We start from the raw sequence: 57,671 nt of genomic DNA on the forward strand, positions 1-57,671 counted from the left end.
TGGTTCCCATGGGGGGCTTTGTGAGTTCCGATGATGCCTATTTTGGCTCAGGCCTGTTGGCAAGACTAACCTTCAATCAGGAAGCTATTTACTTCTGGAGAAAGGAAATCTATCTGCCGGACGAGAACGATGCCAACTGGAGCTATCCCTATCAGAAAATATTTTATGCCAATGTGGTATTGGATGGCTTGAAATCCTTTAGTCCAAAATCGGAAATAGAACGGCAGCGCATGCTGGAATTGGAGTCATCTGCAAAGTTTTATAGGGCGATGGGACATTTTGAAGTGCTGATGCTCTTTGCTGAACCTTTTGATCCGAGTATTGAGGGACAATTGGGTATTCCGATCCGCCTGAGTTCGGATATCAATGTAAAGTCGGGCAGGGCAACGATGAAAGAAAGCTTTGCCCAGATTGTTTCGGATCTGGAGGAGAGTATAGATTACCTACCGGTAAAGGCGGATATTCCAAGCAGACCTTCACAGTGGGCTGCCCATGCCATGCTCGGCAGGGTTTATCTGACGATGCATGCTTTTGGGGAATCCTTTGAGGCCAGTAGTAGGGCCTTGGCCATCGACGATGAATTGATGGATTATAATGAACTGGACTCAAGTTTGAATTATCCATTTGAGCTGATGCATCCTGAGACGGTCTTTTATGGCAGACAGCTTACATCCACTTTTACTGGCAATGCGGAAAGCTATGTGAATCCGGAGCTGCTGGGATTATATGATTCTCTGGACCTGAGGCCGTATTTCTTTTTCAAGCAGAGTTCGGGGCCGGAGCGGTTTATTTTCCGGGGCAATTATACAGGGGATTTTTACCAGTTTGGGGGAATTGCCACCGATGAGGTTTTACTGAACCTTGCGGAGGCAGGTGCAAGAACGGGGAATGAAACAGAAGCCAATGAAGCCCTGAAATACCTATTGGAAAACAGGATGACGGAAGGTTTTCAGTGGGAGGAGGATCTGACAGGGGAGGAACTGATGGAATTGATTCTGCTGGAACGAAGAAAGGAGCTGTTGTTCAGGGATATCAGATGGATGGACCTGAAGCGGCATAATTTATATCCTGCCTATGAAACTACCTTGACCCGGGAATTCAACGAGGAGGATGCTGTTCTTCTACCCAATAGTCCCCGCTATGCCTTTGAAATTCCTCCTTTGGAAATGCAGTTGAATCCCATGACGCAAAATGAACGCTGATTGGTAGGGGTAAGGGAAGGGTTTTTGTTATTTTTTGCAACCCGTCAAATCACAATTTTAGGGTTGTGGAGCTGTGGATTTCAGTTCACAGCTCTTTTTTTGTTGGGTAGTGAGCTGTAGAATTTCCAAGTTTTGTAAAGTCATGAAAAAATTAGTCAAAAGAGTTATACCATATGTGGTTCTTTCTATAATAAAATATTCAGAGTCTTCTAGATGTGATCGACGAAATTCTTAATTTGGTTTCATAATAGTTTTTACTCCTGTTGACAAAGTAGATAGATCCTTAATAGACTAGGTGGACTTTGGTAATACAGGTGCTATGCACAATACCGCTGGACAAATTAGCGCTAACGATTAAAGGTAAAATGGAGAGCAATAAAGAAACAAAAACCTACGATGAAGACCTATCATTGTTCCCTGACCTCCAGCAATACAAAAGACAATTACAGCAGTTAAGAGAACTAACGCCAGACAATACGCCGTTTGATAAATTGTATGACAAGTATTTTGACTTGGCAGTAATTCTTCCGCAGATTACTGCTATGCAGACAGCAGAAAATTTTAATCAACATAGGTTCTTTAGGGTACGGTTAAATATTAACGAGGACACAGAAGATACAAGAATTATCCAAACACATTCATATCCTCCCGGGTACGTTTGTAAAGAGAACGGACGAGCTAATTTAAAAGGGAGAAGTGTTTTCTATTGCTCAAACGACCCCACATGTGCTTTACTAGAATCAAAACCAAAAGTGGGCGATATTGCGCATATAAGCATCTGGAGAGGAGCAGCAACCAGAGATATTAAAATTGCTCTATGCTTGCCATTTAACTTGACTGACTTCAATAGCTTCCAAGTTATGGCTAACGAAGCTTGGGCTTTTGCAAAAAAACACTACACGGACGAAGCGAGAGACAAATTTGAGCATTTCATTGAATTAAATAAATTCATTGCTGATCGGTTCGTGCAAGAGAGAATTCCATACTTCTTGACATCTTGGTTCGCTGACCAAATACTCTTTCATAATGATCATTGGAGGGATTACATTCTTTATCCAAGTGTTGAGTCAAACAAAAAATATTGTAACATGGCATTTCATCCAAATACTGTGACAAGATTCATGACTTTGGAGAAAGTCATAAGAGTAAAAATTGTAAAAGTTGAGAATAAAGACGTAGAGTTTACAATGGGTAGAGTTGGTGAAATTGAAAAGACAAATTTAAAATGGAGAAAGGCAACAGATATTGAGGATAAACTATTCACAGACTATGGATTTGTCCCAAACGAAATTAAGAAATAACGGTACTGTGCTCAACAACGGGTTCCATGAATAATCAAAAGTTCATTTGCTGGCATTTTTTATTTGTTTAAGCTTTTTGACTGATTGGAAGAAATTATAGTTAGACAAAGCTTTTTTATAAAAGCAGAATTCAACTGAAAATTGACTTTGAAAATGGTTCCTTTATGTTTGTTGTGAATGAAATAGTGGATAAAGTTTCAATGAAACCCATAACTAATAAAGGTGGCTCGAAAGCCAGTTTTCTGCCTGACTTTGATTTCAATTGATTTTTTGAAAAAGTGCGATTCAATCATCCTTGTTAAACAAAACTGAATACTTTTTTTTACTGGTTTAGTTTTAAGAAAATTTACTTCTGTTCTGGTCCTTTGAATTCCTCAGAAAATTAGATTGAGGGCTCTGGGCAACCTGAAGCTTCCGGCATAAAGCCGTTTGCTTCGCTTCACTTTTTATTCCTTTTCCTTCAGGTCTTTGTCGCCCTAGATCTGGGGATGCTTCATAATTCATTGTTCCACAAAAACGAAAAAGATTATGGAGACTTCCGAAAGAAAAATTGATTTAGGTATCGTAGCTGAAATACAATTGAGCTACAGTAACACGGTTAAAGCAAGTCAAAGACCCAAGGTGACCTGTTCCAGACAGGTATATGAAGTATTGGTTGAATCCTGGGATAAAGGAAGTCTGGACTTTGTCGAGCACTTCAAAGTAATGCTACTGAACCGGGCCAACAGGGTTTTGGGAATGGTGACTATTTCCGCCGGAGGAACTGCCGGTACCGTGGTGGATATCAAGTTGATCCTTGCTACTGCCATCAAGGCGAATGCTTCTTCGATGATCTTAAGCCATAATCATCCTTCAGGTAACCTGATGCCTTCAGAACAGGATAAAAGATTAACCAATCGGGTTAAAGATGCCGGTAAACTATTGGATATTCCGGTATTGGATCATGTGATCGTTACCTCAGAAGGATACTTTTCTTTTGCTGATGAAGGAGTCCTTTAGGGGCTCTTTTTAATTCATATAAATAGATATCAGAATATTAAGAAGATCGAATGGCAAGGAGTCAGATTAAATTTCACCTTATTCTAATGTATATCTGATTCAAGAGGGTGAAATTTGATTGTGTTATAATAAAAGGAGGTTAACTGGTTTTTGAGTTATTGAAATTTTGATGCCGAATTCGGTTTTCGGTGTGTCCTAATCCAGAAGATAGGTAGTTCCTTATTAGTTATGAAGGCAATAGGAAAAACTAGATCGGATAGGTTGGACCAATTAAGGAAATGCTTTAAAACTGAAGGTATTGATATTAGTCCAAATGACCTTGAAAAAACTTACGAGATTATAAATAAATTTTGTAAATTAGCTGTAAATCAAATAGTTAAATAAGTTGGAAGTTGATTTATATATTAGAGTAAGTACTGACGAGCAAGCTGATAAAGGTTATTCCCAACGCTCTCAATTTGAAGTGCTCACAAAGCATTGTGAGCAAAATTTTTATAAAATCCGACACGTAATTTATGAGGATCATAGTGCTAAAACTTTTGATCGTCCAGAATGGAAGAAATATTTAAATCGAATTAGGACTAGTAGAAGTAGGTCAAAGAGCCTTGTGCTTTTTACAAAATGGGATCGGTTCAGTAGGAACGCAGGAGACGCTTATTCGATGATCAATCTTCTGAAGGTGAGTAATATTGAACCTCAAGCTATTGAGCAGCCATTGGATATGGAGATCCCAGAATCCAAGATCATGTTAGCTATTTACCTGGCGACTCCTGAGGTAGAGAATGATAGAAGAGCTTTGAATATTTTTTATGGGATTAGAAGAGCAACCAAAGAAGGAAGATACCTAAAAAAAGCACCATATGGTTATAAGAATAAAGCTAGGGAAGATGGCAGTAAATACATTGATATCGTTGAAAATGAAGCTAGAATAATTCGTGAAGCCTTTGATTTAGTTTCTTCCGGAGATTTTTCTGTCGAACATGTTTTAAGAAGTGTTAGAGAGAAAGGGCTTAGAATGAGCAAAGCAAATTTCTGGAGAATGTTAAGAAGCAAACATTACATAGGAAAAATTTTTGTTGCCGCATATAAAGAGGAGGAAGCTCATTATGTCGAAGGTCAGCACGACGGAATTATTGATATAAATACTTTTCTAAAAGTTCAGGAAATTTTAGATGGAAGAAAAAGTTCAAAGATCAGAAAGTCAAAACCTCTGCTTAATGAACACTTACCTCTCAGAGGATTTCTTTCATGCCCGAATTGTGAAAAGAATATTTCTGGGAGTGGAAGCAGGAGTAAAACAGGGAAATATCATTATTATTATCACTGTAAGTCACCCTGTAAATTTAGGATACGAGCTGAAATAGCAAACGAAAGAATTACACAAATATTAAATGGCTTCACCTTAAGACCTCAATTGGTGTCCTTTATTCAAGATGAACTTATAGGATTACTTAACAAAAAGCTTAATCAGGATGGCAGGAGCCGTGAATTGCTCCTATCAAAAATGGAAAAAGTTAACAGTAAGCTTGCCAAAGCTCGAAATCTACTCTTGGAAGATAAAATTGATTCTGAAGATTTCAATTCAATAAAAAGGGAGTGTAATAGTGAAATCGAGAGTCTTGAAACACAAATTTCAGCTATGAATTTAAGGCCTAAAAAAGACTATAAAGGTATGATTGATAGAGGCTTAATCGTGATGGGCAAGCTTGGTGAGTTATATGCAAAAGCGAGTGTAGAGGAGAAGAAGATAATACTGAGTTCGACTTTTTCAAAAAAAATTACTTTTCAGGCTGAAAAAGTTCGAACTCCTGAGGTTAATAAATTCATTAAGCTTATCTATCTGATAAATAGTGGGTTTTACGCAAAAAAGAAAGGCACAAACCCTTTGAAATTGGATTTGTGCCGTCAGGTGGAGCTGGCGAGATTCGAACTCGCGTCCAGATAAGGAAACACCGTACCGTCTACATGCTTAGTCACCTGTTAGATTTTTGACCGAAATATGCTGGATGACACACCTTGTTCCGGCTTAGCTATTGGTCTTAGACTTGCTTAATAGCATCACAAGCCGCAACCCGATCAAGTCGACACCTCAGATCCGCCCGGATCAGATAACAAGCGGTGAGATGTGGCTGGGGAATTACTCTCGTAACTCAACCCTTTAAGCGATCTATCCTAAGAGGTTAGATTAGGCAGCCATGGCGTAAGAAGTTTCGCCATTTATAGTTCGTATGAATCTTTCAAGGCCGTACATACTCCAGCCTGCATGCGAGCCCGATCTTTACACTTACTGTCAAAACCGGTCAGCCCCATTGTGATAGGATGACAAAAGTAACCTAATTTTAGTTCCAAGGAAATGATTTGTTGTATTTGAAAATAGTAAGTCTTTAAAGACTCTGGATCAGCCCACGGTCAACAGTCAACAGTCGACCGTGGACCGTCGACCGTCAACATTATGGCTAATTATCATTGAAAACATTGTTCCTGTTTTTCGATCTTAAAATCTATTAACAACATGCTATTCAATCTCAAGCCTTTATGGAAAATCTTTTGAATTGCTCAAATTTCTAGGTTTTCCTATAAAGAGATTTTTATATCTTGCGGTGATGGAAAACTTCGTCGTTTCGGCAAGAAAATACAGACCGGCAGATTTTAAGAGTGTGGTGGGGCAGCAGCATATCACTACGACTCTTCAAAATGCCATTAAAAACAATCACCTAGCGCAGGCTTTTCTTTTTTGTGGACCTCGGGGAGTAGGTAAAACTACCTGTGCCCGTATTTTGGCAAAAACGATCAATTGTGAAAACCGTCAAGCTGATCAAGAAGCTTGTGGGGTTTGTGAGTCTTGTGTTTCTTTCAAAAACAACAGTTCTTTCAATATTTATGAATTGGATGCTGCATCCAATAACTCAGTTGATGATATCCGAAACTTAGTTGATCAGGTGCGCTATGCTCCTCAAAAAGGTCAATACAAAGTTTATATCATTGATGAGGTTCACATGCTTTCAAATCAGGCTTTCAATGCCTTTTTGAAGACATTAGAAGAGCCTCCAAAGTATGCCATCTTTATTTTGGCTACTACTGAAAAGCACAAAATCATCCCTACTATTCTTTCTCGCTGTCAGATTTTTGATTTTAACAGAATTCAGATCAAGCATATTTCAGAGCACCTGAAATACATTGCTGACAAAGAAAGCGTGGATTATGAGGATGAGGCATTACGATTGATCGCAACTAAGGCTGATGGAGCTTTGCGAGACGCATTGTCGATTTTCGATTTGATTGTGACATATTCTGCAGGGAAAAAGGTCACCTATCACGAGACGATCGATAATCTTCATATTCTGGATTACGATTATTATTTCAAAGTTGTCGATGCCTTGATCGCTGAAGATCTTTCAAATGTCCTGTTGATTTTTGATGAGATTCTAAAGAAAGGCTTTGACGGACATAATTTCATTGTAGGGCTTTGTGAGCATTTCAGAGACCTTTTAGTAGCAAAAGATCCTGCCACAATTGAATTGATCCAGGTTTCTGAAAGTGCTAAAGAACGCTACTTAAAGCAGACTGAAGTTGCTTCTACTTCATTTTTACTTTCTGCACTTAATATCGCTAACCAATGCGATATCCATTACAAAACTTCTAAGAACCAGCGCTTGCATGTGGAACTAGCTTTAATGAAAATGGCTAAGCTACCTCAGGCGTTCAAGTTGGCTGCTTTGGCAGCTGATGAGGCAAAAAAAAAAGTCTGAGTAACTCAGATTCTTCCCCTGAAGTAAAACCAAAACCATCAGTTCCCCCGCTTTCCGCTGGCGTAAAGTCCACTCCGGTGCAGCGAACGATGTCTATTCCGACTAGTTTGACGCATACCAAGAAGATTATTGCTGAGAAAGCAAAAGATGAGGAACGCAAGATCGAGCAAAAGAAGGCCGAAGCCCAAGTCGTTGAAACTGTAAATACCCTTCAACTGACCCAGGAAAAGCTGGATGAGGTAATGCCCAAAGTTTTGGATCATTACAAATCTGGAGGTAAAGTCTTAGAGCATGCGATTTTGAACCAGACTACCAAAATGGAAGGGCACGAAATCTGTCTGGAAGTCATGGGTCATGTGCAGGAAGAAATCGCGCAAAAGATGAAGCCTGAATTACTGGCTTTGATTCGCGACCTGACGGGGGCTGGAAAACTGGGGATTAAATTAGTGGTAAAAGAAGAGATGGAATCTCATTCGAATAAGCTCTATACGAGTTCGGATAAATTCAGATTTTTAAAGGAGAAGCATCCGGCACTTGCCGAGTTTCAGCGGAAATTTGGTCTGGAAACGGACTTCTAAAAGTCCAGAGAAATCCCGAAATTCACTAGGTTCTGTAACTGTACAGCCTGTTTGGATGTGCCATCATCCTGTTTGATATACACCTCCTCATCATAGATCAAGCGCGTTTCCATTCGAGTTGAAATATATTTATTCACTTTCATCCGGATGGTGGAGTTGAAATTCACAACCATATTACCAAAGCGCTCATAATTGGAGAATAGATTTAAATCTGCTTTCCAGGTAATATTTTCCATAAGTTTGATGTCCACCACTGAGGTAGCCAAAGACATCCCAGCTTCTGCACGCACATTCTCTCCAGGCATCACACCAAAAGCGCCAGCTCGGCTGAGCGAATCATCCATCACAATGGTAAATCGCCCTGTGAAAGGAGAGAGAATAACAGAGAGCTTACTCTTATCATCATAGGTTCTTCGATAATTAAGACCTGTGGAGGACTGAACGTAGCCTGGGGAAAGTAAATCTGAGATTTTAGTGCGGACATCTTTGTCGCTTCCAGAGGGCCTGGAATATTTATATCCTGCCAAAAGTTGGGTTCGTGCATCTAGCTGGGTAGACAAATAGAATTTTTCAGAAAGCTCCCGCCCGTAATTACTGACAAAAATGAAGTTATCATTACTTTTTCTAGTCTGGAAATCTCGGTCGCCTTGTCGGTTCATCCCCAGGTTAATAGTGAGCTGAGTATCCCAGACTTTCTTTTCTTTTTTATAGTTCGCAAAAAGCGATACACCTGAATTGAGGGCAAAAGAACTCGCACCTCCAGCTGCCCAGTTGCTCAAAGTAACCTGCTGTATGTTCAGATTGTAATTTCCACCCGTCTCCCAAAAAATCTCTTTTTCAGGTTCCTCGATCAACAAGGAATCGCCCAACATTAAAAGGGTATCTCCATTAATCAAAACGGTGTCAGGGATGTATTGACGATCCTGCGCCAAAGCATTTTGGCTAAAGATGATAAACAGAAATCCTAAACCAAGGAAATAATTACGCATTCAAAAAAGAGGGTTTTTGGATCAGGGCTTCAAGATAACCAATTTCTGACCTATGCTGATGATGTTTTGGCTTCCGATATTGTTCCAGGATTTTAAGTCATTGACTGTGACTCCATACTTTTTACTGATTGCAAAAAGAGTTTCTCCTTTGCTGACAGTATGTGTGATTCTATCCTGAGAATACCTGTTTTGACTTGATGAGCTGCTTGCCACAGTCGAACTGCTCTCCTGTCTGGTGCTTGACTGATTGCTGGCTACCACGGCTTTTTGCGGAGGAGTTTGGTTTACCCTTACAACGGGGATTTCTTCTCCTCTTTTTCTATGCTCTTGAAGGTTAAGAACCATGCCTGCTTTCAAGTCCGAGTCCCTTCTGATTCTGTTCTTTGCCTTCAAAGAAGAAAGCTTGATTCCATATTTTTGGGAGATGCTCCAAAGTGTCTCGCCTGGCATCACCACATGGGTTGCAACATCAGCTTTGGTCTTTTTCTTCTCTGTATAATAATATTCTCCGGCTTCAACTCTTTCACCAGGTTCCAAATCATTAAGTTTTCTCAGCTTTCTTTCTTTGACTCCAACTTGATCGGAGAACTTACTCAAAGAAGTGGTTTGAGCAGCCTGAACACCATCCAAATCATTGACTGTGATTTGATCTGGTTGACTTGCTTTGGTAGTATTTCCAGCAATTCTAGGGAATGAATTAGCCTGTCGATAAGCTGGAGATGAAGCTGTTGATTTTGTAGAAGAATTGGTTTTTGGCTTTGACTCCTGAATAATCGCCGGTTTGGCAGTCAAAGTTCCTTCTTGGATATAAACCAAAGAATAAGTCCTGTCACTTGGGATTTTCCCATTGGCAGTCCACTTGTTGTATTCTTTCAAATGATCTTCGGTCACACCATATTTCTTGGCCAAAGCTGCTAGGGTAGTAGGCCCATGAACAGGAACTTCCACCATGCGGGTGTTTGAAGTGAGGACTCCGATTTGATTTTGAAAAGCAATCTTATGGGCTAGAAACTTCTTGAAATACCAATGCGTATTCCTATCCACATCCACAATTTTTTTGCCATTATATTGGTTGCCAAAATAAGCTTTAGCACCTCCCAATCCCATCTGATATGAAACCAAAGCACACATCCAATTATCAAATGTGTTATTATGCTTTTTCAGGTAAAGAGCAGCTCCCTTGGTGGAAGAGACAATGTTTTTACGTTCATCGATATGATTGTCCACACGTAAAAATACTTCTTCAGCAGTTCCTTGTTTAAACTGCCAGAAGCCCACCGCATTGGAAGTACTAACAGCATCAGGGATTAAGCCACTTTCTTGGATTACAAGGTATTTAATGTCTTCTGGAACGCCATTTTCTCTCAAGATATCCTCGATTATAGGCATGTACAGATTGACACGCTCTTGCTTTACTTTGAAGTAATTAGGGTTTCTGTATTGCGCATCTACATCCAATTGTATCTCTCTCCTAGCTTGGGGATTGATCCGTACAATCAAATCAGCAAACTCCAATTCTGCAGGTACCTGCGGTATCTGAGCCAGTAATGGTACATTACAAAGGAGAGTAATTAAGAAAAGAAGGGTAGAAATTTTATGCTTACTCATTCCAAAAAGGCTTAAATCTGGTGCTCAGGCTCTTTTTAGCAAAAATGATTCCCCTTTTACTATTCCCTATAATTTTCTGGCCATCATGATTCCATCTCGGATGGGAAGCAGCACATTCTCAACCCGCGGATCTTGCTGAACCTTGGCGTTAAAATCTAAAATTGCTTGGGTATCCTTATCGATTTTTTGTCCTTTTTTGACCAGAACTTTTCCTGACCAGAGTACATTATCTGCTAGAATGATGCCTCCAGTACTCATTTTATCTATGATTAAATCGAAATACTTGGAGTTATTGATCTTGTCTGCATCGATAAAAACTAAGTCAATCGGGCCTTCAATATCAGGTAAAATGTCAAGGGCTTTGCCTAATATATAATCTATTTTATCTGCCAATCCGCTTTCTTCAAAAAATCCCCTGACCATGGTTTCCAATTCATCATTGATGTCCATCGTGATCAGTTTGGCTGAATCATTCAAACCTCTAGCAATGCAGATGGCAGAATATCCGGTATAAGTTCCGATTTCTACAGCAAGTTTAGGATTGATTATTTTGGTGAAAATCTCTAGCATTTTTCCCTGTAGCGGACCGGAAAGCATGCGAGGTTTTAAAACCTTCAATTGAGTTTCTCTAGTTACCTTTTTTAGCAAATCATCTTCACCTGAAGTATGATCATCGCAATATTCCAAAAATTCCTGTGCAATAAATTCCATGATTACTGAGGCTTGTAGGTGAGGAAGCTCATGTTTTCAGGATTGAAAATCTCATTCGCTATTTCCTGAAGCTCCTCGGCAGAGGTGTTTTTAATTTGCCCAAAGATACTTTCCAAAGGGTCTACTTTGCTATGATCCAAGAGACTTTTTCCATAAACCAGCATCAATCCGGAATAATTCTCCTCAGCCATAGCCATTTGTCCGATTGCCTGTTCCTTGGCCATATGGAGTTGCACAGTGCCCAGCTTTTTCTGTTGGAGTTTGGCCATTTCCTTCATCACTAAAGCTTGGGCTTTTTTCAAAGTTTTATCTTCAGTTCCGAAATAGACTCCAAAAAAACCTGTATCCGAAAATGGTGAATAGCTAGACTCGATGCTGTACACATAGCCATGACGCTCTCTTAAGGAAAGATTTAGCCGGCTATTCATACTTGGGCCTCCAAGAATATTGTTCAATAAAAAGAGTTTGTATCGGTTGGGATCGTGCAAGGAATAAGCGGGTCTTCCGATGGCGCAAAGGGACTGAGTAACATCCCGCTCTACAATTTTTGTTTTGGGCTGATAGGTATGAAAGCCATTTCTTACATAGAGACTTCTTTTGGATTGGATTTCCTGAAGCGGGCCTTCGATGATTTTTAAAGCATTCTTAAAACTGATATTCCCAACCACAGAAAATACGATCTGTGAGGTATCCAAGCGGGAAGAAATAAAGTCTATAAAATCCTGATGGCTAAAGCTTCCAACTGTTTCTTCAGTGCCCAGAATATTCCTCCCTAAAGCATGGTTTTCGAATACCAATTCGTCCAACTCATCCTGAATCGAGTCTTCTGGAGAGTCCCGGTACATGGCCATTTCTTCCAAAATTACCTGCCGTTCTTTTTCAATTTGTTTTTGAGGAAAGGTACTGTTGAAAGTGATGTCAAAAAGCAGGTCAGCAGCTTTGGGATAATGCTCCTTTAGGGTAGAAGCATAGAAGCAGACTTTTTCCTTGGTAGTATAGGCATTCAGTTCTCCGCCCAGGGATTCCAGTCGGTTGAGAATATGAAAGGTTTTTCGCTTTTGAGTGCCTTTAAAGGCCATATGCTCCCAAAAATGCGCAAGACCTTCCTGTTCTTTGGTTTCGTCCCTGCTGCCAATGTTCAGAATAAATCCACAATGAACCAATCGAGTATGAGACACTTCCTGGTGTACGATCCGGATTCCGTTGCTAAGTTCCTTGATGTTTAAATTCATACTTGCTTACCCATTCGGTAAAATACAAAGAAAAGCATCAATTAGTTTCCTATCCTAAATTCCTCTCCTTTTGCGGCTAATTTTACTAACTTTCCTCTTTGAATTAACGCGATCAGATTTATGAAATATCAGCCATTAACGCAAAGTTTATACATTAGAAATCGAGCAAAATTAGCTGCCAAATTGAAAGAAAACAGTGTGGCAATTTTCAACTCCAATGACATCATGCCTACCAATGCCGATGGCACGATGAAGTTCAGACAAAACAACGATCTTTTTTACCTCTCTGGAATAGACCAGGAGGAGACAATCTTGCTGATCGCTCCTGACTGCCCAAATCCAGCCATGCGTGAAGTGTTGTTTCTTCGTGAGACAAGTGAGTTGATTGCGATCTGGGAAGGGCATAAGTATACCAAAGAGGAGGCCGAAGCAGCTTCAGGAATCAAAAACATCCAATGGCTTTCCAGCTTTGATCAAATCTTCAATACGGTGATGGCTCTTTCAGAAAGAGTTTATTTGAATACCAATGAGCACTTGAGAGCAGGAGTAGTCGTAGAGACTAGAGATGCCCGTTTTATCAAGCGTTGCAAAGAACAATTCCCGCTTCATGAATACGAACGCGCTGCTCCTCTCATGCATGAGCTTAGGGGAGTGAAAGAACAGGAAGAAATCAACCAGTTGCAGATAGCTTGTGATATTACCAATAAGGGATTCAGAAGAATTCTGTCTTTTGTGAAGCCTGGCGTAACTGAATATGAGATAGAGGCGGAATACCTTCATGAATTTGTAAGAAACAGAAGTAAAGGTTTTGCATACGAACCGATCATTGCTTCAGGAGGTAGCGCCTGTGTATTGCATTACTTGGAAAACAACAAAGAGTGTAAAGATGGAGAGTTGATCCTGATGGACGTAGGAGCGGAATATGGGAATTATAATGCGGACATGACGCGGACCATTCCGGTGAACGGGAGATTTACGGCTAGGCAAAGAGCAGTTTATGATGCTGTGTTGCGGGTGAAAAACCAAGCGTCAAGCATGTTGGTGCCAGGTCAGAATATTCAGGATTACCATAAGGAAGTCGGCTTGATCATGCAAAGCGAATTGATAGGCTTGGGTTTGATAGACCAGACAGATGTGAAAAATCAGGATCCAAACTGGCCAGCCTACAAAAAGTATTTTATGCATGGGACTTCCCATCATTTGGGATTGGATGTGCATGATGTGGGTACGATGCATGGACCAATCCAGCCGGGAATGGTCTTTACAGTAGAGCCTGGGATTTATATTCCTGCAGAAGGAATGGGTATCCGACTGGAAAATAACATTGTCGTACAGGAAAGTGGCTATATCGATCTGATGGGAGATATTCCCGTGGAAGCTGAAGAAATCGAGGAATTGATGAATGCTTGATTTAGCAAAGGATAAAAACAAAAATCCCCTCCAAAATCAATTGGAGGGGATTTTTTTATGATCTAAAATAGGGATGAATTATCCGATAGATACTCTTTTGAAAGCAGAAACAGTCATTCCTTTGCTAACACCGTCAAGGTATTGAGCAATAGACTTAGAGTTGTCTTTTACAAATTGCTGGCTCAACAAAGTGTTTTCTTTGTAGAACTTGTTCAATTTGCCCAAAGCGATTTTTTCAAGCATTTCTTCAGGCTTACCTTCAGCTCTAGCTTGCTCTTTACCTACTTCGATTTCTCTTTCTACTACTGTAGAATCTACACCGTCTTTATCAACAGCAACTGGGTTCATAGCTGCAATCTGCATAGCTACGTCCTTACCAGCTTCTTCAACGTCTGCACCAGAAGTGTTAACCAATCCTACCAATACACCTAATTTACCATTAGAGTGGATGTAAGGAACTACAGTCTCAGCGTTGATCACTTCGTAATTAGAGATTTCGATTTTCTCACCGATTTTACCAGTCATCTCAACGATTTTCTCAGCAACAGTGATGTTTTCGAAAGGCAATGCATGGATTTCTTCTACTGAAGTAGCTCCAGCTGCAACAGCCATATCAAGAAGTGTATTTGCAAAAGCAACATACTCTTCGTTTTTGGCAACAAAGTCAGTTTCGCAAGTCAAAGAAAGTAAAGTTCCTTTTGCACCGTTGTCAGAAACGTTTGTTACAACTACTCCTTCTTTGGTTTCACGGTCAGCTCTGGAAGCAGATACTTTTTGACCTTTTTTTCTGAGGATGTCCACAGCTTTTTCAAAATCACCTTCAGCTTCAGTCAAAGCTTTTTTGCAATCCATCATACCGGCACCGGTCATTTGTCTCAGTTTGTTTACTTCTTGTGCAGTAATTGCCATTGTGTTATCGGTTTAAATATTAAACGGGATATGTTCTTATGATAGGAGCCTGTTGATTAGGCTTTAAAATTTTTTCAAAAAACCGGAAGGCTATTGCCAAGGTCTTTTAAACAAAAAAATTGAACATAGGCCGAAACCTGATGTTCAATTTTTAATATTTCAATTCAAGTGTGGATTATTCTTTAGTTTCGGCGTCCACAGCTTTTTTAGCTTCTTCCTCTTCAGAAAGTTTAGCCTCATCTTTGTCCTTCTTTCTTTCGGAAAGACCTTCTTCGATAGCTGCACCAAACGCTTTCACTAGCAAGGATACGGATTTGAAAGCATCGTCATTAGCTGGGATTGGGAAATCAACCTCATTTGGGTTAGAGTTCGTATCAACCAATGCGAAAACAGGGATACCAAGCTTCTTTGCTTCAGCAATCGCAATATGTTCTCTTTTGATGTCCACTACAAAAAGAGCTGCAGGAAGTCTGCTCAAATCAGCGATACCGCCAAGTACATCTTCCATTTTGTCTTTTTGACGGGAAACCATCAAACGCTCTTTCTTAGCTAAGTTAGTGTAAGCTTCTTCCTTCATCAATTTGTCCAATCCGGACATTTTTTTCAAGGACTTACGGATTGTAGCGAAGTTGGTCAACATACCACCTAACCATCTCTCGGTTACGTAAGGCATGTTTAGACGCTGAGCTTCTTGAGCTACAAGATCTTTAGCTTGTTTCTTAGTAGCTACGAACATTACTTTTTTGCCTGAGCGTACTACTTGCTTGATTGCGTTAGATGCTTCGTCGAGGCAAACAAGCGTTTTATTCAAATCGATAATGTGGATACCATTTTTCTCCATGAAAATGTATGGAGCCATTCTTGGATCCCACTTTCTCGTCAAGTGTCCGAAGTGAACACCAGCATCTAGTAAGTCTTTATATTCTAATTTGGCCATAAATATTTTTTTATAAAGTGAAGAAACTCCGGATTAACGTTTAGAGAACTGGAATTTTCTTCTTGCTTTTCTACGTCCTGGCTTCTTACGTTCTACCATTCTAGGGTCACGAGTAAGGAAACCTTCTTTTTTCAATGCAGTTCTGTGTTCTGCGTCGAATTCGCACAAAGCTCTGGAGATAGCCATACGGGCTGCTTCTGCCTGACCTTTGATACCACCGCCGTCTACATTGATTTTAATGTCATAGCTGCCGTCTACGCCAACAAGAGCCAAAGGCTGCTTCACAACGATCTGGTGTAGATCAAATGGGAAGTATTTTTCTAGTGACTGATTGTTTACGGAGATCTCACCTTTACCTGGAGCCATGTAAATTCTGGCTACAGAGGTCTTTCTTCTACCGATTGTGTTGATCATTTCCATGATTTAGACGATTAAAGGGTGATGTTTTTAGGCTGCTGTGCTTCGTGTGGATGCTCAGATCCATTATACACGTACAAGTTGCCGTACAATTTTCTTCCCAATCTGTTTTTAGGCAGCATGCCTCTTACAGCTTTCTCTACCAAAATTGAAGCAGATTTCTCTTTCAATAATTTTGGGGTAGAAATACGCTGTCCACCTGGATAACCGGTGTGTCTCACATAAACTTTGGAGTTCCACTTGTCGCCGGTCAGCCTGACTTTGTCTGCGTTGATTACGATGACGTTGTCACCACAATCTACATGAGGGGTGAAGCTTGGCTTCGTCTTACCTCTTAAGATTTTCGCTACCTCACTAGCCAATCTACCCAAAACTGCAGCTTGGGCATCCACTACGACCCATTGCTTTTCTACAGTCGCGGCATTGGCTGATATGGTCTTATAGCTCAAAGTATCCACTGTGTAACTGTTTAATTTTTAGCTTGTTAAATTTATTTCACCCTCAAAAAGGGACACAAAGATAGAAGTATTTTATTTTTCATGCAAAATATTTCCAATACTAAGTCCTAATTTTCATGGTCTTAGCTCAAAAACCCTCTCAGGAGTTTGATTTTCATGCTTTTTATTTTCAGGAAATGATTATCGGGTAGTTTTTTCTAACTGATTGACCAACACCTGAAAATCTTTCGGGTATGGCGCCTCTATGCTTAGTTTTTTACCATCCAATCCTTCAAATCCAATACAATAGGCATGGAGAGAAACCCGCTGCATGATCGGTAACTCTTCTGTGTCCTTCTTGAGATTGAAGCGGCGCTTGAGTGAAGAAAGAAACAAAGGCTTGCCTCCATATAAAGTATCTCCGCATATCGGGGATTTCAGGTAAGCCAAATGAACTCTGATCTGATGCAATCTCCCTGTCACAGGTTTGCACTCGACTAGCGTATGGGCGTAGTACGTTTTCAAAGTATTGAAATACGTCTGCGCTGGCTTCCCCTCTTTACTGACTTTGGCAACTCCCTTATTGGTGGATATTAGGTTCCGGTCTACCAGCTCATTGCTGAATTCCTTAATCCCTTCCACCACTGCATGATAAATCTTGTCTACCTTTCTGCTTTCAAACTGCATGGCCAAATGCCTGTAAGCCACTGGATTCTTGGCAATCACTAGACATCCTGATGTTTCCTTATCCAATCGATGGCACAGTTGTGAATCGGGGGTGTGTGCCTTGGCTAAGTCTAAGATGTTCTGCGCTTCGTGTCTATCGTCTAAGCTTGATAGGTACGGCGGTTTGTTGATTACCAGGTAATCCTCGTTTTCAAACAGAATAAGATTTTCAAAATCTACTTTCTTCATGGATTCTCCTGCCTCTTCAAAGAGGCTGCAAAAGTAGGGAAAAATGCTTTGTTAAAAAATATAGCTCCCCAAATATGTCAGCTAATTGCCTGTTTTTCTTTCTCTTCCTGATGAAGATGTTTTATTAGAGGCAGCGAGAAACTAAAAATCGATCCTTTTCCACCCAGTAAAAGCGCATCCTCTAGCGGAATTCCCTGGCCATCCGCTTCAAATTTATTCTGATTTATCAAAGCTCATATAATTAGACCGCCGAAGTAAAATGGAGGAAGTATAATTAAGATTTTAATTAAATTTTCTGATCAGTGTTAGTAAGTTCTAAAATATTACAGATTAGCATTTTTAATTCTAAGCTTTCAGAGAAAGCCAAAACTTCAAATTTTAATTAAAGGAATGAGACCTATTTTATCGATAATTATGATTTGTCTTTTGGTAAGCTTGAATGCTTGCAAAGAAAAATCACTGGGAGATAGTTTTCAGGATTTTTTCAAGGAGGCAAGAATATTATCATTGGAAAAGATCCCCTTTGAGCCTGCTGAAAGCAGTCCCTTTTTCTCCAATATGTTTATTCTAGGTTATATAGATAGTGTAATTGTAGTTAATGAATTATTGGATTCCGATTTTACTTTCAAATTGATTGACCTGAAATCAGGTAGGGTAAAGAAATTTGGAAAAAGAGGGGAGGGTCCAAATGAGCTGTTATCCGACGGGGGATATTTCCTTCTGGACCACGAAAACAATCACCTGATTATAGGTGATGGTTACTTTAATTACGTCTATAAAGTTGAAGAACTTTTTGACGAGAATGTGATCCCCATTGAATCGTTTCGGTTTGAAACAGGGGATGACAGACTCATGGGTCATCGGGTAATGGCAAACGGATCGGTTTTTGGATCAAGCTATTTGAAGCGTTTTGCTTCTTATGATATTTCAGAGTCTACATTTGATACTTACGAGGACTATCCAGGTGGAGAATCTCAGGCTCTAGCCCACCAGGCCTACTTTCTAGCTCACCCGAACGAGTTTCGAATTGCCTATGGCATGAGGTCTTTTCCAGAGTTTGGTATAATCTCTGAAGAAAATGATCAGTTGGAAATTAAGAAATGGAATTGGGGAGATATAAATTCAAAAGTAGAAGAAAGTTCTGATGGAACCCGCGCTTCCACAGGTTCTCCGGAAGATGAACTTCATTTCTTTTCGACTGCAGGAGGAAATAAATCCATTTTCTTCCTGCATTCTGGCGCTAAACTAAGATACCCAGATGGTAGAGTGCGCCGAGAAGGCTTGTTAACCGACAAAGTGTATCAATTGGATTGGAACGGTAATCCTATTGCCGTTTTGAATTTAGGGCAAGAAGTAAAAGCTATTGCGGTAGATCCTGAAGAAAACTATCTGTATGCTTCTACAGGTTCAGCCAATCCTGAATTGTTGATTTTTAAATTACCATAAGTTGAAAAACATAATACTTTCTTGTTTGATATTAGTGTTGGTTTTGGAAAAGATCCATGCTCAAGTTTCCATTATAGGAAATGAATTTGATCCAGCCCTAAGCTCATTACTTTATAAAAATCAGTTAGATAAAGTAAAAAGGGAATATTCTAAAGAAGTGGTAGTGGTCCGCTTCTTGAATCCAGATAATGCTAGAATAGAATTTGAATTAACCGTTTGGGAGCATTTTATCAATGCTGTTGATAGTAGTCTCATAGGCTTTGTTTTTTACTCACCAAAGACAAACGATTCATTTCAGCAAATTTGGAATAAATCAGTAGGGTCTTCTGCACGTTTGATTATCGATGAGGGACAAATAGTAAATAAGGCTAACGAGATTTCAGAAGACCCAACTGCACATACATTAGTCATGGATAGGGATTTTAAAATATTGGAACAAGTGGGATCCCCAATCTTAAATGAAAATTTCGATGACTTGAGAAATACAATTGCCAAGAATCTTTTAAAAAATGGCATTGATCATGGAGTTAAAGGTGCAATCCATGACAAGGATGCAAATAATCGAACTTGGTTTATGGCACAGCCTATTTATGTAACTTCAACTGGAAGTACTATTCCTCAAAATGAAGCATTGAAACTAATTGTAGATGGATCGGCATTCCCTGAATATTCGCCTCTTTCAGATACTGTAAGACTTATCAAAAGGCGTTAGGATTTCTGAATTGCTTCTTTGCTTTCAATGACCACTGGTTTCACCAAAGGCAAGGAAAAACTAAAAATCGATCCTTTTCCGACTGTAGAGCTTACAGAAATCTTGCTTTTGTGTCCTTCCAGAATATGCTTTACAATCGCTAATCCCAATCCGGTTCCGCCTTCTTTTTTGTTCCGGCTCTTCTCCACTCGGTAGAAGCGCTCAAAAATCCGCTTCAGATCCTCCGGAGGGATTCCCTGGCCATCGTCTTTGATGTCAACCTGAATGCTGCTCTTACTTGCCTTTAATGTGACTTTTACCTGCCCCTTGTTATTATTGTACTTGACGGCATTGAAAATCAGGTTTTGACATACTCGATAGATTTTCTGGCGATCCGCAGAAGTGATATAGGGAGTGTTTTCTTCATGCTCAAAAATAATCTCCACATCCCGCTTAGAGGCTTTGTGCTCCAGCTGATCAATTACTTCTATGATTAGGTCCTTGAGATCAAATTGGGTGAAAGTGAATTTGATCACCCCGCTTTCCATTTGGTTTAATGTCAACAGATCCTGAACCAATACATCGAGGGAATCCAGGCTTTTGGCAGCCCGCTTCAAAAACTTCATCCGAACGTGCTTGTCATCGATTGCTCCATCCAAAAGAGTATGGATGTAACCTTGCGTGGCAAAAATCGGAGTTTTTAATTCATGGGAAATATCTGCGATAAATTCCCTTCGGAATTCGGCATTTTTCTGAAGTGTCTCGATCTCCTTTTGTCTCGCCAAAGCATAGGAGTTGATGACTTTATTGATTCTTCTAAGTGGAGAAATCGATGATTTGGAGGACTTGTCACTGATTTCTGACAAATCCTTTTTCTGGATTTTTTCCAGTAATGAGTAGATGTTCCCGATCTCCCTGAAGACTAAAAATTCCAACGTGATATTGACCAATAGGAAAGAAGCAGAAAATGCCAAGCCTCCTGCTACCAATAAAATAGTGGAATTGGCAGAGTCTATTAAGGAAAGAAATGCAGTTACCAGAGCACTGATCGCCAATGCCAGGATAAATGCAATACCACGGGAATTTGTAAGCATGTTAGCCTAAATCGAACTTGTATCCTACGCCTTTAACAGTAGTGATATAGTCTTCTCCGATTTTTTCTCTGACTTTTCTGATGTGTACGTCCACTGTCCGTGCCAAGACAAAAACATCAGCTCCCCAGATATTTTGGAGTAGCTCATCTCTACTGAAAACCATATTAGGGTTTTTGGCTAGGAAATACAACAATTCAAATTCCTTCTTGGGAAGTGTGATGGTTTTTCCTGATTTATCGATGGTATAACTTCCCCTGTCGATGATCAGATCCTTGATTTTAATCTGAATCTGTTCCTGCTCTTTTTTAGATTCTCTTCTGAATAGAGCAGCGATTCTACTCATCAGCGCACGAGGTTTGATTGGTTTGGTGATGTAATCATCCGCTCCCACATCAAATGCCGCCACTTCTGAATATTCTTCCATCCTTGCAGTCAGAAAAATCACAAAAGCATTTTTTAGCTCAGGAATCTGACGGATCTGTAAACAGGTTTCTACCCCGTCCTGGCCTGGCATCATGATATCCAGTAAAATCACGTCAGGAAGAAATTTTGATGCAACCTTGACCGCCTTGATACCATCTTCTGCAGTTGCTACTTCATAGCCTTCTTTTTGAAGATTGTATTTTAGGATTTCAACAATATCCGGTTCGTCGTCAACTACGAGAACTTTGATTTTTTGCTTATCGCTCATGCTGGCATTTCTTAATAATTCGCTTAAAAATAAGGAATATTTAAAGACTCCCGCCAAATAAAAAGTAGGTTTTCAGTTTGTTCCTTGAGCTTTCCAAGGAATTATTCTGCTTCTCGCAAACAAGATTAAGCGAAAGTTAACCCAGTCTTAATTAATTGTTTCGTAAACCCTTGGCATTGATGATGTCAAAATTCAGGGAACCTAAAAATAAGTTGGCTTTAATTTTAACCGGGATTTTGTTCTGATCCTTAGTCACCCAGATTTTCACAGGGTAGTCCCCCCTGAAAAGTTTGTTTTTCGGTATTTGAGGTGAAAAGATATAGGTTTCCTTCTCGCCTATCTCGGTATCTATCCGCTCGATCCCTTCATATATTAACTTTATGTTATATATCTCCTTGTCGAAGAATCCTCGGATCAAAACAGTCTCTCCCGGCTCCAAATTTTCCAGATCCAGCGTTCTCAAATAATAGAAACCACTGACGATATCCTGGATTTGTCCGGGCAAGTCATATTCTTTGACACTCTTAAGTGTGCGGTTATCTTTTTCAAAAACTTCTACCAGTGCTTTCTTATTTTTTTGGTCGAAAGACACTTTTTCATGCTTGCGGTATTTGCCTTCTTCGATGTGCTGATAGAAAACAGATGGGTGAATGGTGTTGGTGTCCAAGTAGGTTCCCCAGTTGTCATTGACCCTTCCGAAAATCGTGGCAGCCCCCTTGGTTTTACCAAAGACATCAATTTTGTAATGAGGTCTGTTATTTTGTGTGTGAGATCTTTTATTGATCTGCAATTTGGCATCGGCAAGATTCAACCATCCATAGCTTACCTCAAAGTTCAGTTCTTCCCCAAAAGTAAAGGCATCATTTGTCGGAATTTCTTGAGAAAACAGGCTAGAGCTCCACAGAAATGCGATTGCAAAAAAATAAGTGAAAAGTCTTCTCATAGATTTTAGTGACAATACCTGACGAAAATTGAGTTTTTTAGTAGGTATTACGAAAAAAAGAGCTGTTTGGTGAATAAAATTACGAATTTGGCCATCGAAAACAATGGCTATTTCTTCTTTGGTAAAAGCATGTTGTTTAGTTAATTTCACCTACTATTGATTCTTCTAAAACGAAAATACATGAGTAATAACGCAGAAAAACTAAAAGCCCTTCAACTGACCATCGATAAGTTGGAGAAAACCTACGGGAAAGGTACTGTGATGAAGCTGAGCGACAACAAAGTTTTGGATGTCCCGGCGATCTCTACAGGTTCCCTTGGGCTAGATATGGCACTGGGTGTGGGAGGTATTCCTAGGGGCCGGGTGATCGAGATTTATGGTCCGGAATCTTCTGGTAAAACCACACTGACAATGCACTGTATCGCTGAAGCCCAGAAGGCTGGAGGTCTAGCTGCGTTTATCGATGCTGAACATGCATTCGACAAAACCTATGCCGAAAAGCTGGGTATAGATACTGAAAACTTGTTAATATCCCAGCCTGATAACGGAGAACAAGCCTTGGAAATTGCCGAGCATTTGATACGTTCAGGGGCAATCGATATTATAGTAATTGACTCTGTGGCTGCTTTAGTTCCCAAAGGTGAACTGGAAGGCGACATGGGAGATTCCAAAATGGGCTTGCAGGCGAGATTGATGTCTCAAGCGCTTCGTAAGTTGACAGGAGCTATCAATAAGACAGGTTGTGCATGTATTTTTATCAACCAGTTGAGAGAGAAAATTGGTGTTATGTTCGGTAATCCGGAAACAACTACCGGTGGAAATGCCTTGAAATTCTACGCATCTGTTAGATTGGATATCCGTAGAATCGGCCAGATTAAAGAAAGCGCCGATAATATTTTAGGTAACAGAACGCGAGTGAAGGTTGTAAAAAACAAAGTTGCTCCGCCATTCAAAGTGGTAGAATTTGACATCATGTATGGTCAGGGGATTTCCAAAGTAGGGGAGATTATTGACCTAGGTGTGGAATTTGATATCATCAAAAAAGCCGGTTCATGGTTCTCTTATAATGGAGAAAAATTGGGACAAGGCCGTGATGCAGTAAAAAATCTATTGTTAGACAATCCAGAATTAATGGAAGAGCTGGAAGTAAAGATCAAAGCCGCTTCAGGATTAAATGCAGCTCCAGCTGCAGCAGTGGATTTGGAAGAATAAGATCTAAAAGTCAATAAAATAAAAAAAGGGAGCTTCAAGCTCCCTTTTTTTATGTGGTTCGGATAGCCTCTACCGGATCCATTCGAGCTGCCAGCGTCGCAGGCACAATTCCCGATACAACCCCAATAGCGGAAGAAACCCCGAGTCCTAAAACAATATTTTTAAAGGATAAAACCAGCTCCAGACTTCCCAATTGGATAAAGCTTAGCCCGAATACAATTAGGATTCCTGTAATTCCACCGATCAGACTTAAGAATACCGCTTCAAATAGGAACTGGAATAAAATGAAGTAATTCTTTGCTCCCAGAGATTTTTGGATTCCGATGATATTGGTTCTTTCTCTTACTGACACAAACATGATATTTGCAATCCCGAATCCACCGACTAGAATAGAAAAACCTCCGATTACCCAGCCTGCTATGGAAATCACGTCGAAAATAGATCCAATGGCATTTTGAATAAACTCTGTCTTGTTTAATGCGAAATTATCTTCTTCAATAGGTTTCAAGCCACGTTTGGCTCTTAATAAACCTGTGAGTTCATTTTCTAGAGCAACCAAACCGATGTCTTCTTCTTTTCCTTTTACCGCGATTGTTGGCTCGATGCCATTCCTACCTGTGTAGAACATTTTGCTAAATGCTCCATAAGGAATCACACAGGCTTCATCTTTGGATGGAGCATCGAAAAGACCTTCTCCCTCTTCTTCGAATACACCTATGACTACAAATTTGATTCCTTTGATTTTAATTTCTTTTCCAAGGATGGGTTGATTTGGATAAAGGGTGTTTGCGATTTTTCTACCGACAACGGCAAGATTTCTTGAGGCATTGATTTCTGATTCAAGAAAATAACGTCCTTCCTCAATTGGCATGTCATACACATCTTGATAAGTATATTCAATCCCACTTAATTGCATTCCTTGGTAAGCGTTGCTTCCGGCTTGTACTGTGGTACCTGCAGATGCAGAAATAGTAACAGCTTCAGCTGATTTCAAGCGCTCTTCCAAAAATCTATATTCGGCTAAAGTACCGGGAGGTCTTCTAAAATATTTCCACCAAGGATAGTCTTGTGGACCATTGGCAAATGGAAATCTGTCCACCCGCATCACATTTGTTCCCAAGAAAGAAAAAGAAGCTTTGATATTATTTTCCAAAGAATCCACCAAAGTGAAAACGGCGATGATGGCAAAAATACCAATCGTTACGCCCAATAAAGACAGGATTGTTCGAGTTATGTTAGATTTTAAAGCAGAAACTGCAAACCTAAAACTCTCCCATGTGAGCTGGAAAAAGAGCATGCTTTTAATAGTTGGTTAAAACAATTTGTTAAGATAGCTGAAATTGGGCATTATTGTTATTATCTTTGCATTTTTTAGAGTTATTCTAAATCAAACAAATCAAGCTCAGACATCTAAAGCTTTCCTATGAAATTATCAGATTTCAAATTTGACGTTCCAAAAAAACTAGTATCTCTTTATCCAACTGAAAATCGCGACGAATCCCGCTTAATGGTCTTGCACCGTAGTACGGGAAAGATAGAGCATAAGGTTTTCAAAGATATCATTGAATACTTCGGCGACGGAGATGTTTTTGTCACCAATGATACGAAAGTATTCCCTGCAAGACTCTATGGAAACAAAGAGAAAACAGGGGCAGAAATTGAAGTTTTCCTTCTTAGAGAACTCAATTCTGAATTGAGACTTTGGGACGTGCTAGTTGATCCTGCAAGAAAAATCCGGGTTGGCAACAAACTCTATTTCGGAGATTCAGATCTAGTTGCAGAAGTAATCGATAATACTACTTCACGTGGTAGAACCATTCGATTCCTATTCGACGGAACAGAAGAAGAATTCCACAAAACCATCGATTCTCTTGGAGAGACTCCTCTTTTGAAAGAATTCATCGAACGTAAAGTGGAGGCTGAAGACCGTGAGAGATATCAGACTGTATTTGCTAAGAATGTAGGTGCTGTAGCTGCTCCAACTGCAGGATTGCACTTTACTCCACATTTGTTGAAGCGCCTTGAGCTTCAGGGAGTGGAAGTGACTCCGATTACTTTGCATGTTGGATTGGGTACTTTCCGTCAAGTAGACGTAGAAGATCTGACCAAACATAAAATGGATTCTGAGAATTATAACATTCCAGAAGGAACTGTGAAACTGGTCAATCAGGCACTAGACAATAAAAAGCGTGTGGTTGCTGTGGGAACAACTTCTCTTAAAACTATCGAATCCTCTGTAACTGCAAATGGTCGATTGAAGGCTAGCGAAGGATGGACAGATAAATTCATCATTCCTCCTTACGATTTCAAAATCGCCAATGCTTTGATTACTAACTTCCACCTTCCTGAATCAACTTTGTTGATGACTGCTTCGGCATTTGGAGGCTATGATTTGGTGATGAAAGCTTATAAAGAAGCAATCAAAGAGAAATATCGCTTCTTCTCCTATGGAGACGCAATGTTGATCCTCTAAAACTGAAAGCTCCCAAATGGGAGCTTTTTTTATTCCTTCACAGTTTGATAATTTGCTGATATTTCGATTCTGAAAAGAATGGATACTTTTGTTCCAAAATTCACACTATGAATAAAGCTGCGATTCTTGTCGCTGGAGGAAAGGGAACCCGCATGGGGGCACCAATTTCAAAACAGTATTTACCTATCGGTGGAAAGCCAGTTTTGATGCATACCCTTTCTGTTTTTCAGGAGGTAGATCCCCAGATAAAGCTGATTTTAGTTTTACCCAAAGAGGATTTTGCATATTGGAATCAGCTCTGCCAAGAATATGATTTTCAGATTCCTCACGAACTGGTGGCAGGAGGAAACTCTCGCTTTCAATCGGTAAGAAATGGATTGGATTCCATGGATTGGAAAGATGGCCTTGTGGCAATTCATGACGGTGTTAGACCATTTGTAAGTACAGAAGTAATTGAAAATTCATTTTTGGAAGCGGAGCGTTCAGGAAGTGGAATTGCTGTGATCGCTTTGAAAGACTCCATTAGGAAGCTTTCCGATGATGGTAAATCCTTTTACCAGGAGCGTCAATATTTTAGATTGGTTCAGACGCCTCAGACTTTTCAGCTGGCTAAAATCAAAAAGGCTTTCGAAGTAACCGAAATGCAACAATTTACAGACGATGCCACGGTCTATGAACATCAAGGTTGGCAGGTTTCGCTCATTGCTGGCAACCCAGAAAACATCAAAATTACCACTCCTGAGGATCTGGAATACGGAGAATTTTTGCTGGCAAAGAAATCAGGTCGCTGAGCAATTCATTTTTACCGACTTTTTAGTGGGCTTTACCGACTTTGCTTCGGTGTTGGTCGAATAGTCATTTTCTAGGAAAGGGTTTCAATCTAGATTTGATCATTCATTTAAACCAACATACTAATGACTAGATATTCTTCCCCTCGAAATGACGGCGGCATCGTTTTCGGATTCGTAATTTTGGGAATCGGTGTTCTCTTACTTCTTAAGAAAATTGGGATTTTCATTCCAACTTGGGTTCTCACTTGGCCGATGATTTTGATCGCAATAGGTTTGTTTACCTTGATCAAGCATGAGTTTAAAAGTTTATTCGGTGCATTTATTCTTTTTCTCGGTACTTACTTCTTATTGAAAAATGAATTCCATCTGGCCTTCTCCTTGGATAGGTACATTTTTCCGGTTGGCTTGATTGTTCTTGGGCTTTACCTGATCACCAAAAAGAAAAAGGAGCAGGATTTGATCCGTAATATCAAAGCAGATTGGCAAAAATCCAGAAAAAGTAAAGTGGATCAGCCAATAGGTGGAGATACAAACGAAAGCGATTCGTCTTCATCTACCTCTTCGTTTTCGAGTTCCACAGCTTCAGGAGCTGCTTCCAATATGGGAGGAACTTCCTTTTCTGATACCTTGAATATTGATGCAATTTTGAGCGGTGTGAATAAAAGGATTCTTTCAAAAAATCTGAAAGGTGGAAAGCTTACTGCAGCATTTGGAGGTATTGATCTGGATTTGACTCAAGCAGATATACAAGGACCGATCACGATTCAAGTAGATGTGATTTTCGGAGGAATGAAGATTTTGGTTCCACCACATTGGGATATCCGCACAGAAGTCAGCAATATCGCCGCTGGAATTGAAGACAAGAGAATCTATAGAGATACTGCGATTGATCCAGAAAAAGTAGTGATTCTGAAAGGAACAGTGCTCTTTGGAGGTTTGGAAATCAAATCATTTTAACGAGATTCAAAACTGCTAAAACTTCAGAAAATTGATTTTCAAGGCTTTTTCAAAACCCGAACTTGTTAAATACATCATCTTAGGAACTGCAGTCCTGTGGTTCCTGGGATGTTTTTTTATTCTAAGAAGTTACGGGATTGATTTTGAGTTTGCCTGGCCGGATGCTTTGGCTTTTACAGGTGTTTTCTTGGCAAGCGTATTTGTTCTGGAAGTTATTTTCGGATTTTATATTCCCAAGGGTAAAAATGTCTGGCTTCTGATTTTGATTCCATTTGTATTAAGCTTTGTAGGAATCAGTCTACATAGATTTATTCTCAAATGGCTTTTTACCGAGGAATCCTTCTATTTGGAGATGCTATTTCAGAGTTTCTACTTGCGCTGGGCCATTCTTGCCATTCCGGAGATTCTGATAGCCTTTATTGCCTTGGTAGTATCCAAACTGGAGCAGCAGGAAGAAAGCCAAAGAAGGGAAACTGCCATCAACAAGCTTTCCCGGGAAGCTGAACTCATGCAGATCCGGCAGCAATTACAGCCACATTTTCTGTTTAACAGCCTTAATTCTATCAGTGCTTTGGTGGTTTCCCAACCCCAGAAAGCCAGAGAAATGGTTTTGCAGCTTTCTGATTTTCTAAGAGGCACCATCAGAAAGGATCACAAGCAATGGGTCAGCTTGGAAGAGGAATTGAATTACCTGAAAATGTATCTGGATATTGAGCGTGTTCGATTTGGACACCGCTTGCAGGTAGAAATAGAATCAAGCCCTGAAATTGGAGATTCTAAGCTCCCTCAACTATTGATCCAGCCTTTGTTGGAAAATGCGATCAAACATGGTTTATATGGCTTGACAGGGGAGGTGAATATACTTTTGAAAACCTCTTCGGATGTCAATTACCTGAAAGTTGAGGTTGAAAATCCCTTTGATCCCGAAAGTTCTCCTCCCGGAGGTACCGGTTTTGGATTGGATTCTGTCAAAAGAAGACTGGAACTACTTTTTGGCAGAACGGATCTGCTTCAGACGAATTCTTCTGAAGGAAGATTTTTAGTGACACTTAAAATACCCCAATTGAAATGATCAAAACGCTAATCATAGATGATGAGCCTCTTGCCGCTGGAATCGTTCAGGAGTACCTGATGGCTTTTCCACAGTTTCAGGTGATGGAGGTTTGTCAGGATGGCTTTCAGGGCTTAAAGGCCGTGCAGACCCATCAGCCGGATTTAATTTTTCTGGATGTGCAGATGCCAAAAATCACTGGCTTTGAAATGCTGGAATTATTAGATGAACCTCCAGCTGTGATTTTTACTACTGCATTTGACCAATACGCCCTAAAGGCATTTGATGCCATGGCGATTGATTATCTGTTGAAGCCGTTTTCGCAGTCCAGATTTAATCAGGCCATAGAAAAATACCTGAATCAATCTTCAGCTATCGAAAGTGAATCTCTCGGGCAACTTGCAGAGAAGAGCTCAAGATTAGTCGTGCGCGTGAAAAATGAAATCAAAATCATCCAAATCCAGGATGTTTCATATTTTGAGGCGGAAGATGACTACATCGCTATCCATAGTAAGGGAGTCAAATACCTCAAAAAAATGACCATGAAAGCCTTGGAAGAGGCAATGGATCCGGCAAAGTTCTCGCGAGTTCATAGATCCTACATGGTCAACCTCAATGAGGTTACCCAGATAGAACCCTACGAGCGGGAAAATTACATCGTCAAACTTCGAAATGGAGAGCAAGTATCTGTCAGCAAAGCAGGTTACGCCCGTCTCAGAGAAGTACTTGGTTTATAGAAAAAACAGAAAGCCCCGAAATCGGGGCTTTCATTTTAATATTCGTCCTCGTTGAAGAAGAAGTCATCCTTAGTCGGATAGTCCGGCCAGATTTCCTCAATAGTTTCATAAGGCTCGCCGTCATCTTCTAATTCCTGGAGGTTCTCGACCACTTCAAGTGGTGCGCCAGATCTGATGCCGTAATCAATTAACTCATCCTTAGTTGCAGGCCAAGGAGCATCTTCTAAATAAGAGGCAAGTTCAAGTGTCCAGTACATAGTGTTTATCTTAATTAATAGGTGTTCCGGATTTTAATAGGGGTGCAAAATTATCTTTTTTTTTAAATATGTAATCAAGTACTCATTATTTAAAAGAAAGTTGCCTCAAAATATAATTTTTTACGTCAACTTTTCTTTTCAATCCAGCAAGTTTTTTCTTCATCATAATCTCAAAATCCTGAGTCTGAACGCGGAAATTTTCAGAATTACCTGTTACAGTTTCCAATTCAGTCTGATCCCGATGCAATAAATCTTTCATCAGGGCAATTTTGATCTGCTTTTGCTCTTCAACGGGCTTTTCATCAAAATCAGCATATTTCCCATGCACTAATTTTTCGAGGAAAGCTTTTTCAAAAACTATGTCCATAAAAAACTGATAAGATCTTGCCGTTAGATTCACCTCTTTAGGTTTTCTCATCGGTAATTTCTTCCATTCCTCCTGGATTTTTTTAGCCTGATTGATCAGTTCAAAAGTCGTAGGCTGGCTGGAAAGTCGCTTGATTTCCTCCGTCAATTGCTCCGCTTTACGGATGACTTCTCTCGGGTGCATGGTAGGCCCTGGATTGAGGGTCCTTTTGTATCGCGAGAAGATCCTGTTGTTCAGTTTAGAAAATTCATCCCAAAGTGGTTGACGCTTCTCAGCAGGAACTTTACCGGCAGCTTTCCATTCTTTTTGGATTTTTTTACTGATTTCAAAGGCTACTTTGGCATCTGGGAAATCATGGGCTTCTCTGGCTTGAACCACCAAAGCCTCATATATTTTGATGTTTTCTTCCGCCTGTAGCGCAAGACCTTCGTAATAATGTCTTCTATTTTCGAAGAAATGCTGCACCGCATCGTTGAATTTGGTTTCGATTTCTTCTTCTAAATCTTTTTCTACAGGACCAGTCTTGATCCATCGAAGTTTTAAATCTTTGAAAGCTTCTGTAGTTTCTCTCCAATCTGTATCATCTTTCAGTTCCTCTGCTTCCTGAATCAAAGCATTTTTAACTTCCAGATTTTTGGAGCGATTGGCCTGGATGATTTCGTTCAGATATTCTTCCTCTTTATTGAGATCTTCGATCAAAGGGATGAAATCTCCAAGCGCATCAGCATTCATGAGAGAATCCCTCAAGTGGATCAATTTCATCAGAAAAGAACCCTTATTTTGATTTTCCTGAATGTCTGTCTTAAGCTTTTCGACCTTTTCTTTAAGCTGTTCGAATCTAGCTTCAAAATAATTTAAAGTGGATGCCTCATCTTCCTTTACCTCACCAATCACCCGGTCATCCTGACCTAAAAATCCCTTTAAATAAACTTTGTTATCCTTAATATATCCATACGGATGCTCCATTGCTCTACAGTAGGTTAGGTGGTCGTTTCCAATTTTTGGCAAATTAATTAATTCAAAAGCACTTATCCTAAGAAAGGGGTTTTTTTGCCATCTTTACCAATTCAGTGAATTTGTAACGCAAAACTTACCGCATGAGTGCAGAAAAAATAATCTTTTCTATGGCCGGAGTGTCAAAAATTTATCCGCCACAGAAAAAAGTCTTGAAAGATATTTATCTCTCATTTTTTTATGGTGCCAAAATCGGGGTGCTTGGTTTGAATGGTTCCGGTAAATCATCCTTGCTGAAAATCATAGCAGGAATCGATAAAGAATTCCTCGGTGAGGTGGTTTGGTCTCCGGGTTACACCGTGGGAATGCTGGAACAAGAGCCTCAATTGGACCCTACCAAAACCGTCAAAGAAGTAGTGGAAGAAGCAGTGGCAGAGACTGTCGCTTTGCTGAAGGAATTTGAGGAGATCAATGAGAAATTCATGGATCCAGCCTTAATGGAAGATCCTGATGCCATGGATAAATTAATCGCGAAGCAAGGAGAGGTGCAGGAGAAGCTTGACGCGGCTAACGCTTGGGAACTAGACGTGATGCTGGACAAAGCCATGGATGCGCTTAGACTTCCTCCTAGTGATGCTAACGTGGCCAACCTTTCTGGTGGTGAAAAAAGAAGAGTGGCACTTTGCCGCTTGCTTTTGCAGGAACCGGATGTATTGCTTCTCGATGAACCGACCAACCACCTGGATGCTGAGTCCGTGCATTGGTTGGAGCAACATCTTCAGAATTACAAAGGAACTGTTATCGCAGTGACGCACGATAGATATTTCTTGGATAATGTGGCCGGATGGATTTTGGAACTGGATCGTGGAGAAGGGATTCCTTGGAAAGGAAATTATTCTTCTTGGTTGGATCAGAAGCAGAATCGATTGAAGCAAGAGGAAAAGACAGAGTCGAAGCGTCAGAAGACTTTGGAACGAGAGCTGGAATGGATCAGAATGACTCCGAAAGCCCGTCAGGCAAAAGGGAAAGCACGTTTGAGTGCCTATGATAAACTGGTCGGGGAGGAAGCAAAAGAGAAAGAAGCCAAGCTGGAATTGTTTATCCCGCCAGGGCCAAGATTGGGTGCCAAAGTGATTGAGGTTAATGGCGTTTCTAAAGCCTATGGTGATAAGCTATTGTTTGAAAACTTAACTTTTGCTTTACCACAAGGGGGAATCGTCGGAGTGATAGGACCAAACGGTGCGGGTAAATCAACTCTATTTAAACTAATCACAGGTCAGGAAAAACCAGATGCCGGTCATTTCGAGGTAGGAGAGACCGTTCAGCTAGCTTATGTGGATCAGGGACATGATATTTTGGATCCAAATAAGACGGTTTATCAGACAATTTCCGAAGGAAACGAACTGATGAAATTGGGTAATAAAGAAGTGAACGCAAGAGCTTATGTCTCCAAATTCAACTTCGGTGGGGGAGATCAGGAAAAGAAAGTGGGAGTACTTTCCGGTGGAGAGCGAAACCGAGTTCACTTGGCTTTGACTTTGAAAGAAGGCGGCAACTTGCTATTACTAGATGAGCCAACCAATGACTTGGATGTAAATACATTGAGAGCGCTGGAAGAAGCCTTGGAAAACTTCGGTGGCTGTGCTGTTGTAATTTCCCACGACAGATGGTTCCTGGATAGAATTTGTACTCATATCCTGGCATTCGAAGGAGATTCTCAGGTAGTTTGGTTTGAAGGTAACTTCTCCGACTACGAGGAAAACAAGAAGAAGCGATTGGGTGATGTGACTCCGAAGAGGATTCGATACAAAAATCTGAAATAACCTTTGAGGTTTTTAAAACCTCGAAGGTTTAATTTGAAAGTGAGAGTCGCAGTCGCAGTAGGCAGCTTGCCTACCTCAGGTAGGTCTCAGTGTTCAGTCAGCCTGAGCGGAGTCGAAGGCAATAATTCAATAGACTAAAATCAAAAGTCAGAAAGCTGAGAATAGTCGCAGTTGGCAGCTTGCCTACCTCAGGTAGGTCTCAGTGTTCAGTCAGCCTGAGCGGAGTCGAAGGCAATAATTCAATAGACTAAAATCAAAATTCAGAAAGCTGAAAATAGTCGCAGTTGGCAGTTTGCCTACCGGAGGAACGTTAGCAGTGTTTTAATTCTAAAGGCTGAATTCTGAAATCTAAATTTTATAAACCCCTGGAAGAATGTTCTTTCCGGGGTTTATTTTTTTTAACTTTTTAATAACTTATATTTAAGTTAATTTTTAGCCTTATGAGAATTTTACTGGTTTTTCTAAGTGTTGTTATTCTGGCATTTTCCCAAAAAGCAGAGCGTGATCCTCGTTTGGTAGGAAAGTGGACTATGCTGTATTCAAAGGATGCAAATGGGGAAATCGAAAAAAATGAGTTTTATGGAAAAAACTATGTGGAAACATATTCAAAAGATGGAAAGCTAATTTTTGATCCGCAATTTTTTATAGATGATCTAAAGCGAAGTGGAATATCAGAACCTTTAGACTATTCCTTGATTCCTAATTTTTATTGGAAGACGATTAACAATGAAACTTTAGAGATTATTACCAATGAAGGATCACGCCAAAACCGCTATGGCTTCTCGGGTGACACGCTAATTTTTGGTTATTCAGATGGACACACCAGGTATTTATTGAGAAAGAAATAAACTCAGCTCTTTGAGACCCGCTCTTCGGGACCTGTTAAATATTTATTAATTCCAGACCCCAGCGGGGTCAAAGATTTATAGCCCAGGGTTTTAACCCTGGGTAAAAATGAAATAGATTTCCCCAGCGCTGGCCCGAGATTTTCTTTAGTAGACTGAATCGTTTTGCCAGCAAGATGGAATCTAATCTAAGATTGAAAAAATTCTGAGGGACTCAGACATCCGGCTCTTCGGGACCTGTTAAATATCCCGCTCTTCGGGATTTGCAATCCCGAAGTTTGATCAAGAGTTTTGCAAACTTCCTGATTGAAACTATTAATGAAGGCATTATTATTTTTCTAAATACCCGGATTTTAAATCCTATGAATTGGGTTCAGGATTACAAATCCTGAACAGCAAGGAAATCTCTAATAAAATAATTTATCTGAAAAAATATAAGCCTCTGGAGTCGAGAAGATTTCGGAGGTTTTTTATGACCGAATGTTTGTAGTCACTTTATCCTAAGAACTCAATTATTGATTGAATGTAACCTTCATTATTCATTATTGTCATAAGAACAGGGATCATTAAAAACATGATAGCTAATACCAGCAGGGTCATTGGATGAACTTTTCTATAACGAATGATTTCATATACCAGCAGTGAAATCGGTATAATGAAAGAGCCTAAGAATTGAAATATTTCAGGTAGTCCAAAAGGTCTAATAAAACGGTCGAAAGCTGGAGTTACAAGTAGAAAGCTGGCTCCAAATATTGCTCGTTTATGAGCTCCCGGTTTTAATCTCTTCCAGTATGCTATCAGGATAAGAATTGAGCTGAAAATTGTAATAAAAAGATTTCCTATGACAAAACCACCGGAGTTTTCGTAGGTCCGTATTTCCCCAAAATAAGTTGGGTTGCCAGTTACTACCTCGTTAGAAATGTTTAGCACCACATTCAGGTTACCAATTGCCATTAGAATTGCCAGCAGAAACCAATACAATCCAAATTTCCTATGGTTTACCAAGTCGCCTTTTGCAATTAGTAGGTTCTGAGAAAAATATCCAGAAAACCAAAATAGCATAAGCACTCCGTGGATAATTAAATAAATAGGCAATGATGTTTCTCTAAATATAGGCCGAAGTAAGAAAGTAGGTATAAACCCTATGATTGTAATTAATAAAAATGCAATACTCCAGAAAAAGAAAAAAGTAAAGTTTAGTTTTTTCATAGTAACTGAGTTATCAGGTAATGAATGCCAACTAATTTATCAACCCAATTATCTATTCCCTATTACTTAACTATCCATTCTGCCCACTTGGGTTAGTTGATGTATAACCCAAAATAAGGATTTTAGGGATTCCGTCCTTCCAATTCATAGAAAAGTTCGGGAGAGATGAGATTCCAACAAGGTATTAATTTGCGTAAGCTCAGCGGTTTGCTGCGTTCTTCGGGATCTAAACTGCAGGTTAATTCTGTTTCAATTCTGATAACAGTTTTTCAATGCTAAGTCTTATTTTATTGTTTTGGTCGGACCGGAAATTATAAGTCCGTAAAATAGAAAGCGCTCTATTATTGAACAATCTGTATTGTTCCGATTTGAAATCAAATAGCCAGTCATTCAGGCTTTGGGATTCATCGGATGGGAGATCGCTAAATGAAAGTATATCTACAGCATTTTCAAATTCAAGATCACTCAAAACATATTTTTGTACCACTTCCTCTCTGTTTTTTTCATAAAAATCCTGCGTGGCTTTATATTCCAAAATGGCATTTTTGATCTCTTGGTTAAATAGCTCCAGGTTGCCCGTGTTAATAATATCATCGATGGTATAGGCAATACTTTGGTAGAAATCACCGTAGTAGTTCACCTTATCCATTTCTTGAATGACTACAGTAAATTCCTTATCCGGATTTTTGAAATAGGAGAGGTAGCCATTGATGTCTTTCTGCATTTTCTGACATAAGGTATCTAACTGATTTATCCTCATCAAATCGTCGTTAAGCTCAGTAATTAAGGTCTCTTCGTAGTTTTTAGCTTTGCGATTTTGTTTTAATCTTTCATTCGCATTGTTGATCTGAAGTGCTATTAAGATACCAATGACAACGAGTATTATTTCTCCAAGAGCATATTTCAGGTACTTTCCAGTCTGACCTTCTAAAAGTAAGTTTTGTCTAATTTTCCTAAAGAATTTTATCATTGGTTAACGGTTTGTCTGATTAAAACATGATTCCCAAAAACGCGTGAGGTTATTTTTAAGTAATTGAAAATCAAATATATATTCTAAATAATCGATTATAAACTAGTTGCCTTTCCGGAATCTCGATTCTCCAAACTGAGTTAAAAAAATAAAAGCATCGAGGTATTTAAAACCTCAAAGGTTTGCTTCATTCAGACCTTCTTATAAACTATCAATCCAATAAAAACCAAAACCACCAAAACGCCAATCATAATTGCTGTTCTCCAATAAAGAGTGTCAATCATTCCTTCCATTCTGTCAAAGGTCTTATCTAGACTATGATTTGTCAAAGTGGTCAAGTCCTCAAACGTAGCTTCCCGCTGGAGATTCAATTGTTTGGTAAATTCTTCCAATACAATTGCTCGTTCATTTTTGATTTCATCCAAGATAATTTCCCGCTCGATTCGCAATGCCCGAATGACGGCCAATCTTTCCTTACTGATATCCTTAAAGGCTTCCAAACGCTGTTTTTCGATTAATTCCGGGCTTGATTCCAGAACCAAGATGGATCTTTCCAATAAATTGGAGAGGGAATCGAAACGACTGGTTAAAGCTGGAGAGTTCATTGCCTGATTGATCAAATATTCGGTTTCCCAGCGAACTTGTTTTGGCAAGACTTCCATGTAGGAACTGATCTGAGAACGCATTTCATCCAAACTTTGGGACATGTCTGAGGCCAAAGCTTTAAATGTCACTTTTTCTACATTTTGGATTTTGGCCATCAAGGGGATGGTTGATTGGCGGACAAAATAGGAGCTGGTGAGCGGATGCTCTTCGGCAAAATCTGTCACGATTTTAGTCCCCTCTGAAATATCATTATCAGGGACCAAATTTCGGCCAATTTCAAGCAAGTCCTTCCAAAGTAAGTCCAGAGTATTCAAGGCAATTTGCTGATGGTCACCAAATAAATCCTTACCGGCACCTGTATCAAAATATAATTTCATTTGGTAAGTAAAGACAGCCATATCAATGTATCCTAGAAAAGCATCTGAACTATATATAGCCTCACTTGCTATGGGGATGGCGTTTATTTTCCAGGTTAAAGCTTCTTGATCGATGGATGAATCAGGAGATTGTTGAATTATACTGTCTGCAGACTCGGTTATGGATCTTGCGAACTTATAAAAGAAATCATTCATCGTCTCCCGCAACTCAAGCGGAGAGATTTCTATGTTTCCACCACCTGGACCAACTGATATTTGTTTCTTTTTCTGAGCGAAAGCCTCTGTGGCAAATATTAGAAGAAAGAAAAGTGCCCAATAAATCGAAGGAGATTGATTAAAAAAAGTAGAATTCCTATTGTAATGTGGAGGTATCATGGCCTTGCCTTAAAATAGTTTGATAGTTTATCTGGACTTAAAAGGAACCCTTGCTTTCAGCTTGATAGAATAGGTATTATTGAATTTAATATGTCAAAAGATTAGAGTAGGATCACTTTCACTTCAAGTTTTTAAAACTCGAAGCCCAAACAAATTTCTAGAATTTCCTAAAACATTTCTTTTAATCCAATTCCAAGGAATTAAAATCCTAGAGCCTATGAGATGGATATTTATTCTTATGAATCAGTTTTGTTGGGAATAGTTAAGGTTTTGAATATCTTAACTAATAACTAGATAGTATGAAGGCTTTAAAACTTATTTCAAAGATTGCAGGGATACTTTGGATGGTGTTTTTCGGGATTTCCGCGTTTTTCACCCTGAAAAATCAAACCTTTGATTTTTCAAGTTTTTATGGCTTTGGCTATTTCCTTGGAATGCTGCTAGCATTGTTGGTCATAATATCAATTGGATTCTTTTTATTCAAATGGGGTTCAAAAAAGCTAGGAGTGTAAGGTTTTTGGAGAAATAAAAAAAATCGTTTTACGATTGTAAAACTATAAAAACCAAAAAACCAGGAATCCAACCTTTTGTACTAATTTGACAAAGAAGTTCTTTTGTTTTTTATTCAGATTTATTTTTTAGCTCTGTTCGAATTATTCCTAAAATCTGTTCTATTTTTTCTTTCAGTCCGATAGATTGAATGTTTGCATTTCTACAATAGGCATTAGACCAAAGTAAATAATTGGAAATAGTGATATCGTTTAAGTATTTTCTATATTCTGATTCACTATTTTCTCCAGTAATTTTAAAATCATCAGTTGTTTTATTGTCAGAAAGCCTATAAACATTCATCAATTCATCTTCTGAACTATTTCCTCTCATCTTTCTTTGATTAAAGTTTTGCCGGCAATATTCATAGTAATAGGTAGTGTTATGGGTGACTAAAAGTTGCTCTTCCTCAACGACTTTTTGAACTGTGTTTTTCCAATTGGATAAATGTATTTTTAGTTCTGGATTTTGTATTAAGTATAATTTGCCTGAATTCAAGATTTCTTGTATTACGCCATCAGGTCCATCGAAAGTTGGATTTTTAAAAGTCCTTGTAATATGAAGTCTTATGGTATCTAAAGGCACACCCTCTATTCCATTATCGATGTATGAAAAGAGTTCATTAATTGATGACAGAATTGCAAACCGCATTTCTATTTTTTCATTTACTTCTTTTAAATTTTCCTCATATTCATTTTCAAGTTGAGATAATAAAGCAACTTCTTGCTTTGAATTGTTTTTGTCTATATTCCAATTGTTTACTTGAACAGCCAATAGGATTCCAACCATTACAAGAACAATTTCCCCAATTGCATATTTAAAATACTTGCCAGTCTTACCATCTGAAAGTAAGTTTTGCCTAATTTTTCTAAAGAATTTTATCATTGAATATTGGTTGGTGTAATAATTCGCAACGTTTATATAAGCCACGTGCAATTAGCGTATTGATTTACTATCTAATTGGATTATAGTGGATTAGTTGTTATTGAATTCAAATTAGGGATTTTGGGAGTTCCCTCCCTATCCTGTCGCAAAAGTTTTTGGATTTAAAATCTCCTTCATATTGATGAAAATTCCCTTTGAAAGATTGGTGGGATGCTCAATTAGTTCTAAGTGTTCAGGGAGTTGTGTCCAGTTTGCAGTGGTAAAATCAGGTCATTTCGAAGGAGGTAAGACTTAGAAATTTCTTTGAATATGCACAAAGGCTGAAAAATGTAAGCCTCCGGAGTCGAACAGACCTCGGAGGTTTTTTATGATTCCTGAAACTTAAATTTTTAATTCTATACAGTAAATAAAACTTTGAATTTTTAATTTAAGTCTTAGTTTTAGGAAATCTTTTTTCTTTCGGCATGAAAATCTTTTACAAACTACTGGACTTTTTAAAGAATCCTGAAAAAGCACCTGCTTACCAACCAATGAAGTTTTCGGAATTTTTTGGACTCTTAATTCTAGCGATTATAGTAGTAGTTCCATACGCTTATATTTTAGAATTCATGGGAATGGATCAATTTGAAAATGGACTGGGAGATTTGTTAAAAGAAAATAAATGGATTATTGCCATTTTCGGAATAGTGCTTGCCCCTCTTATCGAAGAACCTATTTTCAGGCTTCATTTGGATTTAAAAATTACCTCCATTTGGTATAGTTTGGGCCTTTCTCTATTATTTGCGATGGCTATATGGTTCCCAATTATTTTTATAGGGTACATGATCTTTTTACTTATCAGAGTAAGTAGTGATAATCCCCCACCACTAAAATTTGTAGTATATTTTTCGGCTGCATTTTTTGGCCTAGTTCACATTACCAATTTCAAGGATTTTGATTACGGCCAGTATTTCTATTATATACCTTTTTTAGTTGCAATTCAGTTTTGGATAGGATTAGTATTGAGTTATATCAGACTTAATCATGGTATGAAATGGGCCATCTTATTCCATGGGGTCTACAATACGATCTTTATTTTACCAGCGATTTACTTTTATGAGCCGTAAAAAAAAATGGAGTTTATTTTTCATCACTTTGAATCAAAATTCATTTCTAAATTTTGATTACTCTGATTTCAATTCAACTACACTGACCCAATAGGAAGAAGATAAGCACAAATACCAAGATGGTTCCAAGGCATCCGCCGCCTAATTTGTAAGCGCCATAGCCTGCGATAAGTGTTTTAAAGAAATTGTTCATGGTGTGGTGTTGAGTATTAAATGATAGATACAAATACACCATTTCACAAGTTGTGCCAAGCCATTTCCCATTTGTAAGCCGTTTAAAACAGCAAATACTGACTTTCATGTTTTACAATGAGTAAAGAATATCTCAAGTTGAGAAGCTTATTAATTCCCAGTTTGAGATCTTTATTCTCGAAGTAGGATCAGAAGATTTGTACTCTAAAAAAATCAAGAACAGAGGATTTTAACTTTGTCACTTTTTGGCGGCCAAAAAGTAACCAAAAAGCCCTGAGCCTCGATTTTTTCTTTCCTCTGAAAACATTATTTATTCATTTTAAACAGAAAGACAGCGGAGTTTTGTACTGCATTTCACACCTAAAAATGACTGGATCTCACCTGCCCAACTTGCTGTCCCACGCCTAAAATCTTCCACTGGAAGATTTATTAACGTCGTGTACCCTCGCGAGCTAAGTCATTTTCTTAACGGTGTTCTATTCAGTCCAAAACCGAAAATATCGAAAGGCTCACAGCTCCGAATGACAGCCTCTGGGAACTCTCAATGCTCGGGGTTACTTGATTTGACTAGATGAAGTCTCGAAGTGTTTCCAGAAGATTTGTTTTCTTAAAAATCATGTTCTTTTTCCAAATATCCCGGATTAAAAATCCTACGATCACAGTTCAGGATTACAAATCTTAAACAGAAGGGGCTATTTTTCTAGAAGCTCGTTTGATTCGCTTCGGATGGTATTATTGTTCTTCATAAAATCCAGTTGGTAAAAGACCTCGGTTTTTACATTACCATTTTCTGTTTTTGCCGGTGTCCAAGGGTTTGGGTTCTTCTTTATCAGGTTATACGCATACTCATCATAACCTTGACCAATCCCTCTCCAGATTTTTGGGTTTTGAATTATCCCATTTTCATCGACTATGAATACCAGAGTCACCTTAGTGTCTTTTTTTGAATTGTAAGGAGCTTTCTTACCCAGTTTTTCATTATTTTCTTTCAGCCAAGAAGTGAATTCTTCACTTGGTTCTGGTTTGTAGATTAAATCAGAACTTAGATAATTGTAGACCTTATCTGATTGCGCATGTATGCTAATCGAGATGCTTAGGAATGCGAAAAGGAAAAAGATTTTCATGTAAAATTTATTGATCTATATGACTGTTGAACTGACTAAAAAACAATAGCAATCTCGTTGGATTACCAGCAAAATAAAAGCTTCTTAGATAAATTAATTTTTAATTTTTGAGGTCTAGAAATGATCTTTTCTAATATCCGGATTTTCGAGTCTAAATTATAATCGTGGATAAAATTGCGAAGCTTGATCGAATGATTTGTAATCTTAAAAATCCTGAACAGGGGATTTTAACTTTGTCACTTTTTGGCGGCCAAAAAGTAACCAAAAAGCCCTGAGCCTCGATATTTTCTTTCCGCTGAATACATTTTTTTTCATTTTAAACAGAAAGACAGCGGAATTTTGTATTTCATTTCACACCTAAAAATGACTGGATCTCACCTGCCCAACTTGCTGTCCCACGCCTAAAATCTTCCACTGGAAGATTTATTAACGTCGTGTACCTTCGCGAGCTAAGTCATTTTCTTAACGGTGTTCTATTCAGTACAAAACCGAAAATCCCGAAAGGCTCACAGCTCCGGATTACAGCCTCCGACTGAGACTGCTCACTGCGACTGCTTACTTCCAACTTCCTCCATCATTTCGGCCTTCTCACCTTCCTCCGGTAGACAGGCTTTAGCTTTCTGACTTTAGCTTTCTGACTTATTACTTACCTTCTAAAACCCTTTAGGAAAGTAAGCTTCCGACTGCGACTGTTCACTGAGACTGCCAACTTTCAACTTCCTCCATCATTTCGGCCTTCTCACCTTCCTCCGGCAGGCAGACTTTCAGCTTTCAGACTTTAGCTTTCAGACTTATTACTTACCTTTTAACACCCTTTGGAAAGTAAGCCTCCGACTGCGACTGTTCACTGAGACTGCCAACTTCCAACTTCCTCCATCATTTCGGCCTTCTCACCTTCCTCCGGTAGGCAGACTTTCAGCTTTCAGACTTTAGCTTTCAGACTTATTACTTACCTTCTCACACCCTTTGGAAAGTAAGCTTCCGACTGCGACTGTTCACTGAGACTGCCAACTACCAATTTTATCTTCCTTTCTTTAAACCCTTCCCAAGTACATAGAATCAGATATCACAACTTTTTTGTTATTCAGAGATCTATGAAAAACCAAGTAAACTTCCCATTCCATTTCCGACTTTTCCCCTTCAAGTGCAGCCAAAGCTTGTAAGTCTCTTCTTCTTCCAGCTTCCTTGATCCAGACATGCTTTTGTGATTCAGGCTGGTTTAAAAGAATCATCACAGAATCGCCTTCATTGGCATTTCCTTCTGCTGAGTTGTATTTCCATGAAATTGTAATTCCATCTGCGTTACGTACTGCCAAAGGGGCTTCAGCTCCCAAAAGAATCCCCTTGCTGATTTGTAAATAAGCAGGATTGATTCGTGGATTAGCTGTATGGTTATACCCTTTGGTGGATACATTGGTATGAGCCCAATTCACTCCGGTCTTTTGATCTAAAAAGTTTTGGTAACCAAAATCTAGAACTCTGGAAAGTGGTCGAAGATAGGCATTCACTTCAGCCATTCGGTTTTGATATACTTTTTGAAGAGGAGTGGGGTTGGTTCCGTTTTTATGGGGAGCCCGGGGCAAACTTCTCATAATGATTTTGCCATTGAGTTTGTAAAAAGTAAAACCTCCCACTTTTCCTTGAGGCTGAATTACACTGGAATCTGAAAGAGTAGCCATACTTATTCTAGTTTAAATTTGAACTATAAACAAAGTAATAATAAATCTTTAGATACCAAATAATTAAGTATCTACTAGTCATTCTTTTAACAGTCTTTTTATAAGGTAAAAGCAATTTTTATTTGTATAAAATTTACTTAAACCCTGTATAAACCTTGGATAAACCCTATAGATTAAAGGCATTTCATCAATATTCTCCCCTTGGAAAAGTTTGGGATAGAGGGAGGGTGATATTGGCGGAGGTAAATAGAATATATTTTATCCTGGTTTCTGTTATGAAGCCCGCTCTTCGAGACCCGATAAATATCGCGGTTGTAATCTCGAAGTTCGATCAGAAGATTTGTAATCTTAAAAATCGTGTCTTTTTCAATAAATCCCGGATTAAAAATCCTAGGAACTAAGTTCAGGATTGCAAATCCTGAACAGCGGATTAATAGAATATATTTTATCCTGGCTTATGTTATGAAGTCTCTTGAATACTGCTTTGGGCTAATTGGCTTGATGGGGTATTAGATTGATCGAGCAATTGTTGTTTGGAAATATGAGCCGCTAAAAGTTCAAAGAAGTATTGCCTATTGCTTACATCTAGATGCGTTTTATCTAACTGTGAAAGTTCGAGCATCCAGCATTGGTACATTTCCCAGAGGTACATACTGATGTCTTGATCTGAGTAGTATTCGAATAGGGCATTTTCGGAATGGTCAAATGAAAGTGTCATCTTGAATAAGCTTTGATGTATCTCAAATTATTTGATTTTAATAGGCTAAAGTATTCTTAGGAAGGATGTTTTAGAAGGTGAATTTGAATAAAGTATCACCTCTCCTAAAGTGATTTTCAAATTTGGTGTGGATGTTTGGGATCAGCTCTTGAGTTATATATGAATCAGCCATTTTACCCATCATACCGACATATTTTGTCTGAATATTTTCATCATTCCTGCTATATCCTTGCTCCATTCCCAGAAATGGAATAATTTAGTTAAAGGACTTAGCAGAGAATTTCCTATTTTTCCCATAACACTTAGCAGACTATGAACGAGAAGATCCACCACGGCAGAAATATCAAGCGATTCAGGGAAATGATGGGCATCAAACAGGAGGCCTTGGCTTTTGAGCTAGGGGAGGACTGGTCCCAGAAGAAAATCAGCCTGCTGGAACAAAAAGAAGAAGTGGAGGATGAGTTACTTCGACAAGTGGCTAAGATTTTAAAAGTGCCTGCTGAGGCAGTTAAAAATTTTTCAGAGGATGTGGCGATGCATATTTTCAACAATTCATTTGAAAGCCACGATAACTCTACTTTAAATGCAATTAATAATTATTGTTCTTTCAATCCTTTAGACAAGCTTGTTGAGGCTTTAGAAGAAAACAAAAAGCTCTATGAGCGCCTCTTGGAATCGGAGCGGGAGAAGGTGGAGATTATGAAAAGGATGTTGGAGAAATAAGGGAATTTCTTTTGACTTCGATTTTTTTTGTTTGTTATAAAACTCCAAATTCTATAGGGTAATAAAGCTTACTTGCCCTCGATCACTTTAAATTTCTACGCTTAATTAATTGATTTGACTGTAGCAAAATATGGTTTCTTTAATTATCTATAACGGTTCTCAGCTATATGCAGGCAGGGATTCTAACCACTGAACAACTTAGAAAGAACTGACCTTTAAGTATAGCTCTTTCCTGTCCTACGAAGCACGAAACCCCTGCTTGCGTATAGGTGATGTTGGTGGCTGGTTTTCTCATTTCGTTATTCGTTTTAAAAGATAGTCAGTCTTGTTTTTCATTTCATAAATTATATGTTTTTCAAACTTTTTTCTGTCGCTTTCAAGTTCACTATAAGTAGTCAATATGACCTGTGCATCATCTGATGAAATGTTTTCAATAACACTTACACAGTCAATAAGTGAATCGTTGTCCAAATTCTGTTGTTTAGGTTCGTCAAGGATTAAAACATTTGGAAAGTTTATCGAGTCTAAATTTTTGAATTTTATTGAAGTTTGAAGAAGTGATAAATAATAGCTCAATATGATTCTGATGTTATCGCTTGAACTTGAAATATTATAAATATCATAGTTGTCAAGATATGGAGTGTAATTGTCATTACCATCTACTTTAATACTTCTAATTAAAGTCTGATTTCCTTTGAATAAACCTAGGCTTGTAACATTAGACTGTACATGATTTGTGATTGAATTTATGATAGCTTCATCATTACTTGTTTGCTTATACTGCGATACTTCTTCGTTTAGTTTTTCTAATTCTATATTTGATATAGTGATGTCTCGTCTTAATGGTTTTAGGTCTTCCCATCTTTGGGCAATTCTCGAATACTTCTCCATTTCTTTATGGGTGGAATCAGCATCTAAAATTCTTTTTCTTAATTCTGCAAATTCCTTGCCTGCAAAAGTTTTGGTTTGATGCTCAAGTTGACTTTCATACTCCTTAATCTTGTCGCTTATCACATTTCTTTGTTCAAGAATTTTTCTTCTGTCTAAAATTCTCTGTTTTATTACTTTTTTAAAGGTGTTTTCTTCATCTTCTAGAAAGGCCAAATTTTGTTCAGGACTAGAAATTTTTTTCGATAATTCAGAATGACACAAAATACATTCATCGTCTTGTTTCGTTTGCAATTTGGCTTCACAAACAGGGCAGGTTTTAATGTTTAAATCAGTAGAAAGCTCCTTAATTTTCTTAAGCTGCTTGTTCTTATATTTGTTAGCACTAATTCTGTCTATATAGCTTTCATATCCTGATATTTCGATTGATATTTTCTCAACTTTTTCGGAAGCTTTTCTATATTGATAGTCTAATGTTTTTAAACTGTCTCTTAATTTTTCATTGCTTTCTTCGTACTCCTTATTTTGACTAGAAAGCTGATTGATGAATTCAGATTCAGCATTATATTTTCCCTGTAAATATTTTATGTAATCATAAATGCTTGTCTTTCCAATTGAGTTTGTATTTACAATTGGGATGTCTTCAGATTTTTCTGCATTTGCGATTATTAAAAGGTTTTCTTCCTTTTGATATAATTCATCTTTAAACTTTTTAATTCTCGTTTCAAGTTCCCTTACCTTAATTACAGTTAGATGTAGATTAAATCTGTCAAGTCCAAAAACATATTCAAAGGCAACTTTCTTAACATCCTTAATATTGTATCTGGTAACTTGTCTTGCTTGAATTTGTGACCAACCGGCTCGCTGTTCTACAAAGAACAAAGGCAAAATATTCTCAAAATAGAGTTTAGAAAGTTTATTATCATAAGTTGGTAATTCAACCTGTTTCAATCCAATAAAATTGAATAGAAAATTTTGGAATCCGTTTTCTGAAAACACACCTTCACCCGATACGATTAGCTTGGTAACTTCTTCTGTCTTGAAAAACTCATCAGCGGAACAATATTTAACAGCTGCAAGGTGAAGTTCATCACCTTTGATGTAGCGAAATATTGTTACTGGTTCCTTTCCATTTGAAATTTCAAGAAGTAAATATGAAGTCCTGATATTTTTTCCATCGATTGAGTTGTAGAATTCAGGTTTGAATGGATTTTGAATTGTCTTAAAAATACCTAGTCCCTTTTCAGCTCCTAAGCCGTATATAATACCTGTGATGATACTTGTTTTTCCAACTGAATTCGGGCCATAGATGATATTCAATCCATTTTTAAATGGAATAGTCGCCCCATACTTCATATCATCTTGGGTGATGATAGTATATGTTAATTTATTTATTATCAGTTTCGACATTCTGCTTCCAATATGAGTTTGGGATGACTTCTGTAATTATGTTTATGGCTCTATCCTCTACAAGACGACTTCCGAATAGATCCAAGAAATTAATTTCGTTAGGAAATACATCCTTTATTTTTTCATAAAATGCTTTACCTGTTTCTGTAATTTGAATTCTAACATTTTTTTCATTTTTATCGGCCTTGTATGTAATTAAGTCTCGAACGTATAGATATAAAAACATATCATTAAATCTAATATCCCATGGAACGCTTTTGTATTGAACAATATTGAAATCAATTTCAACCTGTGATTTAGTTTTGAACTGATTTAGTTTGTTGAGCACATTCTTTTGGCCATTGAAGTATTCAACAATAAATTTTGCTTGAAATGCTTCATTGCGTAGCAAAAAGTCAAAACAAGCTATCACATTTTTGCTCAATCCATATTTATTATTAAGCATGCCGAGAATAATGAGGATTCTTGTTGATCTAAATTGAATTCTGTCTTCAGGCTGTACATAGGTTGGTCTATCCAAATTTATATTTGGTTTAAGACCTTTTTCGGCAATTGACTTTACTAAATGATTAAACTGTTCCATTTTTTCTCCAATCTAATGGGCATTGAGCTGCCAATTCAAATACAACACCTTGTAATAATTTTTCCTTGTCACCTTTAAGTTCAAAATCTTTATAGAAAGTCAATATCTCTTTTTCTGCTTCGTTAAAAAAATCGTGAAAGAACCTATGTGGTGTGTATGTAGTATCAATATTGAAATTATTAGTTAATCTGTCTGCCTTTAGTCTTAGATTACTTTCCCAATTTAATATGTTTGTCCTAAGGCTTGGGTTTAAATCATTTAAGCTATCAACATAAACCTTATAATTAGCTCTTATTCTATGATATCTAATTCTGTGTTCATCATCTTCGCTTAAAATGGAATTCAATTTTTCATCTAGTGTTGTTTTTAGACTTGGGGTTTCATCAGGGGCTATGTCTGTGTCTTGAATTGAAATTATATCAGCAAATCGTAATGCTTCCTTTTTTTGTATCAGATTATTTATAATGGCTTTGATTCTCTTTATTTCAGTTTCCCTGTCAAATGGTATTTCGTAAGTGGGTTTGTCAAAAACCTTCTTGTAAACTTCTGTATCAAGTGCGAATAATTTTTCAATCTCTTTGTCGGGAGTCCAAAAATCAACAGGATATTTGAATTGTCTTATAACTTTAGATTGAATGTTATGGTCGATATTGCTTAAATCTCTGAGAGGTGAAAGAGCTATAAAGGCTGTTGGATTATGGCTAGATGCTTCTAGTTGGAGTTGTTTATTAAAAATGTCCGCCCAATCTAGTTTAGCTGTTGTGTAGTACTTACACTCAATAAAAAACTCTCTTTCTTGCTCGTCATCATCTAAAAATAGAACACTAATGTCAAAACCATTTTGGTCTCCGGAATCTTGTTTACGAACTTGTAAAATAAGAAAGCCCATTTCTTCAAATATGTTTTTGAAGAATGGTTTAACTAGTTTTTCAAAGTCACTTCCTGTTATTGCCATTTATTTTACGGTATGTTATTTGGTGTTCTGCTGTCTTTTACACTTTCCACCAACGCTCAGCGCATGATCCGCAGCGCTTTATGAGCAGTATTCTATTTTTTATCTGATCAATCTTAAGAGCACATTTCTATGGTCTAACGCTTTAACCGCTGGGGATTATGCACATTGTTGTTGGCCGTGTTTATCTGTAGTTAATACCAAATTCTTTTTCCAACAATTGAATAATTTCGCTGTATTGTCTTACTTCACTGACATTAGGATATTTTTCTGCATATATCCATGGTTCATGGAATGAATAATTCTCAATCCTTCCATCCTCTTTTACATCTAGATCATAACCTGAACCATCTGATACATGAATGACTTCATATCCTTTACCTATTACTGTAGTAACCTCTTTTCTTAATTTATCTTTGATTTCTTCCTGATTTGGAAGGTACATTATACCTAAGTCTTTTGAATCTTTCCAAAAGTCTTCCCAGCCAGAATTAGGTTTCAAATTAGCTATATCATAATTCTCAATTTTTGTGGTTACTTCTTCATTCTTATTCAGCTTCAATAAGTAATCATATCTTGATGCTACCCAGGAGTTTTTTTTCTTTCTTATCCACAAGACCGACCCGCCATTTGTAAATCCTCTACCTAAAAATATTCTTAAGTCTATGTCATTATCACTGGTCTTCAATTTTGGGAGATTAAGCTGTTTTTCAAGTTTCCTGTTAGTGACAAATTCCACTTCATCATCATTCTTCTGTGCAAATGCTGAAAATAGGGTGGCTATAATTAGTACATTAAACAATGATATCATCTTCTTCATGGCCAGCAACGGGCTCTGGTATGAAACGTAGTGCATTTCGTAGCTGCGTACTCGGCCACCGAGATAAAGCTTATTAAGAAACCGAAACTTTCGGAAACTACTGTCCGCCCTATGTTTTATATCCAATGTTAAGCAATGTTTTTTCTTATTTTATACGTGATTCCTTGTCCTGGTAGAATAGCTCGCACTTTTTCATAAACTCGTTTACCATTATGATCTGTTCTGACTTTTAATGGACTCGAAAAAGAAGGTGTAACTTCAATCTTGTAGTCCGTTGGATAATTGAATTCAATATCAAGTCCTAAAAGAGGGTATTTGGAATTATGATTATCTAAAACTTCCCACTTTTGATATCTATTCTCAATAATGAGTGAGATGTTGACATGGCTATCTGGCTCAATAGGAAAATTATATTCCTTATCAGATTTTTCTGAAAACCCGTCTTCATCATTCACATCGTGAATTAGAGATGAACCGTTTGAACACTTGAAACCAACAATTTTTATTTCAGTGTCGTTATCAGGCATAAAATTCAAGGTCATCGATTCTTGTGTTTTCTTACGAGTCTGATTGAATAATTCATAACTAATAGTCTGTGTGATTAGCAATCCTTGATCTCCTTCCTTAATGTCATAAACCCATTTTGCATTTTTTCTAATTGATTCTCGATTAATTATATCAGTTTTTATCAGATCAAAGATTTCAGGATCAACTAGTTTTTTAAAGATTTCATCGAATAGATTCTTGTTTATTCCTTCTTGAAGCTTTAAAATTCTATCTTGAAAAAGTAGATTTTCTTCATCTTCTATTTTTTTTAGAATAAATACTGAAATGAACAATGAAATCGAAAGTGTGTAACCTGCATTTACCAAAAATCTAACTATGTGATAAGTCCATGAATACGAGTAGTACTCAATTGATTTCGACTCAGACTCAGTTATTACCGTTTGTTTATTTAAAACAGGAGTCATCTGATTAGATGAGTAGTCAGCTATTCCTGTGAGTATTACTAATAGGATTACTATCCACAAGTAGTGTCTTTTCAGAAACTTTATATTGTTATTGGATTCGTTCATTGTTCGTTTTAAATTTTGCCTAACGGTTTGGCTATGCGCAGTGTCCCGAAGGGCATTGCGTATAGGTTTTTTTGTGCATAGTGTTTTTTATTCTGGTTCCTTTTCTTGTATTGATTTAAAGATGTACATCAAGAATCGGTCAAGGTATTGTCTAATTGATAGAACATGGTTTATTGTTAGTTGCACTTCATGGTCTGCGCTAAAAATTGGAGAGTTAATCAGAGCGAAATGCTTGCGTTCATCTGGCGTATTGTCTCTGTTTTCAATCAGTTTCTGTTGGTTTCTGTCGGATAATTTTCCGTCAGAGTGAAGTAGAGTATGGCGTATTATCCTCAATTCAGAATATCTCATAAACGCTTCAGAGAATTCAGTATTTAAATCATTCGGTTTTTGAAGGTTCAAGTTTTCACCATCAGTTAGAAAATTTAGAAGGTTATCGTTAGTCCAAGCATTTCTAACCTTTTTATCTAATTCAGGATCTGACAATGTAGAATCGACAACAGTAAGGAAGTGACGATACAAATCTTCAAGGACTGCATCAACTATTGAAACAGAAACGATTATATAGTTCCTAAAAACAACTTCCTGCACGGTAGTCATGTAAACCCTTGTCAAGTCTTCATTGCTGTACTGAACATCAATTTCATTGTCAAGTCTCAGTTGAGGTGGAATATTTGCTGTAGTAGATAATCCGTTTGTTGTCTCGAGCGTCCTATATCTGTCAGCAGCTACATGACAAGCATTTATTAGAAGCGCATTATCGCTATAGTTACTTACTATCTTAGCAAGTCCTAAACTGACAATTTCTATCCCTTTAGCTTTTTCTTGTTCGGTCATTTTTTTCATTATGCACAACGGTTTGCATATGGCTTGTGGCGGTTTAGAAGCACTTTTCTGTCCACCGAAACTAAACTTGGCTACGGAGTAAAACCTTGCTGGCAGACATTCACCCGCCATAAGCTATATGCTTTGTTAGGCATTGTTATTTTTCCGCATTATACTTTAATATTTCGTCTTTCAGTCCAAGGTCGTATTCGTAAGTTTCCAAAGTTATTGGGTTTATGTCCAATCTGTGAAAGTTCGGTAAATGTCCTTTGTCACAAAAAAGTTTTACCGTTTCCATAATCTCATTTGGGTCAGATTTTATTCCGAACACTACTTTTTTTATTTCATTAATATTAAGGACAACATCAATATTTTTTCCATCATTTACTTCATTGAATTTTTTAGAGTCAAAACCTTCTTTATGAATTACTAATCGAATTTCTTGTTCATATTCCCAAACATCAGATTTGTACGTCGCTAGGTAAAGAGGCAAATCATCACTTTCCATATTTCTAGAATCTCTTTCCTTTCTTAAGGAACTGCAATAAGTGATTTCGATTGGTACTGGGTCTCCTCCTGCATAATTTTTTTGAGTTAGTTCAGGAAATTCAATTTCAAAACACGCACCTTTATGAGAATTTCCATAATGTGACCACATTAATTTAGATGTTTTGTCAATATAAGATTTCGAAAAGCAAGTAATGTAGATTTTACTACTGAGCCTTATAAATGCTTCATTTGCAATAGCTTTTACAACATCAGTATTCGATTTATCTTCTCTTACAATTTTAGACCATTCTGTAGGCACTAAATATGGATTAGCTTCATAAGGGTCGTTAAATTGGTCTCCTCTTGTGAATCTTAATTTTTCGTGTTCAATTATTAAATTCAATGTTTCAATAGAACAAAATTTATATGCTGATCCTTTAAAAAATGGAATTCTCATTGGTTGATTTTAATAATGCCTAACACTTGTATAAGCGCAATTATGTATATATCCTTTAAAGACTTTAATTCTATTTTGACTTTAAATATTTGTTTATCAGTGTTTTAACATTAAATCTAGACGACAAATGACAACAAGCGTTTGTTGTCGTATCAATAGAGTTTATTGAAAAATGAAGTCTTTCAGATCTGATAACTAAACAAAACTTTAAGAACGGCATCAAAATCTTTAGATCCTATACCCAGTACAGGGTATTTTCTGTCTTCTCTTTCTTTTTCTGCGAGAGTTTTAACCAAAAAATTCTTTTCCAGCTATTGGAGTCTTGGGATATCGTGTATAAGATACCGAAACTTGATCTGGAGATTTATAATCATAAAAACTTTGTCCTTTCCCAAATATCTCGAATTAAAAATCCTACGGTCACGGTTCAGGATTGCATCCACGATAATAATCGGGACCTGAACAGCGGACCACTTTTTTCAGCCTTCTGACCTACCTCCGGTAGGCAGGATTCAGCTTTCTGACTCTCATTTTTAGACCGCTGGCTGACATTTGCTACATCAAAGCAATGTGATTGTCAAAAGAATCAATATGGATGTCCACTTAGTCATTTTTCACATTGGGCATAACAACTGTCTGGCTATGCGCAGTGTCCCGAAGGGCATTGCGCATAGGTGTTGTTGCCGTGTCGTTATATTTTATTCAACAGCAACAACTGACCAATCTTCATCAGGTGATTTATTAACATAAATCGTCCGTTCAATAAATTTTTTTTCTCCTTTTATAATCAGGTTAAAAGCAGCAGAACCATAAGTTCCATTTGAATCTGTAGTGCTCTGAATACTGCCGCTTGGTAGAATTGTATGTCCTTTGACTTCCCCAATTTCAGATTTCAATTCACTATTGTTTTTCAAATAGGCTTTTGTTGCCTCATATGCATCACTGTTTGGTATTATCACCAACATTAAAACCTTAACAAATACGATAAAACCAATTAGCCAAAAACCAATATGGCTCCAGATATTTTTAAGATTTTTGTTCTTTCTTGTAGTTATGTCCTTTCTAAGAAATATTGCTAACGATACTAGCAGAAGAGTAAATCCAAGTGATTTACTTTCCCAAAAGAAGTACAGATCAACCATTCTAACAAGGTAACCGAAGACTACTAAGCAGATTGAAACTCCAAATATCGCTTTAATCTTAGTGTCAAGTTCCGATAATAAGTCAATGTAATATTGCTCTATCGAGTTGCTACCATCTTTATTTACTATTTGGTTATGATCTCTTTTAATTATCAGTTTTCGTCCTTTTGTTAAGTATAGAATTGGGCCAATAATCGCAACCATGGAAATAATTATCCAAAGTCCTTTAGAACCATTGAAATCATTACTAATGATCTGAAAAATGGCAACAAAAGTTGTTAATAAGGAACCGAAACAGATAACGAAAAAAATTAAGCCTAAAGCTACTTCCATATTGTATCGTAAATTATCAAGGTTAATGCGCGTCAACGGTTACATGTATGAAACGTTGGGGATTGCGGGCTTCGTCACTTTCTGCCGTTGCAAAAGCTGATGCGGGGCAGATAACCTCAAGTAACCACTTAAACCCCAATGTTTTATACATGATGTTAGCAGTAGGCATTTGGTTCTCCTATTTTTTGTCGTCAAAGTAATCTATTTTCCCAATTTTCCCTTTTATGAAATCTAAGTGTTCAGCCTCTCCTTGTACCTTGTCGGCAGTTGTTGTCATCCCTATTCCTAAAGTGATTTGTTCTGCTTCAAGGTCGAATATAATTTTATTTACTGCTTCTTGTTGTTTATAGTATTGGTATGCAATTTCTTCAACTTCAGCTAGAGTAATTTCGGAAATAATAAATCTATGGATTACCCTATTTCTGTCATCATATAATTTAAACAATTCATCATAAACTGTTTGGTCTATAATTCCTAAGTCAAGTGCTTTCTTGTAAATGTCCTTTTCTGATTTCTTTTTGTCAGTAAGCCCTTGATAAATCCATTCAATTTCAATGTCGCTATTTCCGTTAATCAGTTGGTTTTTTAAAATAATTCCGATTCGTAATAATGCATCAATCTGATTCGCTAATATGCAAGTTGCTTCAATAAATGCTTTATTCTTAACTGCTTTGCTTAGAATTAAAGCAGTTGCTCCAACTCCTTGTAAAAACATCTCAAACCGATATGAATTGATTGTCTCAATGCTTTTTCCAGTTTCAATTATTTTAAATTCTTTCATTATCGAATGAACTAACAGTACTTTATCTTCGATTGAACGACTGTCAAGTTCAGGATCGGTATTGTTTGGGTGAGTAAGAGTGAAGAATACTGCTTTGTCAGCATATAATTTGGTCCAAGTCTTCGTTGTAAATTCTTTATCTCCACTGTCAGGGAGATAATAGAAGTCTTCATCTCCTATTTTTGTCGTGGGTAATGATTTCAGAAAACTCTCAAAGTTAGCTTTCTTTTCATCAGTGTCTAACTTATTTATAGAAAGTTGAAAAGCGTCAGATTTCCAAATTTCATACTCTTGAAATGTGTGAACTTTTCCATCTTTTATCGAGTATCTCCAAGTTATTGGAACTTTGATTTCAAATGTGCCTTTTTCGTCAATAAATCGTCTCATATTTTTCTTTTTTTTATGCTTACTGCTAACACCTCACTAAACCTTAGTATTCCGAGTCTATAGCGTTTATATCGCTTTTATCCACAGGTGTATCAGGTGATGTAGAAACCAAATTAAGAATTTCGTCGATCCCATTAACTTGAATTGAAAATATTTTTAAAACCTCACCGCTGTCCTGAAAGCTATTGTTGAGATTGAACATTAGGTCTCCAAAATCAAGTATTAACATGTGCGTTATTTGGTTAAATCTTTCCAAAGCATTCCAAGGTCCAGCATCTTCGGATTTGCCTTTTCACAACAGACAGTTATTAGGAAAGAATTGAGTGGAAAATTGTCTTTTCATTGGTTATAGTTTGGTTTGACTCGAATAAATGCCATCTCATCATTTAGGTTGAGGTAGGAGTACAGAATGCCGTCCTTGAAAAAGGATTGATAATAAGAGTAGTCATATTCTACCTTTTCCTCATGCAATTGATTGAGATTGGAGTCAAAAATTGTCAGAACTGTTTTCATAGCAACAGAGTCTCCAATCATTCGATCCTTATCATAACTGAATCTCCAAAGTTTTTCATTCTGCTCGTCATACAGAAATTTGCCAAACTGTACTTCTTTAGAGTACTTATTGAAACTGGCTTCTCGATCTACATTGAGGTTAGATTCTTTTGTGGGCTTTCCTTTTTTTGCATCTGCTGTGAATTGAGAATGAAACACCTTATGAATTAAAGTGTCATATATCATGGCAAAGACAAATGCTTCATTATAAGCACTTGTGGATACAATTAGATTGCTTTTAGTTTTTGCGATATAAGATGATTCTCCTTTTTCAAAGCCATATTGGTTTTGTATAATAAACTGTTTGAGGCTACTAAGTTCAGGAATTAGGATTTTACGGATCGTGGAATTAACTAAATCAACCAATGCTAGACCTTTGGTTTCTCCGAGCTTCATGCCATCACCTTCCTTGTAGATTGCATAAAGATGAGATCCATCATCACTAACGACTGGGCCGTAATCGAAACGCTCTCCTTCATCCATCTTATCTCCATTAAGATTGTCAGGTCCGGTTTTGATAGTTTTCATTTCGGTCCTTAAAGAGTCAAAAATTCTATACTCATTCCAACCTTCTACCACCAACTCATTCTTCTGCGTAATACTTATCCCAAAAACTACTGGACCAATGCCTTTTGGACCTTCTTTTTCCATTGGTTCAATTTTGATCAACTCTAGCTTATCCAAGTCAATTATTTCCAGGTTTGGGGCAAATGAATTTAAGTTGTATAAAAACTTCTTGTCAGGAGAGACAGTAGAGGTGGCCAAATAGAACTCCATAAAGTAAAAGCTGTCCTTGAAATCAATTTGAACTGTGTCGATTTCAACAGAAAAAGTGAAAGGCTGGGCCTCTTCCATTATTTTTTCTTTTTCACCGTCACATGAGGCAAGGATAAAAAGTGCGATGATTGTAAATAATGTTCTCATGGATCTAAAAATTTAATGTGAGATCGGTAGGAAAACAAAGTTATCCAGGAGGGATATGATTTTAAAAGCGGTTGCGGAGTATTATGGGGTTTAGGAATAGAATGTCACACAAACGTTTTAGGTTTGTTGCGATGTAGCGGATTTTTCTACCTACACATCTTCAAATCTAGATAAATTATGAGGCATAAAACTAATTATATATTATTTATACTGGTATCGATAATCTTCTGGCATTGTTCCTCACGCGAAAATGTACCAGAAATTCGATTCGACCTATTTGGTAAAAGTAGGCTTACATTCTTCAATTCGAGTACCAAGCCCATTCAGATCCAATTTGAAAAGTGGTCAACAATTCCTATGGAAGTAGCAAATGTGGATACTCTAGTGAACCCCAAGGAAAGTATTGATATAGATCTTAAAAACCAAAGCATGGATTATATCCATTTGGCCATAAATCAACAAAGTGTCGATCTTTTTCTGATACCCGGTTCTTTGGACACTTTAACCTTTTTAGAGAATGACTCTATTGTTTTTTCAGGTGACCTAAGTACAATTAATTCGTTTTTGTTTCAAAACGTTAAGGAAAACCTAAGTTTTAGTCAATTAAATCACCTGACAGCGATGGCAACCCACGGTGAAAAAGATTTCATCCGTTTCAATGAAGTAAACGACTCTGTTTCAATTATTCAGCTGAATAACCTTGAGTTGAAGAGGTCCCAATTACCTAGTTGGTACGTGGATTTAGAAAAAGAGAGATTACACTACAGTGCTGTTGCAAACAAACTAAATAGCATTTCCTACAGAAAACATATGCTGAATTTTGAAGACGACCTACCTACTGATTTTTTGGAAGATTTGGTTAACTCCTTACCGTTAGAAAATGAAAAATTTATCGGCGAGTCAAGGTATATGCTATTCTTACACGAATACACGAATCTGAAAAATCGGGAAAAACATGAAACTAAGGTGAAAGTTGAAAAATCAGAAAAGCCCATTAGCATCTATATGGCCGAGGAAATCGATCAATTGTTTACCAGAAACGTAAAAGACGCTGTTCTGGCTTACCGTTTAAGCATGCTCCTAGAATCTTCCCGATCCGAATATGACTCTACGGTTTTGGAATATTTTTCCGATAATCAAATGAGAAATTTCATGAAAGAATATTTCTATTCCAGTGTTGAATTAAAGCCTGGAACTAAGATGCCATATTTTTATTTGGTCAACCAAAAAGGGGAAGATGTGGAATCAAATGATTATCTCGGAAATATAGTGTTGATTAATTTTTGGGCGGATTGGTGTAAACCATGTATAGTAGAATTTCCTCATGAAAATGCTTTAGTGGAAAAGTATAAAGGAAAACCTGTCAAAATAATTAATATAAATATTGAGTCTAAGCCTGAGCGATGGAAAGAATATATCTTGAGATATAGACTGAAAATGGACAACCTTTATGCAAACGAGATTTGGACCAAAAACCTTAAAACCAAGTATGATATATCGGGAATTCCACACTCGGTGCTTCTAGACTGGAACGGAAATGTCGTAGAAAATAAAACGAAAACAGCAAGCAGAGGGGTTGATGAATTGATTGATGAGCTTTTGAGGAAAATGGAGCTTTAGTGGAGAGAAACGGCTTGTCTGCAGATGGCAAATTGATCTGCCCCCTACTGGGTGTAGTCAAATTTTAAGTTGGACTGGGTGGGGTTTGTAACTCCACCCTCGTATCTTCACCAATTTGTAATTGGCTTTTTATATCTAATTCCAAGCCTTCTATTTTAAATATATACTATTTCCAGCTCTTCGAGTCCCGATA

The 57,671-nt window shown here is 37.9% G+C and carries 53 protein-coding genes and 1 other RNA gene; 20 read left to right on the forward strand and 34 right to left on the reverse strand.

Annotated features, from left to right (window positions below; genetic code table 11):
• The 4 genes from J0A69_RS06820 to J0A69_RS06835 form a co-directional block, all read left to right on the forward strand.
• The coding region (locus J0A69_RS06820; RefSeq protein WP_206585824.1) for a RagB/SusD family nutrient uptake outer membrane protein at nt 1-1,202 on the forward strand (1,202 nt) is incomplete at its 5' end.
• Between the two features lie 365 nt (nt 1,203-1,567).
• Entirely contained in the window at nt 1,568-2,503 is a 936-nt protein-coding gene (locus J0A69_RS06825) for an RES domain-containing protein (protein WP_206585825.1), read from the forward strand.
• A gap of 528 nt (nt 2,504-3,031) precedes the next feature.
• Entirely contained in the window at nt 3,032-3,502 is a 471-nt protein-coding gene (locus J0A69_RS06830; protein WP_206585826.1) for a JAB domain-containing protein, read from the forward strand.
• A 385-nt stretch (nt 3,503-3,887) separates the two neighbouring features.
• Entirely contained in the window at nt 3,888-5,447 is a 1,560-nt protein-coding gene (locus tag J0A69_RS06835; protein ID WP_206585827.1) for a recombinase family protein, read from the forward strand.
• On the opposite strand, the gene ssrA is transcribed toward J0A69_RS06835, so the two are convergent.
• Nucleotides 5,410-5,810, reverse strand: a transfer-messenger RNA (tmRNA) gene (ssrA, locus tag J0A69_RS06840). The two genes, J0A69_RS06835 and ssrA, sit on opposite strands and share 38 nt — an antisense overlap.
• Before the next feature lie 295 nt (nt 5,811-6,105).
• On the opposite strand from ssrA, the gene J0A69_RS06845 reads away from it, so the two are divergent.
• The gene (locus J0A69_RS06845) at nt 6,106-7,251 is read left to right on the forward strand and encodes a DNA polymerase III subunit gamma/tau (RefSeq protein WP_206585828.1); all 1,146 of its coding nucleotides are present in this window, start codon (nt 6,106-6,108) and stop codon (nt 7,249-7,251) included.
• A gap of 89 nt (nt 7,252-7,340) precedes the next feature.
• Complete coding sequence (locus J0A69_RS06850) at nt 7,341-7,829, forward strand: hypothetical protein (protein ID WP_206585829.1); 489 nt, start codon at nt 7,341-7,343, stop codon at nt 7,827-7,829.
• On the opposite strand, the gene J0A69_RS06855 is transcribed toward J0A69_RS06850, so the two are convergent.
• The 4 genes from J0A69_RS06855 to J0A69_RS06870 all read right to left on the reverse strand — a co-directional run bounded on the left by J0A69_RS06855 (nt 7,826) and on the right by J0A69_RS06870 (nt 12,369).
• Nucleotides 7,826-8,818: a DUF3078 domain-containing protein gene (locus J0A69_RS06855; protein WP_206585830.1), complete on the reverse strand. Its 993-nt coding sequence runs from the start codon at nt 8,816-8,818 to the stop codon at nt 7,826-7,828. The genes J0A69_RS06850 and J0A69_RS06855 overlap by 4 nt on opposite strands.
• Nucleotides 8,819-8,839: 21 nt before the next feature.
• Nucleotides 8,840-10,426, reverse strand: a complete 1,587-nt coding sequence (locus J0A69_RS06860) for a lytic transglycosylase domain-containing protein (protein WP_206585831.1) — start codon at nt 10,424-10,426, stop codon at nt 8,840-8,842.
• A gap of 66 nt (nt 10,427-10,492) precedes the next feature.
• The gene (locus tag J0A69_RS06865) at nt 10,493-11,137 is read right to left on the reverse strand and encodes an O-methyltransferase (protein ID WP_206585832.1); all 645 of its coding nucleotides are present in this window, start codon (nt 11,135-11,137) and stop codon (nt 10,493-10,495) included.
• Nucleotides 11,138-11,139: 2 nt separating this feature from the next.
• Nucleotides 11,140-12,369: a M16 family metallopeptidase gene (locus J0A69_RS06870; protein ID WP_206585833.1), complete on the reverse strand. Its 1,230-nt coding sequence runs from the start codon at nt 12,367-12,369 to the stop codon at nt 11,140-11,142.
• A 120-nt stretch (nt 12,370-12,489) separates the two neighbouring features.
• Here J0A69_RS06870 and J0A69_RS06875 point away from each other — a divergent pair, with 120 nt between their 5' ends.
• On the forward strand, nt 12,490-13,779 hold the full coding sequence (locus tag J0A69_RS06875; protein ID WP_206585834.1) for an aminopeptidase P family protein: 1,290 nt from the start codon (nt 12,490-12,492) through the stop codon (nt 13,777-13,779).
• Between the two features lie 78 nt (nt 13,780-13,857).
• Here J0A69_RS06875 and tsf read toward each other — a convergent pair whose 3' ends face one another.
• The 5 genes from tsf to J0A69_RS06900 all read right to left on the reverse strand — a co-directional run bounded on the left by tsf (nt 13,858) and on the right by J0A69_RS06900 (nt 17,394).
• The gene (gene tsf, locus J0A69_RS06880; protein WP_206585835.1) at nt 13,858-14,688 is read right to left on the reverse strand and encodes a translation elongation factor Ts; all 831 of its coding nucleotides are present in this window, start codon (nt 14,686-14,688) and stop codon (nt 13,858-13,860) included.
• A 175-nt stretch (nt 14,689-14,863) separates the two neighbouring features.
• Nucleotides 14,864-15,625, reverse strand: a complete 762-nt coding sequence (gene rpsB, locus J0A69_RS06885) for a 30S ribosomal protein S2 (RefSeq protein WP_206585836.1) — start codon at nt 15,623-15,625, stop codon at nt 14,864-14,866.
• Between the two features lie 33 nt (nt 15,626-15,658).
• Entirely contained in the window at nt 15,659-16,045 is a 387-nt protein-coding gene (rpsI, locus tag J0A69_RS06890) for a 30S ribosomal protein S9 (RefSeq protein WP_206585837.1), read from the reverse strand.
• 11 nt (nt 16,046-16,056) lie between these two features.
• Nucleotides 16,057-16,500 carry a 50S ribosomal protein L13 gene (gene rplM / locus J0A69_RS06895; RefSeq protein ID WP_206585838.1) on the reverse strand — a complete coding sequence of 148 codons (444 nt, stop codon included), beginning with the start codon at nt 16,498-16,500 and terminating at the stop codon, nt 16,057-16,059.
• Nucleotides 16,501-16,680: 180 nt separating this feature from the next.
• On the reverse strand, nt 16,681-17,394 hold the full coding sequence (locus J0A69_RS06900) for an RluA family pseudouridine synthase (RefSeq protein ID WP_206585839.1): 714 nt from the start codon (nt 17,392-17,394) through the stop codon (nt 16,681-16,683).
• Nucleotides 17,395-17,784: 390 nt separating this feature from the next.
• Here J0A69_RS06900 and J0A69_RS06905 point away from each other — a divergent pair, with 390 nt between their 5' ends.
• Both J0A69_RS06905 and J0A69_RS06910 read left to right on the forward strand, forming a co-directional pair.
• The gene (locus J0A69_RS06905; RefSeq protein ID WP_206585840.1) at nt 17,785-18,840 is read left to right on the forward strand and encodes a TolB-like 6-bladed beta-propeller domain-containing protein; all 1,056 of its coding nucleotides are present in this window, start codon (nt 17,785-17,787) and stop codon (nt 18,838-18,840) included.
• Between the two features lies 1 nt (nt 18,841).
• Nucleotides 18,842-19,552, forward strand: a complete 711-nt coding sequence (locus tag J0A69_RS06910; protein WP_206585841.1) for a hypothetical protein — start codon at nt 18,842-18,844, stop codon at nt 19,550-19,552.
• Here J0A69_RS06910 and J0A69_RS06915 read toward each other — a convergent pair.
• From J0A69_RS06915 to J0A69_RS06925, 3 genes are all read right to left on the reverse strand, one after another.
• Complete coding sequence (locus J0A69_RS06915) at nt 19,549-20,625, reverse strand: sensor histidine kinase (protein ID WP_206585842.1); 1,077 nt, start codon at nt 20,623-20,625, stop codon at nt 19,549-19,551. The genes J0A69_RS06910 and J0A69_RS06915 overlap by 4 nt on opposite strands.
• A 1-nt stretch (nt 20,626) precedes the next feature.
• Entirely contained in the window at nt 20,627-21,316 is a 690-nt protein-coding gene (locus tag J0A69_RS06920; protein WP_206585843.1) for a response regulator, read from the reverse strand.
• 151 nt (nt 21,317-21,467) lie between these two features.
• Nucleotides 21,468-22,259 (reverse strand): DUF3108 domain-containing protein, encoded by a 792-nt coding sequence (locus tag J0A69_RS06925; protein ID WP_236032714.1) that lies wholly within the window; start codon nt 22,257-22,259, stop codon nt 21,468-21,470.
• A 180-nt stretch (nt 22,260-22,439) separates the two neighbouring features.
• Here J0A69_RS06925 and recA point away from each other — a divergent pair, with 180 nt between their 5' ends.
• Nucleotides 22,440-23,471 (forward strand): recombinase RecA, encoded by a 1,032-nt coding sequence (gene recA, locus J0A69_RS06930; protein ID WP_206585845.1) that lies wholly within the window; start codon nt 22,440-22,442, stop codon nt 23,469-23,471.
• Between the two features lie 49 nt (nt 23,472-23,520).
• Here the strand turns inward: recA and J0A69_RS06935 are convergent, their stop codons facing one another.
• Nucleotides 23,521-24,768 carry an ABC transporter permease gene (locus tag J0A69_RS06935; protein ID WP_206585846.1) on the reverse strand — a complete coding sequence of 416 codons (1,248 nt, stop codon included), beginning with the start codon at nt 24,766-24,768 and terminating at the stop codon, nt 23,521-23,523.
• A 126-nt stretch (nt 24,769-24,894) separates the two neighbouring features.
• Between J0A69_RS06935 and queA the strand changes: the two genes are divergently transcribed.
• From queA to J0A69_RS06960, 5 genes are all read left to right on the forward strand, one after another.
• A complete protein-coding gene (queA, locus tag J0A69_RS06940; RefSeq protein WP_206585847.1) occupies nt 24,895-25,944 on the forward strand; it encodes a tRNA preQ1(34) S-adenosylmethionine ribosyltransferase-isomerase QueA in 1,050 nt (349 codons plus the stop codon).
• A 107-nt stretch (nt 25,945-26,051) separates the two neighbouring features.
• Nucleotides 26,052-26,735, forward strand: a complete 684-nt coding sequence (locus J0A69_RS06945; RefSeq protein ID WP_206585848.1) for a 2-C-methyl-D-erythritol 4-phosphate cytidylyltransferase — start codon at nt 26,052-26,054, stop codon at nt 26,733-26,735.
• 123 nt (nt 26,736-26,858) lie between these two features.
• The gene (locus tag J0A69_RS06950) at nt 26,859-27,692 is read left to right on the forward strand and encodes a LiaF transmembrane domain-containing protein (RefSeq protein WP_206585849.1); all 834 of its coding nucleotides are present in this window, start codon (nt 26,859-26,861) and stop codon (nt 27,690-27,692) included.
• Nucleotides 27,693-27,723: 31 nt separating this feature from the next.
• Nucleotides 27,724-28,764 carry a sensor histidine kinase gene (locus J0A69_RS06955; protein WP_236032717.1) on the forward strand — a complete coding sequence of 347 codons (1,041 nt, stop codon included), beginning with the start codon at nt 27,724-27,726 and terminating at the stop codon, nt 28,762-28,764.
• Nucleotides 28,761-29,480 (forward strand): LytR/AlgR family response regulator transcription factor, encoded by a 720-nt coding sequence (locus J0A69_RS06960; protein ID WP_206585850.1) that lies wholly within the window; start codon nt 28,761-28,763, stop codon nt 29,478-29,480. Before J0A69_RS06955 ends, J0A69_RS06960 begins: the two co-directional genes overlap by 4 nt.
• Before the next feature lie 35 nt (nt 29,481-29,515).
• On the opposite strand, the gene J0A69_RS06965 is transcribed toward J0A69_RS06960, so the two are convergent.
• Complete coding sequence (locus tag J0A69_RS06965) at nt 29,516-29,737, reverse strand: DUF2795 domain-containing protein (protein WP_008202749.1); 222 nt, start codon at nt 29,735-29,737, stop codon at nt 29,516-29,518.
• An 85-nt stretch (nt 29,738-29,822) separates the two neighbouring features.
• A complete protein-coding gene (locus J0A69_RS06970) occupies nt 29,823-31,070 on the reverse strand; it encodes a DUF349 domain-containing protein (protein WP_206585851.1) in 1,248 nt (415 codons plus the stop codon).
• Between the two features lie 131 nt (nt 31,071-31,201).
• Here J0A69_RS06970 and ettA point away from each other — a divergent pair, with 131 nt between their 5' ends.
• Nucleotides 31,202-32,881: an energy-dependent translational throttle protein EttA gene (gene ettA / locus J0A69_RS06975; protein ID WP_206585852.1), complete on the forward strand. Its 1,680-nt coding sequence runs from the start codon at nt 31,202-31,204 to the stop codon at nt 32,879-32,881.
• A gap of 440 nt (nt 32,882-33,321) precedes the next feature.
• Nucleotides 33,322-33,729, forward strand: a complete 408-nt coding sequence (locus tag J0A69_RS06980; protein ID WP_206585853.1) for a hypothetical protein — start codon at nt 33,322-33,324, stop codon at nt 33,727-33,729.
• A 492-nt stretch (nt 33,730-34,221) separates the two neighbouring features.
• On the opposite strand, the gene J0A69_RS06985 is transcribed toward J0A69_RS06980, so the two are convergent.
• The 4 genes from J0A69_RS06985 to J0A69_RS07000 all read right to left on the reverse strand — a co-directional run bounded on the left by J0A69_RS06985 (nt 34,222) and on the right by J0A69_RS07000 (nt 38,697).
• On the reverse strand, nt 34,222-34,935 hold the full coding sequence (locus tag J0A69_RS06985) for a hypothetical protein (protein WP_206585854.1): 714 nt from the start codon (nt 34,933-34,935) through the stop codon (nt 34,222-34,224).
• Between the two features lie 238 nt (nt 34,936-35,173).
• Nucleotides 35,174-35,905 (reverse strand): DUF6090 family protein, encoded by a 732-nt coding sequence (locus J0A69_RS06990; RefSeq protein ID WP_206585855.1) that lies wholly within the window; start codon nt 35,903-35,905, stop codon nt 35,174-35,176.
• 191 nt (nt 35,906-36,096) lie between these two features.
• Nucleotides 36,097-37,263, reverse strand: a complete 1,167-nt coding sequence (locus J0A69_RS06995; protein WP_206585856.1) for a hypothetical protein — start codon at nt 37,261-37,263, stop codon at nt 36,097-36,099.
• 621 nt (nt 37,264-37,884) lie between these two features.
• Nucleotides 37,885-38,697: a DUF6090 family protein gene (locus tag J0A69_RS07000; protein WP_206585857.1), complete on the reverse strand. Its 813-nt coding sequence runs from the start codon at nt 38,695-38,697 to the stop codon at nt 37,885-37,887.
• A 464-nt stretch (nt 38,698-39,161) separates the two neighbouring features.
• On the opposite strand from J0A69_RS07000, the gene J0A69_RS07005 reads away from it, so the two are divergent.
• Nucleotides 39,162-39,803 (forward strand): CPBP family glutamic-type intramembrane protease, encoded by a 642-nt coding sequence (locus J0A69_RS07005; RefSeq protein WP_206585858.1) that lies wholly within the window; start codon nt 39,162-39,164, stop codon nt 39,801-39,803.
• Nucleotides 39,804-40,687: 884 nt separating this feature from the next.
• On the opposite strand, the gene J0A69_RS07010 is transcribed toward J0A69_RS07005, so the two are convergent.
• The 3 genes from J0A69_RS07010 to J0A69_RS07020 form a co-directional block, all read right to left on the reverse strand.
• Nucleotides 40,688-41,119 carry a hypothetical protein gene (locus J0A69_RS07010; protein WP_206585859.1) on the reverse strand — a complete coding sequence of 144 codons (432 nt, stop codon included), beginning with the start codon at nt 41,117-41,119 and terminating at the stop codon, nt 40,688-40,690.
• Nucleotides 41,120-42,153: 1,034 nt separating this feature from the next.
• Nucleotides 42,154-42,798, reverse strand: coding sequence for a DUF6266 family protein (locus tag J0A69_RS07015; protein ID WP_206585860.1), 645 nt, complete (start codon nt 42,796-42,798; stop codon nt 42,154-42,156).
• Between the two features lie 460 nt (nt 42,799-43,258).
• Nucleotides 43,259-43,516 (reverse strand): hypothetical protein, encoded by a 258-nt coding sequence (locus J0A69_RS07020; RefSeq protein WP_206585861.1) that lies wholly within the window; start codon nt 43,514-43,516, stop codon nt 43,259-43,261.
• A 312-nt stretch (nt 43,517-43,828) separates the two neighbouring features.
• On the opposite strand from J0A69_RS07020, the gene J0A69_RS07025 reads away from it, so the two are divergent.
• Nucleotides 43,829-44,239 carry a helix-turn-helix transcriptional regulator gene (locus J0A69_RS07025; RefSeq protein WP_206585862.1) on the forward strand — a complete coding sequence of 137 codons (411 nt, stop codon included), beginning with the start codon at nt 43,829-43,831 and terminating at the stop codon, nt 44,237-44,239.
• A 163-nt stretch (nt 44,240-44,402) separates the two neighbouring features.
• Here J0A69_RS07025 and J0A69_RS22660 read toward each other — a convergent pair whose 3' ends face one another.
• From J0A69_RS22660 to J0A69_RS07075, 11 genes are all read right to left on the reverse strand, one after another.
• Nucleotides 44,403-44,534 carry a hypothetical protein gene (locus tag J0A69_RS22660; RefSeq protein WP_262897715.1) on the reverse strand — a complete coding sequence of 44 codons (132 nt, stop codon included), beginning with the start codon at nt 44,532-44,534 and terminating at the stop codon, nt 44,403-44,405.
• Nucleotides 44,531-46,537, reverse strand: coding sequence for an AAA family ATPase (locus tag J0A69_RS07030; protein ID WP_206585863.1), 2,007 nt, complete (start codon nt 46,535-46,537; stop codon nt 44,531-44,533). Before J0A69_RS07030 ends, J0A69_RS22660 begins: the two co-directional genes overlap by 4 nt.
• A complete protein-coding gene (locus tag J0A69_RS07035) occupies nt 46,515-47,120 on the reverse strand; it encodes a hypothetical protein (protein ID WP_206585864.1) in 606 nt (201 codons plus the stop codon). The genes J0A69_RS07030 and J0A69_RS07035 overlap by 23 nt, the downstream gene beginning before the upstream one ends.
• Entirely contained in the window at nt 47,107-48,075 is a 969-nt protein-coding gene (locus tag J0A69_RS07040) for a restriction endonuclease (protein ID WP_206585865.1), read from the reverse strand. Before J0A69_RS07040 ends, J0A69_RS07035 begins: the two co-directional genes overlap by 14 nt.
• 181 nt (nt 48,076-48,256) lie before the next feature.
• Nucleotides 48,257-48,892: a hypothetical protein gene (locus J0A69_RS07045; protein WP_206585866.1), complete on the reverse strand. Its 636-nt coding sequence runs from the start codon at nt 48,890-48,892 to the stop codon at nt 48,257-48,259.
• Between the two features lie 128 nt (nt 48,893-49,020).
• Nucleotides 49,021-49,968, reverse strand: coding sequence for a hypothetical protein (locus J0A69_RS07050; protein ID WP_206585867.1), 948 nt, complete (start codon nt 49,966-49,968; stop codon nt 49,021-49,023).
• Nucleotides 49,969-50,055: 87 nt separating this feature from the next.
• Nucleotides 50,056-50,814, reverse strand: coding sequence for a hypothetical protein (locus J0A69_RS07055; protein WP_206585868.1), 759 nt, complete (start codon nt 50,812-50,814; stop codon nt 50,056-50,058).
• Nucleotides 50,815-50,950: 136 nt separating this feature from the next.
• A complete protein-coding gene (locus J0A69_RS07060) occupies nt 50,951-51,739 on the reverse strand; it encodes a DUF2971 domain-containing protein (protein ID WP_206585869.1) in 789 nt (262 codons plus the stop codon).
• A gap of 698 nt (nt 51,740-52,437) precedes the next feature.
• Nucleotides 52,438-53,214, reverse strand: coding sequence for a hypothetical protein (locus J0A69_RS07065; protein ID WP_206585870.1), 777 nt, complete (start codon nt 53,212-53,214; stop codon nt 52,438-52,440).
• A gap of 178 nt (nt 53,215-53,392) precedes the next feature.
• Nucleotides 53,393-54,382 (reverse strand): hypothetical protein, encoded by a 990-nt coding sequence (locus J0A69_RS07070; RefSeq protein ID WP_206585871.1) that lies wholly within the window; start codon nt 54,380-54,382, stop codon nt 53,393-53,395.
• Nucleotides 54,383-54,721: 339 nt separating this feature from the next.
• Nucleotides 54,722-55,858 carry a DUF4221 domain-containing protein gene (locus J0A69_RS07075; RefSeq protein ID WP_206585872.1) on the reverse strand — a complete coding sequence of 379 codons (1,137 nt, stop codon included), beginning with the start codon at nt 55,856-55,858 and terminating at the stop codon, nt 54,722-54,724.
• A gap of 357 nt (nt 55,859-56,215) precedes the next feature.
• Here J0A69_RS07075 and J0A69_RS07080 point away from each other — a divergent pair, with 357 nt between their 5' ends.
• Nucleotides 56,216-57,478: a TlpA family protein disulfide reductase gene (locus J0A69_RS07080; RefSeq protein WP_206585873.1), complete on the forward strand. Its 1,263-nt coding sequence runs from the start codon at nt 56,216-56,218 to the stop codon at nt 57,476-57,478.
• Nucleotides 57,479-57,671: the final 193 nt, after the last annotated feature.

Origin of the sequence: Algoriphagus pacificus (genome assembly GCF_017254845.1) — a bacterium.
Lineage (GTDB): Bacteria > Bacteroidota > Bacteroidia > Cytophagales > Cyclobacteriaceae > Algoriphagus > Algoriphagus pacificus.

What these genes read in the sequence shown, in the direction of transcription:
- J0A69_RS06825 (WP_206585825.1), top strand. Translation starts at nt 1,568, where the DNA reads ATGGAGAGCAATAAAGAAACAAAAACCTACGATGAAGACCTATCATTG.
- J0A69_RS06830 (WP_206585826.1), top strand. Translation starts at nt 3,032, where the DNA reads ATGGAGACTTCCGAAAGAAAAATTGATTTAGGTATCGTAGCTGAAATA.
- J0A69_RS06845 (WP_206585828.1), top strand. Translation starts at nt 6,106, where the DNA reads ATGGAAAACTTCGTCGTTTCGGCAAGAAAATACAGACCGGCAGATTTT.
- J0A69_RS06850 (WP_206585829.1), top strand. Translation starts at nt 7,341, where the DNA reads ATGTCTATTCCGACTAGTTTGACGCATACCAAGAAGATTATTGCTGAG.
- J0A69_RS06855 (WP_206585830.1), bottom strand. Translation starts at nt 8,818, where the DNA reads ATGCGTAATTATTTCCTTGGTTTAGGATTTCTGTTTATCATCTTTAGC.
- J0A69_RS06860 (WP_206585831.1), bottom strand. Translation starts at nt 10,426, where the DNA reads ATGAGTAAGCATAAAATTTCTACCCTTCTTTTCTTAATTACTCTCCTT.
- J0A69_RS06865 (WP_206585832.1), bottom strand. Translation starts at nt 11,137, where the DNA reads ATGGAATTTATTGCACAGGAATTTTTGGAATATTGCGATGATCATACT.
- J0A69_RS06870 (WP_206585833.1), bottom strand. Translation starts at nt 12,369, where the DNA reads ATGAATTTAAACATCAAGGAACTTAGCAACGGAATCCGGATCGTACAC.
- J0A69_RS06875 (WP_206585834.1), top strand. Translation starts at nt 12,490, where the DNA reads ATGAAATATCAGCCATTAACGCAAAGTTTATACATTAGAAATCGAGCA.
- tsf (WP_206585835.1), bottom strand. Translation starts at nt 14,688, where the DNA reads ATGGCAATTACTGCACAAGAAGTAAACAAACTGAGACAAATGACCGGT.
- rpsB (WP_206585836.1), bottom strand. Translation starts at nt 15,625, where the DNA reads ATGGCCAAATTAGAATATAAAGACTTACTAGATGCTGGTGTTCACTTC.
- rpsI (WP_206585837.1), bottom strand. Translation starts at nt 16,045, where the DNA reads ATGGAAATGATCAACACAATCGGTAGAAGAAAGACCTCTGTAGCCAGA.
- J0A69_RS06900 (WP_206585839.1), bottom strand. Translation starts at nt 17,394, where the DNA reads ATGAAGAAAGTAGATTTTGAAAATCTTATTCTGTTTGAAAACGAGGAT.
- J0A69_RS06905 (WP_206585840.1), top strand. Translation starts at nt 17,785, where the DNA reads ATGAGACCTATTTTATCGATAATTATGATTTGTCTTTTGGTAAGCTTG.
- J0A69_RS06915 (WP_206585842.1), bottom strand. Translation starts at nt 20,625, where the DNA reads ATGCTTACAAATTCCCGTGGTATTGCATTTATCCTGGCATTGGCGATC.
- J0A69_RS06920 (WP_206585843.1), bottom strand. Translation starts at nt 21,316, where the DNA reads ATGAGCGATAAGCAAAAAATCAAAGTTCTCGTAGTTGACGACGAACCG.
- J0A69_RS06925 (WP_236032714.1), bottom strand. Translation starts at nt 22,259, where the DNA reads ATGAGAAGACTTTTCACTTATTTTTTTGCAATCGCATTTCTGTGGAGC.
- recA (WP_206585845.1), top strand. Translation starts at nt 22,440, where the DNA reads ATGAGTAATAACGCAGAAAAACTAAAAGCCCTTCAACTGACCATCGAT.
- J0A69_RS06935 (WP_206585846.1), bottom strand. Translation starts at nt 24,768, where the DNA reads ATGCTCTTTTTCCAGCTCACATGGGAGAGTTTTAGGTTTGCAGTTTCT.
- queA (WP_206585847.1), top strand. Translation starts at nt 24,895, where the DNA reads ATGAAATTATCAGATTTCAAATTTGACGTTCCAAAAAAACTAGTATCT.
- J0A69_RS06945 (WP_206585848.1), top strand. Translation starts at nt 26,052, where the DNA reads ATGAATAAAGCTGCGATTCTTGTCGCTGGAGGAAAGGGAACCCGCATG.
- J0A69_RS06950 (WP_206585849.1), top strand. Translation starts at nt 26,859, where the DNA reads ATGACTAGATATTCTTCCCCTCGAAATGACGGCGGCATCGTTTTCGGA.
- J0A69_RS06960 (WP_206585850.1), top strand. Translation starts at nt 28,761, where the DNA reads ATGATCAAAACGCTAATCATAGATGATGAGCCTCTTGCCGCTGGAATC.
- J0A69_RS06965 (WP_008202749.1), bottom strand. Translation starts at nt 29,737, where the DNA reads ATGTACTGGACACTTGAACTTGCCTCTTATTTAGAAGATGCTCCTTGG.
- J0A69_RS06970 (WP_206585851.1), bottom strand. Translation starts at nt 31,070, where the DNA reads ATGGAGCATCCGTATGGATATATTAAGGATAACAAAGTTTATTTAAAG.
- ettA (WP_206585852.1), top strand. Translation starts at nt 31,202, where the DNA reads ATGAGTGCAGAAAAAATAATCTTTTCTATGGCCGGAGTGTCAAAAATT.
- J0A69_RS06980 (WP_206585853.1), top strand. Translation starts at nt 33,322, where the DNA reads ATGAGAATTTTACTGGTTTTTCTAAGTGTTGTTATTCTGGCATTTTCC.
- J0A69_RS06985 (WP_206585854.1), bottom strand. Translation starts at nt 34,935, where the DNA reads ATGAAAAAACTAAACTTTACTTTTTTCTTTTTCTGGAGTATTGCATTT.
- J0A69_RS06990 (WP_206585855.1), bottom strand. Translation starts at nt 35,905, where the DNA reads ATGATAAAATTCTTTAGGAAAATTAGACAAAACTTACTTTTAGAAGGT.
- J0A69_RS06995 (WP_206585856.1), bottom strand. Translation starts at nt 37,263, where the DNA reads ATGATACCTCCACATTACAATAGGAATTCTACTTTTTTTAATCAATCT.
- J0A69_RS07000 (WP_206585857.1), bottom strand. Translation starts at nt 38,697, where the DNA reads ATGATAAAATTCTTTAGAAAAATTAGGCAAAACTTACTTTCAGATGGT.
- J0A69_RS07005 (WP_206585858.1), top strand. Translation starts at nt 39,162, where the DNA reads ATGAAAATCTTTTACAAACTACTGGACTTTTTAAAGAATCCTGAAAAA.
- J0A69_RS07010 (WP_206585859.1), bottom strand. Translation starts at nt 41,119, where the DNA reads ATGAAAATCTTTTTCCTTTTCGCATTCCTAAGCATCTCGATTAGCATA.
- J0A69_RS07015 (WP_206585860.1), bottom strand. Translation starts at nt 42,798, where the DNA reads ATGGCTACTCTTTCAGATTCCAGTGTAATTCAGCCTCAAGGAAAAGTG.
- J0A69_RS07020 (WP_206585861.1), bottom strand. Translation starts at nt 43,516, where the DNA reads ATGACACTTTCATTTGACCATTCCGAAAATGCCCTATTCGAATACTAC.
- J0A69_RS07025 (WP_206585862.1), top strand. Translation starts at nt 43,829, where the DNA reads ATGAACGAGAAGATCCACCACGGCAGAAATATCAAGCGATTCAGGGAA.
- J0A69_RS22660 (WP_262897715.1), bottom strand. Translation starts at nt 44,534, where the DNA reads ATGAGAAAACCAGCCACCAACATCACCTATACGCAAGCAGGGGTTTCG.
- J0A69_RS07030 (WP_206585863.1), bottom strand. Translation starts at nt 46,537, where the DNA reads ATGTCGAAACTGATAATAAATAAATTAACATATACTATCATCACCCAA.
- J0A69_RS07035 (WP_206585864.1), bottom strand. Translation starts at nt 47,120, where the DNA reads ATGGAACAGTTTAATCATTTAGTAAAGTCAATTGCCGAAAAAGGTCTT.
- J0A69_RS07040 (WP_206585865.1), bottom strand. Translation starts at nt 48,075, where the DNA reads ATGGCAATAACAGGAAGTGACTTTGAAAAACTAGTTAAACCATTCTTC.
- J0A69_RS07045 (WP_206585866.1), bottom strand. Translation starts at nt 48,892, where the DNA reads ATGAAGAAGATGATATCATTGTTTAATGTACTAATTATAGCCACCCTA.
- J0A69_RS07050 (WP_206585867.1), bottom strand. Translation starts at nt 49,968, where the DNA reads ATGAACGAATCCAATAACAATATAAAGTTTCTGAAAAGACACTACTTG.
- J0A69_RS07055 (WP_206585868.1), bottom strand. Translation starts at nt 50,814, where the DNA reads ATGAAAAAAATGACCGAACAAGAAAAAGCTAAAGGGATAGAAATTGTC.
- J0A69_RS07060 (WP_206585869.1), bottom strand. Translation starts at nt 51,739, where the DNA reads ATGAGAATTCCATTTTTTAAAGGATCAGCATATAAATTTTGTTCTATT.
- J0A69_RS07065 (WP_206585870.1), bottom strand. Translation starts at nt 53,214, where the DNA reads ATGGAAGTAGCTTTAGGCTTAATTTTTTTCGTTATCTGTTTCGGTTCC.
- J0A69_RS07070 (WP_206585871.1), bottom strand. Translation starts at nt 54,382, where the DNA reads ATGAGACGATTTATTGACGAAAAAGGCACATTTGAAATCAAAGTTCCA.
- J0A69_RS07075 (WP_206585872.1), bottom strand. Translation starts at nt 55,858, where the DNA reads ATGAGAACATTATTTACAATCATCGCACTTTTTATCCTTGCCTCATGT.
- J0A69_RS07080 (WP_206585873.1), top strand. Translation starts at nt 56,216, where the DNA reads ATGGAAGTAGCAAATGTGGATACTCTAGTGAACCCCAAGGAAAGTATT.